This is a genomic window from Paenibacillus sinensis (genome assembly GCF_019904155.1).
GTDB lineage: Bacteria > Bacillota > Bacilli > Paenibacillales > Paenibacillaceae > Paenibacillus_AQ > Paenibacillus_AQ sinensis.
Genome location: NZ_JAHCMB010000070.1, coordinates 1 through 52,392, shown reverse-complemented (window position 1 = coordinate 52,392; position 52,392 = coordinate 1). Strand labels below are relative to the sequence as shown.

At 53.1% G+C, this 52,392-nt stretch carries 53 protein-coding genes, 1 pseudogene and 1 riboswitch; of the genes and pseudogenes, 42 read left to right on the top strand and 12 right to left on the bottom strand.

The annotated features are described in order from the left end of the window. Window positions 1-223 precede the first annotated feature (223 nt). Complete coding sequence (locus tag KIH86_RS09360; protein ID WP_223084161.1) at window positions 224-745, top strand: TetR/AcrR family transcriptional regulator; 522 nt, start codon at window positions 224-226, stop codon at window positions 743-745. Between the two features lie 84 nt (window positions 746-829). Here the strand turns inward: KIH86_RS09360 and KIH86_RS09355 are convergent, their stop codons facing one another. Next, a complete protein-coding gene (locus KIH86_RS09355) occupies window positions 830-1,084 on the bottom strand; it encodes a hypothetical protein (RefSeq protein WP_223110410.1) in 255 nt (84 codons plus the stop codon). Between the two features lie 119 nt (window positions 1,085-1,203). Here KIH86_RS09355 and KIH86_RS09350 point away from each other — a divergent pair, with 119 nt between their 5' ends. The 4 genes from KIH86_RS09350 to KIH86_RS09335 all read left to right on the top strand — a co-directional run bounded on the left by KIH86_RS09350 (window position 1,204) and on the right by KIH86_RS09335 (window position 4,345). Then, window positions 1,204-1,557 (top strand): Rossmann-fold NAD(P)-binding domain-containing protein, encoded by a 354-nt coding sequence (locus KIH86_RS09350; RefSeq protein WP_407672258.1) that lies wholly within the window; start codon window positions 1,204-1,206, stop codon window positions 1,555-1,557. A 38-nt stretch (window positions 1,558-1,595) separates the two neighbouring features. Continuing rightward, window positions 1,596-2,144 carry an SRPBCC family protein gene (locus tag KIH86_RS09345; RefSeq protein WP_223084160.1) on the top strand — a complete coding sequence of 183 codons (549 nt, stop codon included), beginning with the start codon at window positions 1,596-1,598 and terminating at the stop codon, window positions 2,142-2,144. A 74-nt stretch (window positions 2,145-2,218) separates the two neighbouring features. Then, window positions 2,219-2,797 carry an NAD(P)H-dependent oxidoreductase gene (locus tag KIH86_RS09340; RefSeq protein WP_223084159.1) on the top strand — a complete coding sequence of 193 codons (579 nt, stop codon included), beginning with the start codon at window positions 2,219-2,221 and terminating at the stop codon, window positions 2,795-2,797. A gap of 78 nt (window positions 2,798-2,875) precedes the next feature. Beyond that, window positions 2,876-4,345 (top strand): MFS transporter, encoded by a 1,470-nt coding sequence (locus KIH86_RS09335; protein WP_223084158.1) that lies wholly within the window; start codon window positions 2,876-2,878, stop codon window positions 4,343-4,345. A gap of 132 nt (window positions 4,346-4,477) precedes the next feature. Here KIH86_RS09335 and KIH86_RS09330 read toward each other — a convergent pair whose 3' ends face one another. The 4 genes from KIH86_RS09330 to KIH86_RS09315 all read right to left on the bottom strand — a co-directional run bounded on the left by KIH86_RS09330 (window position 4,478) and on the right by KIH86_RS09315 (window position 9,863). Continuing rightward, a complete protein-coding gene (locus KIH86_RS09330) occupies window positions 4,478-6,238 on the bottom strand; it encodes an ABC transporter ATP-binding protein (RefSeq protein WP_223084157.1) in 1,761 nt (586 codons plus the stop codon). Beyond that, complete coding sequence (locus tag KIH86_RS09325) at window positions 6,238-7,989, bottom strand: ABC transporter ATP-binding protein (protein WP_223084156.1); 1,752 nt, start codon at window positions 7,987-7,989, stop codon at window positions 6,238-6,240. The genes KIH86_RS09330 and KIH86_RS09325 overlap by 1 nt, the downstream gene beginning before the upstream one ends. Before the next feature lie 141 nt (window positions 7,990-8,130). Beyond that, a complete protein-coding gene (locus KIH86_RS09320; RefSeq protein WP_223084194.1) occupies window positions 8,131-9,192 on the bottom strand; it encodes a HAMP domain-containing sensor histidine kinase in 1,062 nt (353 codons plus the stop codon). Further along, the gene (locus KIH86_RS09315) at window positions 9,192-9,863 is read right to left on the bottom strand and encodes a response regulator transcription factor (protein WP_223084155.1); all 672 of its coding nucleotides are present in this window, start codon (window positions 9,861-9,863) and stop codon (window positions 9,192-9,194) included. The genes KIH86_RS09320 and KIH86_RS09315 overlap by 1 nt, the downstream gene beginning before the upstream one ends. A gap of 187 nt (window positions 9,864-10,050) precedes the next feature. Here KIH86_RS09315 and KIH86_RS09310 point away from each other — a divergent pair, with 187 nt between their 5' ends. The 6 genes from KIH86_RS09310 (at window position 10,051) to KIH86_RS09285 (ending at window position 16,092) form a co-directional block, all read left to right on the top strand. Beyond that, complete coding sequence (locus tag KIH86_RS09310; protein WP_223084154.1) at window positions 10,051-11,259, top strand: MFS transporter; 1,209 nt, start codon at window positions 10,051-10,053, stop codon at window positions 11,257-11,259. Between the two features lie 313 nt (window positions 11,260-11,572). Continuing rightward, entirely contained in the window at window positions 11,573-12,730 is a 1,158-nt protein-coding gene (locus KIH86_RS09305) for an amidohydrolase (protein WP_223084153.1), read from the top strand. Window positions 12,731-12,768: 38 nt separating this feature from the next. Then, window positions 12,769-13,263, top strand: a complete 495-nt coding sequence (locus KIH86_RS09300; RefSeq protein ID WP_223084152.1) for a DinB family protein — start codon at window positions 12,769-12,771, stop codon at window positions 13,261-13,263. Window positions 13,264-13,461: 198 nt separating this feature from the next. After that, a complete protein-coding gene (locus tag KIH86_RS09295) occupies window positions 13,462-14,322 on the top strand; it encodes a protein phosphatase 2C domain-containing protein (RefSeq protein WP_223084151.1) in 861 nt (286 codons plus the stop codon). 212 nt (window positions 14,323-14,534) lie between these two features. Next, window positions 14,535-15,467: a tryptophan--tRNA ligase gene (locus tag KIH86_RS09290; RefSeq protein ID WP_223084150.1), complete on the top strand. Its 933-nt coding sequence runs from the start codon at window positions 14,535-14,537 to the stop codon at window positions 15,465-15,467. Between the two features lie 301 nt (window positions 15,468-15,768). After that, window positions 15,769-16,092, top strand: a complete 324-nt coding sequence (locus KIH86_RS09285) for an iron-sulfur cluster biosynthesis family protein (protein WP_223084149.1) — start codon at window positions 15,769-15,771, stop codon at window positions 16,090-16,092. Window positions 16,093-16,173: 81 nt separating this feature from the next. Here KIH86_RS09285 and KIH86_RS09280 read toward each other — a convergent pair whose 3' ends face one another. After that, window positions 16,174-17,013, bottom strand: a complete 840-nt coding sequence (locus KIH86_RS09280; RefSeq protein WP_223084148.1) for an AraC family transcriptional regulator — start codon at window positions 17,011-17,013, stop codon at window positions 16,174-16,176. A gap of 191 nt (window positions 17,014-17,204) precedes the next feature. On the opposite strand from KIH86_RS09280, the gene KIH86_RS09275 reads away from it, so the two are divergent. The 8 genes from KIH86_RS09275 to mnhG all read left to right on the top strand — a co-directional run bounded on the left by KIH86_RS09275 (window position 17,205) and on the right by mnhG (window position 25,051). Then, complete coding sequence (locus tag KIH86_RS09275) at window positions 17,205-17,864, top strand: ThuA domain-containing protein (protein ID WP_223084147.1); 660 nt, start codon at window positions 17,205-17,207, stop codon at window positions 17,862-17,864. A 20-nt stretch (window positions 17,865-17,884) separates the two neighbouring features. Beyond that, on the top strand, window positions 17,885-18,988 hold the full coding sequence (locus KIH86_RS09270) for a Gfo/Idh/MocA family protein (RefSeq protein ID WP_223084146.1): 1,104 nt from the start codon (window positions 17,885-17,887) through the stop codon (window positions 18,986-18,988). 203 nt (window positions 18,989-19,191) lie between these two features. Further along, a complete protein-coding gene (locus KIH86_RS09265) occupies window positions 19,192-22,068 on the top strand; it encodes a Na+/H+ antiporter subunit A (RefSeq protein ID WP_223084145.1) in 2,877 nt (958 codons plus the stop codon). Next, window positions 22,068-22,433: a Na(+)/H(+) antiporter subunit C gene (locus KIH86_RS09260; protein ID WP_223084144.1), complete on the top strand. Its 366-nt coding sequence runs from the start codon at window positions 22,068-22,070 to the stop codon at window positions 22,431-22,433. Before KIH86_RS09265 ends, KIH86_RS09260 begins: the two co-directional genes overlap by 1 nt. After that, a complete protein-coding gene (locus KIH86_RS09255) occupies window positions 22,430-23,905 on the top strand; it encodes a Na+/H+ antiporter subunit D (protein ID WP_223084143.1) in 1,476 nt (491 codons plus the stop codon). The genes KIH86_RS09260 and KIH86_RS09255 overlap by 4 nt, the downstream gene beginning before the upstream one ends. A gap of 6 nt (window positions 23,906-23,911) precedes the next feature. Continuing rightward, on the top strand, window positions 23,912-24,391 hold the full coding sequence (locus KIH86_RS09250) for a Na+/H+ antiporter subunit E (protein ID WP_223084142.1): 480 nt from the start codon (window positions 23,912-23,914) through the stop codon (window positions 24,389-24,391). Next, window positions 24,388-24,681: a Na(+)/H(+) antiporter subunit F1 gene (locus tag KIH86_RS09245; protein ID WP_223084141.1), complete on the top strand. Its 294-nt coding sequence runs from the start codon at window positions 24,388-24,390 to the stop codon at window positions 24,679-24,681. The genes KIH86_RS09250 and KIH86_RS09245 overlap by 4 nt, the downstream gene beginning before the upstream one ends. Beyond that, entirely contained in the window at window positions 24,665-25,051 is a 387-nt protein-coding gene (gene mnhG, locus KIH86_RS09240; RefSeq protein ID WP_223084193.1) for a monovalent cation/H(+) antiporter subunit G, read from the top strand. The genes KIH86_RS09245 and mnhG overlap by 17 nt, the downstream gene beginning before the upstream one ends. A 143-nt stretch (window positions 25,052-25,194) precedes the next feature. Here the strand turns inward: mnhG and KIH86_RS09235 are convergent, their stop codons facing one another. Continuing rightward, entirely contained in the window at window positions 25,195-25,356 is a 162-nt protein-coding gene (locus KIH86_RS09235) for a hypothetical protein (RefSeq protein ID WP_223110408.1), read from the bottom strand. Between the two features lie 156 nt (window positions 25,357-25,512). Further along, window positions 25,513-25,657, bottom strand: a riboswitch (cyclic di-AMP (ydaO/yuaA leader). A gap of 442 nt (window positions 25,658-26,099) precedes the next feature. Between KIH86_RS09235 and KIH86_RS09230 the strand changes: the two genes are divergently transcribed. From KIH86_RS09230 to KIH86_RS09140, 19 genes and pseudogenes are all read left to right on the top strand, one after another. Beyond that, on the top strand, window positions 26,100-26,780 hold the full coding sequence (locus tag KIH86_RS09230) for an HAD family hydrolase (RefSeq protein ID WP_223084139.1): 681 nt from the start codon (window positions 26,100-26,102) through the stop codon (window positions 26,778-26,780). A 61-nt stretch (window positions 26,781-26,841) separates the two neighbouring features. Further along, window positions 26,842-28,068 carry a mannitol-1-phosphate 5-dehydrogenase gene (locus tag KIH86_RS09225; RefSeq protein WP_223084138.1) on the top strand — a complete coding sequence of 409 codons (1,227 nt, stop codon included), beginning with the start codon at window positions 26,842-26,844 and terminating at the stop codon, window positions 28,066-28,068. A gap of 246 nt (window positions 28,069-28,314) precedes the next feature. Continuing rightward, window positions 28,315-28,548: a ferredoxin gene (locus KIH86_RS09220; RefSeq protein WP_223084137.1), complete on the top strand. Its 234-nt coding sequence runs from the start codon at window positions 28,315-28,317 to the stop codon at window positions 28,546-28,548. Between the two features lie 346 nt (window positions 28,549-28,894). Next, window positions 28,895-30,220 carry a nitrogenase cofactor biosynthesis protein NifB gene (gene nifB, locus KIH86_RS09215; RefSeq protein ID WP_223084136.1) on the top strand — a complete coding sequence of 442 codons (1,326 nt, stop codon included), beginning with the start codon at window positions 28,895-28,897 and terminating at the stop codon, window positions 30,218-30,220. Window positions 30,221-30,277: 57 nt separating this feature from the next. Further along, window positions 30,278-31,630, top strand: coding sequence for a nitrogenase component 1 (locus KIH86_RS09210; protein WP_223084135.1), 1,353 nt, complete (start codon window positions 30,278-30,280; stop codon window positions 31,628-31,630). 4 nt (window positions 31,631-31,634) lie between these two features. Beyond that, on the top strand, window positions 31,635-32,954 hold the full coding sequence (nifN, locus tag KIH86_RS09205; RefSeq protein WP_223084134.1) for a nitrogenase iron-molybdenum cofactor biosynthesis protein NifN: 1,320 nt from the start codon (window positions 31,635-31,637) through the stop codon (window positions 32,952-32,954). Next, complete coding sequence (locus tag KIH86_RS09200) at window positions 32,951-33,331, top strand: NifB/NifX family molybdenum-iron cluster-binding protein (RefSeq protein ID WP_223084133.1); 381 nt, start codon at window positions 32,951-32,953, stop codon at window positions 33,329-33,331. Before nifN ends, KIH86_RS09200 begins: the two co-directional genes overlap by 4 nt. 524 nt (window positions 33,332-33,855) lie before the next feature. Next, on the top strand, window positions 33,856-34,683 hold the full coding sequence (gene nifH, locus KIH86_RS09195) for a nitrogenase iron protein (RefSeq protein WP_223084132.1): 828 nt from the start codon (window positions 33,856-33,858) through the stop codon (window positions 34,681-34,683). Between the two features lie 29 nt (window positions 34,684-34,712). Next, window positions 34,713-36,278 (top strand): nitrogenase iron-iron protein, alpha chain, encoded by a 1,566-nt coding sequence (anfD, locus tag KIH86_RS09190; protein ID WP_223084131.1) that lies wholly within the window; start codon window positions 34,713-34,715, stop codon window positions 36,276-36,278. Between the two features lie 16 nt (window positions 36,279-36,294). Next, on the top strand, window positions 36,295-36,648 hold the full coding sequence (anfG, locus tag KIH86_RS09185) for a Fe-only nitrogenase subunit delta (RefSeq protein ID WP_235775330.1): 354 nt from the start codon (window positions 36,295-36,297) through the stop codon (window positions 36,646-36,648). A gap of 18 nt (window positions 36,649-36,666) precedes the next feature. Beyond that, a complete protein-coding gene (gene anfK, locus KIH86_RS09180) occupies window positions 36,667-38,052 on the top strand; it encodes a Fe-only nitrogenase subunit beta (RefSeq protein WP_223084130.1) in 1,386 nt (461 codons plus the stop codon). Window positions 38,053-38,281: 229 nt separating this feature from the next. Next, the gene (locus KIH86_RS09175) at window positions 38,282-38,743 is read left to right on the top strand and encodes a hypothetical protein (RefSeq protein WP_223084129.1); all 462 of its coding nucleotides are present in this window, start codon (window positions 38,282-38,284) and stop codon (window positions 38,741-38,743) included. 26 nt (window positions 38,744-38,769) lie between these two features. Further along, window positions 38,770-39,501 carry a type 1 glutamine amidotransferase gene (locus KIH86_RS09170; protein ID WP_223084128.1) on the top strand — a complete coding sequence of 244 codons (732 nt, stop codon included), beginning with the start codon at window positions 38,770-38,772 and terminating at the stop codon, window positions 39,499-39,501. Beyond that, the gene (locus KIH86_RS09165) at window positions 39,501-40,181 is read left to right on the top strand and encodes a pyridoxamine 5'-phosphate oxidase family protein (RefSeq protein WP_223084127.1); all 681 of its coding nucleotides are present in this window, start codon (window positions 39,501-39,503) and stop codon (window positions 40,179-40,181) included. The genes KIH86_RS09170 and KIH86_RS09165 overlap by 1 nt, the downstream gene beginning before the upstream one ends. Further along, a complete protein-coding gene (locus KIH86_RS09160) occupies window positions 40,178-41,254 on the top strand; it encodes a homocitrate synthase/isopropylmalate synthase family protein (protein ID WP_223084126.1) in 1,077 nt (358 codons plus the stop codon). The genes KIH86_RS09165 and KIH86_RS09160 overlap by 4 nt, the downstream gene beginning before the upstream one ends. After that, window positions 41,238-42,092 (top strand): beta/alpha barrel domain-containing protein, encoded by an 855-nt coding sequence (locus KIH86_RS09155; protein ID WP_235775331.1) that lies wholly within the window; start codon window positions 41,238-41,240, stop codon window positions 42,090-42,092. Before KIH86_RS09160 ends, KIH86_RS09155 begins: the two co-directional genes overlap by 17 nt. A 333-nt stretch (window positions 42,093-42,425) precedes the next feature. Beyond that, window positions 42,426-43,247, top strand: coding sequence for a stalk domain-containing protein (locus KIH86_RS09150; RefSeq protein WP_223084124.1), 822 nt, complete (start codon window positions 42,426-42,428; stop codon window positions 43,245-43,247). A gap of 52 nt (window positions 43,248-43,299) precedes the next feature. Beyond that, window positions 43,300-43,692 carry a hypothetical protein gene (locus tag KIH86_RS09145; RefSeq protein WP_223084123.1) on the top strand — a complete coding sequence of 131 codons (393 nt, stop codon included), beginning with the start codon at window positions 43,300-43,302 and terminating at the stop codon, window positions 43,690-43,692. A 57-nt stretch (window positions 43,693-43,749) separates the two neighbouring features. Then, window positions 43,750-44,102 (top strand): annotated as a pseudogene (locus KIH86_RS09140) (UTRA domain-containing protein); the annotation flags it as partial. Between the two features lie 16 nt (window positions 44,103-44,118). Here the strand turns inward: KIH86_RS09140 and KIH86_RS09135 are convergent. The 4 genes from KIH86_RS09135 to KIH86_RS09120 all read right to left on the bottom strand — a co-directional run bounded on the left by KIH86_RS09135 (window position 44,119) and on the right by KIH86_RS09120 (window position 48,807). Next, window positions 44,119-45,948, bottom strand: coding sequence for an ABC transporter ATP-binding protein (locus KIH86_RS09135; protein WP_235775329.1), 1,830 nt, complete (start codon window positions 45,946-45,948; stop codon window positions 44,119-44,121). A gap of 66 nt (window positions 45,949-46,014) precedes the next feature. Then, on the bottom strand, window positions 46,015-46,473 hold the full coding sequence (locus KIH86_RS09130; protein WP_223084121.1) for a MarR family winged helix-turn-helix transcriptional regulator: 459 nt from the start codon (window positions 46,471-46,473) through the stop codon (window positions 46,015-46,017). Window positions 46,474-46,948: 475 nt separating this feature from the next. After that, window positions 46,949-47,212: a hypothetical protein gene (locus tag KIH86_RS09125; protein ID WP_223084120.1), complete on the bottom strand. Its 264-nt coding sequence runs from the start codon at window positions 47,210-47,212 to the stop codon at window positions 46,949-46,951. After that, the gene (locus KIH86_RS09120) at window positions 47,182-48,807 is read right to left on the bottom strand and encodes a glycosyltransferase family 39 protein (protein WP_235775328.1); all 1,626 of its coding nucleotides are present in this window, start codon (window positions 48,805-48,807) and stop codon (window positions 47,182-47,184) included. The genes KIH86_RS09125 and KIH86_RS09120 overlap by 31 nt, the downstream gene beginning before the upstream one ends. Before the next feature lie 161 nt (window positions 48,808-48,968). Here KIH86_RS09120 and KIH86_RS09115 point away from each other — a divergent pair, with 161 nt between their 5' ends. Next, window positions 48,969-50,162 (top strand): cell wall-binding repeat-containing protein, encoded by a 1,194-nt coding sequence (locus KIH86_RS09115; protein WP_223084119.1) that lies wholly within the window; start codon window positions 48,969-48,971, stop codon window positions 50,160-50,162. A 53-nt stretch (window positions 50,163-50,215) separates the two neighbouring features. Beyond that, window positions 50,216-50,470 (top strand): hypothetical protein, encoded by a 255-nt coding sequence (locus KIH86_RS09110; protein WP_223084118.1) that lies wholly within the window; start codon window positions 50,216-50,218, stop codon window positions 50,468-50,470. 121 nt (window positions 50,471-50,591) lie between these two features. On the opposite strand, the gene KIH86_RS09105 is transcribed toward KIH86_RS09110, so the two are convergent. Further along, entirely contained in the window at window positions 50,592-51,104 is a 513-nt protein-coding gene (locus KIH86_RS09105) for a GNAT family N-acetyltransferase (RefSeq protein ID WP_223084117.1), read from the bottom strand. Between the two features lie 146 nt (window positions 51,105-51,250). On the opposite strand from KIH86_RS09105, the gene KIH86_RS09100 reads away from it, so the two are divergent. Both KIH86_RS09100 and KIH86_RS09095 read left to right on the top strand, forming a co-directional pair. Beyond that, on the top strand, window positions 51,251-51,799 hold the full coding sequence (locus KIH86_RS09100) for a LysR family transcriptional regulator (protein WP_223084116.1): 549 nt from the start codon (window positions 51,251-51,253) through the stop codon (window positions 51,797-51,799). Window positions 51,800-51,945: 146 nt separating this feature from the next. Beyond that, on the top strand, window positions 51,946-52,170 hold the full coding sequence (locus tag KIH86_RS09095) for a hypothetical protein (RefSeq protein WP_223084115.1): 225 nt from the start codon (window positions 51,946-51,948) through the stop codon (window positions 52,168-52,170). The last annotated feature ends 222 nt before the right edge of the window (window positions 52,171-52,392 follow it).

Genomic DNA, 52,392 nt, shown 5'->3' with positions numbered 1-52,392 from the left:
AGCGCATATTATTTTATGCGCTTTTTTTTGTTGTTTAATTACAAGGGCAACAACAGAGAGGTGACTTACAATAGAAAAATTGATTCAATTTCTCTAGGTTATCATGTTTTGGATTCTTTGCACCACAACCGTGATGGCAATTGAGAATGCTGACGCTTTGCTTCGATGTTGTTTTTCATTTATTATGATGGATGAATCACTAACTAATATGGAGGATAATCTTATGTCAAAAATCGAGACGACTGTAGTTAATCGCAAATTAGATATCATATCAGCAGCGATCGAGGTATTCGCGGAGGTCGGATACTTCCGTGCTACGACTGCACAGGTTGCAGAACGGGCGAAAATATCTCAGCCGTATATTTTTCGTTTTTTTCCGTCGAAGGAAGCTTTGTTACTGACGGCACTAGAGGTATCGTGGACTCGAGTAATTGATTCCTTCCGTAAGGTCGTGGAGTGTGCTTCGCCGGAACAGATGGAGATCGGTCTGATACAGGCCTACGTGGATATTGTGGATATGTTTGAGAATGAAGTGCTGCTTCAGATACAGGCTCAGACGATCCGGGAAGATTCGATTCAGGAAGCGATGCGCAATGGATACGGAGAAGTCCGCCGAATAGTTTTGGACGCTTTCCGAACAGCTGGTATTCCTGATGCCGAGGAACGGACGATGCTTTTCCTAGCCCGAGGTGTACTCTGTAACATTTCGGTAGCGCTGGCAATGCCCGAATTAATGGACATATGAGGAGAGGGGATTAGTTTTTTGAAATTTATGACAACGCTTACTTTGATCTTGCATTGAGTAGCGACGAGTATTTGATTGTCAAAATCAGTAACTTTTGATGACCTGATTTCTTGGACGTATTGATATGGGTACAAAGTGGGGCAGGGCATGCATCAGAATCAAAGCGGCATTACCTTCAAGATCAGCGAGGTCTATGATGCAGCCGTTGGGATTGGGATCCATCGAGGTCCAGTCAACTTTTTGAATGTGAAGAACATCAATGTCCGGGATAAGGGCGTAACCCCAGACAAGCTCAGAGGGTACAACAACTCGGATGCTATGCAACATCGCAGATGCCATTGGTTTCCCGAATTAAAAGAAACGTTAGTGAATGCGAAAGGATGTCTCTCGTAATGAAAAATTCTCATTTTGTGATTGACTGATCAATAACAAGATGATAGGATGAATTCAGTAAGTGATTGATTAATAACAAAAAACTGCGAAATGAGGCTGATGAAAATGGAAAAAGCGATTGTTATTGGAGCGGCTGGAGGGACGGGATATCGGGGCGAGAGATCGTACGGATAGCGCAACAGGCTAGCGGCCAAGTTAATCCGGTCATACCCCTGGAAAAATCAGGATTATCGTTGAAAGGTATGGGAGTGCCGGTGATGAAAGGAGTCGTCGAGATGCCGTATTTAACCGAAGAGCCGCTGACGCTAAGCGGAGAAAAATACAAACGGTTCATCGGACCGATCACCATGACGACGTTCCAGAAAGGTATTACTTCGACTATCTTGTCATTGCAGGAGAGCAAGGCAGCTCTTGCATAATAGTAATTGATTAATCAATCATAAGGAGATGAAATAGGATGTCTAGATCGCTTAAGATAAAAACACTCACGATAAGCACTTTACTGGTAATCATTCTGATTGTTGGGGTCATTTTGTTGAGATTCTATACGAATTCCCAACGGACGACTATCGATGTCGACCGAAACGCTCAGGTTATCGTCGACCTTTCTATCGAAATCAACGCTCCGAAGGAGACTGTATGGCGGATACAAACCGGCATCGATCAATGGCCCACTTGGCAGAAAAACGTCTCCAAGGCGCGGTTATCTGGTCCGATCGCGGTGGGAAGCACCTTCCAGTGGGAGACTCACGGTCTAACCGTCGTCTCCACGATCCGTGAGGTCGATCCTATGCGGCGCATCGTTTGGGGGGGGCCAGCACAAGGTATCGAGGGCGTTCATGTATGGAACATCACTCCCACCGCCAAAGGTGTCGTCGTTCACACCACGGAGTCCTGGGACGGTCCGCCGGTCGCAGCCGATCCCGATGGCATGCGGGCGGCACTCACATCCTCCCTCAATGCATGGCTTGCCGATCTCAAAAAGACTGCCGAAGCTCAGAATTAATGAATCCGGAAGAAAGACTTAATTATAGCGGGAGAAATTATCAATCAATAATTTTTATTAGGAGGAATAATAGTATGAACCATTTGATCATCTATGCACATCCAAGAAAGAACAGCTTCAATCATGCGATTCTGGACACCGTGACCAAGAGCTATCTGCAAGAGGGGGATGCGGTTGTTGTCCGGGACTTATATCGCATCGGGTTTCAACCCGTGCTTGGATCGAGCGAAATGATAGGCGGAGTGGGAGAGGATGTCGTTTGTGAGCAATCTCACTTATCTTGGGCGGATCATGTCGTATTCATCTATCCGATCTGGTGGGCGGGAATGCCTGGTATTCTGAAAGGGTATATTGACCGCGTATTTGCGTACGGATTCGCCTTTAAGTACGATAATGGGGTTCAAGAAGGGTTGCTGAAGGGCAAGAAGGCGACTGTCATCCATACGCAGGATAAATCGAAAGAAGAATATGAAGCAAGCGGTATTGGAAATGCGATGCGTCTTACAATGGACGAATCAATACTAGCTTATTGCGGCTTCGAGGTGACTTCTCATCTCATATACGATTCGATGAATGCTTCGACCGTTGAGGAAAAGAAAGTCTGGCTTGCTCAGCTATCGGATCTTTTGCTCCATCCTCCGCTAACAAAATAAAAGTCAGTTTTGAAAGTTAGCCGCTATTTTCAAATAATAGTAATTGATCGATCAATCAATTTTAAGGAGAGATCTATTATGAGTTCAAAAGTTACACAGATGTCGGTAGCTTCAAGCGTTGCACCTTACCGCTGGTGGGCGCTCATCGCTCTTGCGCTTGCTCAATTTCTCGTTGTATTGGATGCGTCCATCGTCAACATTGCCCTTCCGTCCATGGGCGTGGAACTTCACTTGGATACGAATACGCTTAGTTGGGTGATCACGGCTTACGTATTGCCGTTCGGAGGGCTTCTGCTTCTGGGCGGTAGATTGTCCGATCGATACGGTCATCGAAGGGTATTTATCGCCGGGGTCGTCGGTTTCGCACTCGCTTCAGCGGCGGCGGGGCTCGCTAATTCCGGTGCATGGCTATTGACCGCAAGAGCGGTACAGGGTGCCTCAGCTGCCCTGCTCGCTCCAGCGGCTCTCGCTCTCGTCGCTAAGTTGTTCATGGACCCGCAGGATCGGGCGAAGGCTCTCGGCATCTGGGGAGCAGTCGCTGGCATAGGCAGCGCCGCGGGCGTATTGCTGGGGGGAGTATTGACTTCTTCATTGGGATGGTCATCTGTGTTCTACGTCAATGTTCCCGTAGGCCTTTTGGTTATTGCAGCAACTCCGTTTCTAATTACTAAAGATATGCCGGGTGAACGTGCAAGTCTAGATATGCCGGGAGCAATCACGGTTACCGCTGGTATCGTAACACTCGTAGCCGCGCTTTCCGAAACTGAACGTGTCGGTTGGACATCTCCGTTGACGTTGACGCTTGCCAGTGTATCTATCTTGCTGATCGCTGCGTTTGTCTTCATCGAGCAGCGTGCCAAAAACCCTCTCATGCCGCTAGTCGTATTTCGCAATAAATCAGTATTAGGCGGCAATCTAGCCATGTTCCTTATCGGAGGAGCTACGACGGGACTGTTCTTCGCACTGTCGGTCTACATGCAGCAGGTGCTTCACTATGATGCCATGAAGGCAGGGCTTACCCAGCTTCCACTTGCTGGAGCGCTTGTCGTGATAGCGGGTTCGATTCCAGCGCTTGTCAAGAAGGCAGGAACACGTCGGACGCTTGCCGTTTCGTTGCTTCTGTTCGCAGCAGGCTTGATCTGGTTGTCTTTGGCTCCGAGCGATGCATCATTTGTTGGTGATCTGCTTGGACCAAGTATCGTGATCGGTGTCGGCCTGGGAGGAGCATTCGTCGCAGGAACGGAGCTGTCGGTCCATGGCGTGGTAGACAACGAAGCGGGAATGGCGAGCGGCTTGGTCAATACGAGCCAGCAAATCGGAGGAGCCATAGGGCTTGCTGTGCTGGCGACCCTATCATCGACCCGGATAAGAGACTTGTTGGGTAAAGGAGTCTCGGAGCCGCAAGCGTTGACAGGAGGCTTCAGCTGGGCATTCTTCGGAGCTGCCGCCTTCGCGGTCATAGGGGCAATTATTGTCCTCAAGATTGTCCGACCTTCTTTATCACAAAAAGGTATTGATGAATCAATAACATCTCATCCATGTCAGTAACTACTCTGGGATAACTCAATCTTGTTGCCACGCAAAAACACCTCCAAGATTATCTCCTTATCTTACGACAAGGTTCCATTCTCTTGAAGGTGTTTTGATTTGTCTCAGGTTATGGGGGCGGGTCAGTACCCTTTATGAAGCCTGCTCGAACTGGCTGTTATACAGCTCGGCGTAGAAGCCGTTCTTGGCTAACAGCTCGTTGTGGCTTCCGCTTTCCAGAATGTCGCCGTCCTTCAGCACCAGAATGACATCGGCATTCTTGATGGTGGAGAGCCGGTGGGCGATGACGAAGGAGGTTCTGCCTTCCATCAGCCGGTCCATCGCCTGCTGGATCAGCAGCTCTGTCCGGGTATCAACCGAGCTTGTCGCCTCGTCAAGAATAAGCATCGGTGCATTTTTGAGCATAGCACGGGCGATGGTCAGCTGCTGTTTCTGGCCGGCGGACAGATTGACCTTGTCATTCAATACGGTATCGTAGCCGGCGCTCAAGGTCTGGATGAAATGGTGGAGGCCCACCGATTTGCAGGCATCCTGAATGTCCTGATCCGTGATGCCGGTTTGGTTGTACACGAGGTTCTCCCGAATCGTTCCTTCAAAGAGCCAGGTATCCTGCAGCACCATGCAGAACTGGTCATGGATGTTCTCCCGGGTCAGGCTGCTGATCGGAGTGTCGTCGATATAAATCTCTCCGCCGGTCAGTTCATTGAAGCGGATGAGCAGATTGACCAGCGTCGTTTTGCCGGCGCCGGTAGGACCGACGATGGCGATCTTTTGCCCCGGATGAACTTCGGTAGAGAAGTCCTTGATGACGGGATGATCCGTGCCTTCGTAAGCAAATTGCACATGCTCGAACTTCACTTTGCCCGTTGCAGCTTCCAGTTGTACCGTCTTCCGGCTCTCATCGGCCATTTCCTCGGCCTCCAAGAATTCAAAGACACGCTTGCCGGCCGCCGAAGCCGATTGCAGGCTTTGCGCAGCCTGGGCAATCTGGGAGAGGGGCTGGGTGAAGAAACGGACGTACATCATAAAGGCGACGATCACCCCGAAGGAAATATCTCCGTTCGTTGCCAATATAGCCCCAACCACACAGACGGCCACGAAGCCCAAATTTCCGATAAACATCATGATCGGCATCATCATGCCGGAGAGGAACTGGGCCTTGAACACACTGTTTTTCAGATTATGGTTCAAATCTTCAAATGCGCCGCGCATCTGCGCTTCGGCATTGTAGGCTTTTACAACCGTATGTCCGGTATAGACTTCCTCCACATGGCCGTTGATCTTGCCCAAATACTCTTGCTGGCTCTGAAAATACTTCTGGGACTTCTTCATAATGACGGCCATCAGGCCAAAGCCGATGATCGTAGCAACAACCGCTGTAGCGGCCATGATCCAATTCGTCTTGAGCATCATGACAATGGACCCGACGAACAGCGAGAGGGCAGTGACCAGCGTACCGACGCTTTGATTCAAGGCTTGCCCGATCGTATCCACATCATTGGTCACCCGGGACAGAATATCGCCGGTCGTTGATTTATTGTAATAAGAAATCGGCAGTCTGTTCATTTTGTGAGACAGATCGCTTCTTAAGCGTTTGGAGACCTTTTGCGTCACCGACGACATGATGAGTCCTTGCGATAGAGAGAGAACGGCGCTGATCCCGTAGATAATGACCAGAAAAAATCCAATGGAAGCGACGGCATCCAAGTCTATGCCTGTGGCGATGCCCTGGGTAATCAGGTCCGTCATTTCCGAGAGCTGATCCGGACCGAGCAAGGTTAACACAGTCCCTGCGGCCGCACTGAGTACGGCAATCAATACTACCGGAATATGATTTCGGCAATAGCGGAGAAGCTTGCTCCAGGTGCCGGGTTGTTTGTTGTGTGCAGTCATTATGCCAACTCCTCCTTGGACAGCTGCGAATAGGCAATCTCCTGATAGACGCCGCAGGTGTTCATCAATTCCTCATGTGTGCCCATACCGGCGATGATTCCGTCTTCCAGCACGATGATTTTATCCGCATCCTTAATGGTGCCGATCCGCTGGGCGACAATCAGCATCGTAGTTCCGCGGGCGCCCTTCTTCAGCTCGCTGCGCAGTTTGCGGTCCGTCTTGTAATCAAGCGCGGAGAAGGAATCGTCGAAGATCAGAATTTCCGGACGCCGGGCGATGGCCCGGGCGATGGACAGCCGCTGCTTCTGGCCGCCGGACAGATTGGAGCCGCCCTGAGCGATATGCGCGTCATAGCTTCCTTCCATGTTCTCGACGAAATCCGAAGCCTGGGAGGTGTACACCGCGTCCACCACTTCGACGGAAACATCGCTGCCGTTATCGCCAAATGCGATGTTGGAAGTCACCGTCCCGCCGAACAGCACCGCCTTTTGCGAGACATAGCCCATCTTGTTGCGAAGCGCGCCCTGTTCGTATTGATTGACATTGATACCGTCGACGAGCACTTCTCCTTCGCTAGCATCGTAGAAGCGGGGGATCAGGTTGACTACGGTGCTTTTGCCGCAGCCGGTCGAACCGATGAAGGCGACAGTTTCGCCTTTTTTCGCTGTAAAGCTGATGTCTTTGAGGACATAATCCTCCGCATCGGGATATTTAAAGCTGACATTTCTGAATTCAACCTCGCCGGCAAGCTTGGAAGGAGAGGCAGTCAGCGATCCGTTAGACAGGCTTGGCTTCGTATCCAGCACTTCGTTGATCCGTTTGGCCGAGACATGGGCGCGGGGCATTAGAATGAAGATCATGATCAGCATCATAAAAGCCATAACGACCTGGATCGCATAGGAGGAGAAGACGATCATGTCCGAGAACAGCCCCATTTTGGCACTCATATCGGCGGCTTGAATCAATGACGCGCCTACCCAATAAATAGCGAGGCTCAGACCGCTCATAATCATGGTGATGCTTGGCATGAGCACGGCCAGCACGCTGTTCGCGAACAGGTTCGTCCGGGTAAGCTCATGGTTGGCCTCGCCGAACTTGTCTTCCTGATAGCCTTCCGCATTATAGGCACGGATAACGCGCAGTCCGGTCAGGTTCTCCCGGGACACCCGGTTCAGGTTATCCGTCAGCTGCTGCAGCTTCTGGAACTTCGGCAGAACGAGCACGACGCAAATACCGACGATCAGGATGAGCACACCGACGGCAATGCCAGTCGTCAGCGACCACTGCCAGCTTCTTCCGGTAATCTTGAGCAGCGCCCACACCGCAAGGATCGGAGCCTTCACCAGCAGCTGCAATCCGATGACAATCAGCATCTGCACCTGTGTAATGTCATTGGTCGAGCGGGTAATCAAGCTGGCTGTTGAGAAGCTGTTGATTTCCTCCATCGAGAAGGATTGCACTTTATCGAAGAGCTTGGAGCGCAATCGGGAAGAGAAGTTGGCCGCGATCCGGGCAGCGATGCCGGCTACAACGATCGAGGTCGCCAGACTCCCGAGTGCACAGAGCAGCATCCAGCCGCCGGTGGATATAATTTCGCTCATTTCGCTTCCCGGTGTCTGAACAAGCCGGGTAATCTCGCTCATATAATCGGGCAATTCCAGATCCAGCCACACCTGGGCAACGATGAAGAGTATGCTGACGCCGAAGAGAGCCCATTCCTTCGGGTTCAAGTATTTAAGTATTTTGACCATAAGTCCGACTCCTTTGTGTGATGATGATTGTATGGTACCGGAAGAACATAAACTGAACGTTAACTTTTCTGAAAAAAGAAAAGAGCTTTGAAAAACCTCGCGGTTCTTTCAAAGCTCTGTTTAATTCAGATGTCTCCGGGGTTATTTTGAGGCTTCGGACGGCAGTGTGACGATAAATGCGGTTCCGCGGTCGGGTTCACTCTCGCAGACAATCGTCCCGCCATGCAGATTCACGATTTGCTGCACAATGGTTAGGCCAAGACCGTTGCCCGCCGCCGAATGGGATGTGTCTGCCTGATAGAATTTATCGAAGATTCTGGGGACGGTCTCCGGATCGATCCCGCTTCCAGTATTGCGGAAGACCATTTCCAGCAATCCTGCGGGTCGCTTCATCTCAATGGTAATCGTTCCATGCTCAGGTGTGAACTTGATCGCATTATCCAGCAGATTAAGCCAGACCTGATTGAGCAGCTCCTTGTTGCCGGACAGGGAATAATCATGGAGATGGAGATCGAGGTCCAGATGTTTCTTCTCTATTTTGGCAGCTAACAGCAGTACGCACTGGCGAATTTGCTCTCCGACGTTAACCATTTGCTTATCCGTCAGAATCGTCTGTGTCTCAATCTTCGACAGCTCCAGCACATTGGAGGCCAGCGAGGCGAGTCTGGCGGATTCCTCAATGACGATATCAAGGTATTCGTCCCGTTCTTCCCTGGATAGGTCATCGTATTTCAGGATTTCGGCAAAACCTTTGATGGAGACAATGGGCGTCTTGAATTCATGGGAGAAATTGTTTACGAAGTCGGTGCGCAAAATCTCGATGCCGCCAAGCTCCTCAGCCATCCGGTTAAAGTTCTCGGAGAGAATCCGGTATTCGGGAGGATTCTTCAAATGCAGACGCGCGGAGAAGTCGCCGGCCGCCAGCTGCTTGGTTGCTTCAATAAATTCGCGGATGGACTTAACCATCCTTCGGCTGGCAAAGCCGGATATCGTAGTCCCGATCATAATGCAGGATATCAAAATAATGATAGGCAGTACGATTCCGCCTCTGGCGATCTCATCATTAATCAATCCGAAAAAATGCGCCAGAAAAAACAGTACGCCGGTAATGACGACGGTAATGAGGAAAATAAAGAAAACCATCAGTGAAAATAAGACCGACAGGGTGATTTTTGCTCTGATCCATACGCCCAGTCTGCGCATCAATGCCGCACCGCCTTATATCCGAGACCGCGGACGGACACCAGCTCGAACTCGGGATATCCTTCGAACCGCTTCCGCAGGCGGTTGATATGCACGTTGACCGTAGTGTCCGTGCTTTCACTTTCCATCCCCCAGATTTCATCCATCAGCTGGATGCGGGTGAAGATGCGGTCCGGATAGGACAGCAGCTTGTACAGCAGGTAGAATTCTTTTTGCGGAAGGGTCATCTTCTCCTCGCCGCGCGTAACCGTCAAAGCATCGTAATCCAGCACCAACTTGCCTACAACCAGCTTCCGAGCACTGGCAATCTGGGAACGGCGGAGCAGGGCCTGAATCCGGAGCAGCATCTCCTCGGTATCAATCGGCTTGGTCATATAATCGTCGGTCCCAAGGCGGAAGCCTTTCTTCTTATCCTCTGGAAGATGCTTGGCGGTAGCCATCAGAATCGGAATCAGGCTGCCGGAATCCCGAAGCTCCTTGGCGAACTCGTACCCGTCCATGTTCGGCATCATAATATCAAGGATGATGAGGTCGATATGCTGCTGTTCGAGCACATCCATTGCCCGGACGCCGTCTTCAGCGGTGGACACCTGGTATCCCTCGCGTTTCAGCACGGCTTCAAGCAGTCTTCTGGCATGCCGGTCATCTTCCACAACTAAAATATGGATCATTGGGTTCACTCCAGTGATTTGATCATTTCATACACAGGATCAGCGCATCTAGCCTTATCATAACCACCACGAAGAGGGTTAGGCAAGAAATGTACATATTGACTTATTCAGAAATCCAGGATAAAATCACGGAGTGATTTAGTAAATTAGTAATTTAGTAAATCACTAAAATCAGTGAGGTGAAGACATGTTCTCCAATCGATATGTTCGAACGATTATCTTTTCTCGGGTCCTTCTGCAGCTGGGCATTTGGATTCGTAATTATGCCGTCCTTCTGTATGTTACCGATTTGACAAGCAATAGCCCGGTCTATGTATCCCTGATTTCGGTTGCGGAATTTGCTCCGATCTTTCTGTTTGGGCTTATCGGCGGGACCTTTGCGGACCGATGGCGGCCGAAGCGTACAATGGTGTGGAGCGATCTGTTGTCTGCCTTATCCGTCGCGGCAGTGCTGCTTGTTGTAATGAATGGCGGATGGATGGCGCTTCTTATCGGATCATTTATATCTGCGAGCCTCTCTCAATTCTCTCAACCTTCAGCCATGAAACTGTACCAGCGGCATGTACCGATGGAACAATTGCAAGCCGTGATGGCGATGTCCCAAACTCTTGTTGCTGTATTTATGGTTCTGGGTCCTATGATCGGAACATTCATTTTCATACAATTCGGTATTCATGTATCCCTGATCTTGACTGCAATTTTGTTCCTTGGGTCTTCAATCGTATTATCATCGCTCCCGCGCGACGCCGAAGAGGCAGCATCCGGTGGAACAGGGAGCTTCATGAAGGAGCTGATGTCCGGACTGCGGTATGTCGGTTCCAATCAAGCTCTGAGAACGCTCAGCATGACGTTCGCTGCTGTCGGTCTCGCATCTGGCGTGACCCAGCCCCTTCAGATTTTCATCGTCATCGAGAAATTGGGGCTCAGCAAGCAATTCCTGCAATGGCTGGTGATGGCCAACGGGGCAGCAATGCTGGCAGGCGGCATGATAATCATTGGGATAGCCAAAAAGGTGAAGCCGCAGCTGCTGCTTATGATAGGGCTGCTGGTCACCGCAGTCTGTACAATTGGAATAGGCGCATCGTCCAATTTAGGGATAACAATCATTCTGTTAGTGATCAGCGGTTTGTTCTACCCTTGTATTCAAGGCGGAATTCAGACGCTAATTGTGCGGAATACGGAAGGGGCGTTTATTGGCCGGGTATCCGGGGCGATCACGCCTGCCTTTATGGGGATGATGGTCATTGGCATGCTCATATCCGGCTATATGAAGGAAACCTTTTCCTTGCTTGCCGTGTACGTGGTGAGCGGTGGCTTGATTATTGCCGGTGCACTTCTGCTAATCCCGCTTACTTTTGAGAGAACAAAGAAGGCCGAGAGCGGCCGGACAGCATAACGGGTAGGAGAATTATTTGAAGCAATGAATCGGTTGTAATACGGATTAACGAACATGAACTGTTGTTGAGAATAATGGAGTAGCCCCGCCTGGATCCTTTGATCTTTGCGGGTTTTTTTGGTCTGAAACTTGGCTGATATTAAAACGGGGGCATGTTGGCTCTTGCCGGAATAGCGGTATGTGTTCTACTATATGCTATAAATCATATAAAACCAATTGGTAAAAAGGTATTTATATAAATAGAAAGAAATAATCTAATTCTGAACATTCGGACAATTGTGGAGGCGAAAAAGATAAACCAGGAGATGAGGGTATGAGCAAGAAGACGGAGCAAAGGGATGCAGCGGCGCTGGCGGAGCAATTGACAGCGATCCGCCGGGAGCTGCACCGTTACCCGGAGTTGTCGGGCGAGGAATTCGAGACGACCAGGAGAATCAGGAGCTGGCTGGAGGAAGCTGGCATCGCCATCACCTCGTTACCGCTGCGAACAGGAGTCGTCGCGGAGATCGGGGGCAAGCGCGGCGGACCGATCATCGCGCTGCGGGCGGATATCGACGCGCTTCCCATACAGGAGGAGACGAATCTGCCGTTCGCTTCGTCCGTTCCGGGTAAAATGCATGCATGCGGCCATGATTTTCACGCCGCTGCGATTCTCGGCGCCGCCTTTCTGCTGAAGGAGCGAGAGGACGAACTGCCGGGCACCGTTCGGCTGCTGTTTCAGCCGGCGGAGGAGAAGGGGGCCGGCGCCCGCGAGATCATCGAGAGCGGCGCGTTTGAAGGAGTTTGCGCGGTGCTGGGGCTGCATAACAAGCCGGATCTGCCGGTCGGCACCGTCGGCATCAAAGGTGGGCCGCTCATGGCGGCGGCGGACGGCTTCAAGGTTGAAGTGAAGGGCAAAGGCTCGCATGCCGCCGTTCCCGAGGCTGGTCTTGATCCGATTGTAGCGGCGGCGCATATCATCACGGCGGCTCAGTCGATTGTCAGCCGCAATGTCAGCGCGCTCGGTAGTGCCGTTGTCAGTGTGACCAAGCTGAGCGGCGGGACGGCGTTGAACGTTATCCCGGAATATGCGGTGCTGGAAGGCACGATCCGCACCTTCGATGAAGGAGTTCGCGCCCATGTGCTGGAGCGGTTCGAGCAGGTGGCCGTCGGCGTGGCCGCCGCGCTTGGAACGAGCGCAAGCGTGCAATGCAGTGTGGGGCCGCCACCGGTCGTCAACGATGGAGTCCTGGCGGAGCTGGCTTGGGAAGAAGCTGAACGTCTGGGACTGGCGCCCGTGGTTCCGGTACCGTCCCTGGCGAGTGAGGATTTTGCTGTGTACCAGAAGGAGGCGCCGGGGCTGTTCGTTTTCTTTGGGACCTCGGGACCAGAGGAGTGGCATCATCCGGCCTTTGATCTGGATGAGCGCGCGCTGCCGCTGGCCGCGGACTTTTTCGCTAGCCTTGCGTTCAGAACCCTGTCGCATTTCTAAATGAACTACAAATCAAACAGGATCGGGAGGAATAATAAATGAGCAATATCGACATTCAAGCCTATCTGGATACGCATAGCAAGCTGGTTCAGGCCGTCGACGGATTGAGCGAGGAAGAACTGAAGTGGAAGGAAAATCCGGCCAAATGGAGTATCACCGAGGTGCTTGCCCATCTGAGCGACCACAATATCGTCGTATCCTTCCGGATTCGCGATATTCTGGCAGACACCAAGGCTCAGCTTCCGGCGTTCGAGCAGGATAAATGGGTTGCCGGGCAGCGGGCTAATGAGAGCAGCGCAGCTCATATTTTGGACGCTTTCCAGGCGCTTCTCCGCTATAACAGCCTTTTGTTCGGCAGACTGAGCGATACGGAGCTGGACAAGAGCGGCATTAACATCAAGGGTGAGACGGTGCGGATTCGCGATATCATCGCCGGATTTACCAAGCATGTGCACACGCATCTTGCCCAGATCGGACGAATCAAGCAGGCATACGGCAATCGGCTGGCTTCAACCGACATCGAGTCGCTGTAAAAGGGGACAGGCAAAGCGCATTTGGTTCGCTGAACGAAGGAAGGATGCCTCCTTTTTCCTGATTACTTAAGGTGTGGATGGACGTGTTTAGGTTGTTTGCAGATTGTCCGACGAATATTAGAAAGCTCAGGGTTCTCTTTTCTGGTACATCCCTTTTATAATCAAGAACAGGGAGCAGCTAGAGAGGAGCCGATCATAATGGAAGTACAAACGATATCTGTACAGGGAACAGGAGTCTGGAACGAGGACGCGCTCATTGTTCACAAGGCAGCGCATCTGTACGGGGTGGCGGACGGGGCAACCTCCCTGGTGCCCTTCCGTGGACCCGAAGGCGAGACCGGCGGAAGAATGGCTTCCCAACTGCTGAAGCGTTATTTCGAGGAGATTGACCCTGCGGATGAACGGAGTTTGGAGTACCTGATTCGGGAAGGTAACCGGCTTCTTGGTGAAGTGATGACAGCCAGCGGGATTCAAATGGACGAGAAGGATCAGCTATGGACATCGGGCGCCGCCATCGTGCGGATCAGGGAGCATTATATTGAATATGTCCAAGCCGGGGACTGCATGATCATGGCTGCATATGCGGATGGAAGTATCCGTGCTATAACACGGGACCATGTGGCTCATATCGATCAGGAAGCGAAGAGAATCTGGAGACAGGCCATTCGTCGGGGGATCAAATCCAAAGATGAATTGTGGGAATTGGTGAAGCCGCAGATTGTGCAAAATAAAGCCAAAATGAATACGGATCACGGGTACTCGGTGCTTAATGGCAGGCCGGAAGCGGAGCATTATATCGAGTATGGCAAAATCAACCGTATTCAGCTGACAGGTCTGCTCCTGCATACGGACGGGCTCTATTATCCGGAAGAGGAGAGCGGGGATGTGGTGCGCAATACCGGGGAATTGCTGATAAGGCAGATAGCCGATACCGGGCTTGAACGATATGCCGAATGGCTGATCGAAGCCGAGAACGGCGATCCGGAATGTATCCGGTATCCGCGCTTTAAAAAATCCGATGATAAGTCCGGAATACTCATGTGCAGGATGAATGAATAATCTGAACGAGGATTGTCTTCCACACGGACAAGCAGTCCCGCTCTTGTAGATTACTGAGACCGATTTCTACCCGGACTTTCAAGATGGGGAGAAATCGGCCTCTTTTTTACCAAAACACCTTGACATCCATATACATTCAATTCAATATGGATAGAAATAATAATCCATATTTTTCTAAAGCAATAATCTTATGCAGGGAGCTGTAATAACGAATGAAGCCTATTCTATTAACAGGGATTAGAGCAACCGGACTTCCCCATATCGGGAACTACTACGGCTCGATCAAGCCATTATTAACAATGCAGGATGAATTCCGGATTTATCAATTGATTGCCGATTTGCATGCGATTCCGCATGTAAGGGATGGAGCGCTGCTGAACCATCATGTTCGCTCCATTACCGCTTGCTATTTATCCTGCGGACTGGATGTACAACAATCCGTACTATGGAGACAGTCTCAGATCCAGGAGATGGCCTGGGTGTCGCTAATCCTAATGTCCTTGATTTCGGTGGATGAGCTTGATGCTGAAATGAAGCTGACGGCTAATAAAGATATCGACATGCTCAGCGGCATATATCCGGTATTAATGGCTGCCGATACGCTCATGATGGGGGCTGACCTGGTCTTTGCCGGCAGAGATCATGAGACGGGGCTTGATTTTGTCAGCCAACTGGCTCAAAGATTCAACTCCATGTATGGAGAAGTTCTGACAGTACCAAGGCCGTATTTCCCTGATCTGAACCATATGGTACGAGGACTGGATGGCCGGAAAATGTCAAAATCATTCAATAACACGATTTCCTTATTGGATTCGGAGGACGATCTGTACCAAAAAATTCAGAGCATTAGTGGCGCCGATGAGGCGGAGAGCCTTGACATACTCACGGATTTACGATCCCTTACGGCAGATGATCATCCTCGTGCCGTTACTACGGATCTCAAAGAGGCAAAGCAGCTGTTATTCGACGAATTAAACCGTGAACTGAAGCCGATCCGTCAGAAATATGCAGAATGGATCGGTCAACCGGATGTTCTGGACCGTATTTTGCAGGATGGGGCTGACGCCGCAAGGGAGCAGGCGAACAAGAAATTGGGCCTTCTTATGAACAGTGTGGGGCTGTTCAGCAGAACTCGCAGCAAATAGTCAGACCATCATGGAACTCATGAGAAACTTATGAGAGGCTGCTATCATCGGAGTTGGGCGGAAGCGAGAACATTTATTACGTCTCATGGATACAACGATAAGACAGAACGCCTGCCGCATACCGATGCCGCAGGCGTTTTTGTGTAGGGAAAAAAGAGGGAGAGCTTGACAATTCGCTTAAAATTGTGTATAAATAAATTGTACACAATATAATTTATCGAAATATAAAACCGTCGCTGATCAAGACGCCCTGACCTCGAACTGTACATGTGAATCGGACGAATAGAGAGGAGAGCTTAACATGAGAGTGGAATACGATGTTTTTACCGGAGAGAAATTGCGTCAAAGTCTGAAATCTTCACCGGCGTATATCAAGCTGGTTAACGAAGCGGAGGGCTGCTCTGCGGGAGGCATGTTTACTCTTCATCTGCTGAGCGAACCTTCACCTACCGATGTACGGGTTCAATCCCCTGATTTCGATTTCCTGGTGGATCGGCAAGAGCAGATTCTGTTCGACGATGTGATGAGACTTCAAGCCGACGAGACTTTCCCTAGCTACCGGCTCAGCAGCGATTCGATGCTCTTCAGCAACCATGTTGTGGTTAAGGATAAGAGACTGGCTTAATCCCTTATACAATGATAAGGAGCGGGCAGTGCCGATTCAGGCACTGCCCTCTGTGCGTTCCGGCATGTCGGACGCAAGGTATCATCTCAGACTCGATGGCGTTCGATTCATGACCTGACGGAATACCCGGTTGAAGGTACGCACATTGGTAAAGCCGCATTCCAGAGCGATTTCAAGCATGGTCATATCGGTAGACAAAATCAGCTCTTCGGCCTTGCGAGCCCGCAAATGGTTCAAGTAAGTAAGGAAGCTCATCCCGGCGATGCTCTTGAAATAGCGGGAGAAGTGAAAAACACTCAGGTTCGCCTGCTTCGCCGCGTCCTCAAGGGTAACGGGATGTTGAAAGCCGGATTCCAGCCAGTCGAAGACCTCCTGCATGATCTTCATGCCGACGATCCGGCGTTTGTCTCGCTGCTGATCCGCCGGAATGCAATCGGCATGCCTCAGCACAAGACCGGACAACTCGTACAGAAGGCCGGTGACGAGCATCTCGTATCGGGGCTTCTTCAAATCCGCCTCCTGCCTGATCTCCTCCATCAAATCTCCCAGCATTTCGGTTAACCCCTCACCAGGCTCCCCGTTCCGGTCATCGGACCGGAGAATAAAAGGGGAGGCCAGGCGCACCTCGCGCGGCCATCCGCCTGGGCTCCCGATCAGCTGCGGGGGGAAGATCAGCAGCAGAATTTCGGAATGGTGCTCCCTGCTGTCGTAGAAGTGGATATCTCCGCTGCCGCAGACGGCAATGTCTCCCTTCCGAAGAATACGCGTCTCGGAATTGACGCCCATGCGGATCACGCCTTCCCGAACGCACATCAGCTCGATATCGTTATGCCAATGTGCCAGGAAGCTGATATTCCGGATCGGCTCGACCTGAATCGGAAGTGACGCCCCATACATCCGGTTCTCATGAAATGCCTTCATACTTCCTCCCTCAACTCTCCTCTTGTCTACAATGCCACTGTCGCCTGCAAATCTATCATTTACTCAAAATGTAGCAAAAATTGACCAGGATATCAACGGAAATGGCGAGATTCGGAAAGCGCTTTGACTTACAATTTTCTTGAGTCAGATAACGGGGCATCCTGCCTCAATAGCTAAAGGAGAGAGTAGGTATGGCTAAAAAGGCGCTAATTGTTCAAGGGGGCTGGGATGGACATGAGCCTGTACAGGTATCAGAGGTCTTTGCCGGCATATTGCGTGAAGAAGGCTTTGAGGTCGAGGTGTCGGACACGTTGGACAGCTTCAGGGACGAGGAGAAGCTGCTCGGTCTGAACCTGATTGTTCCCATCTGGACGATGGGGGAAATCAGCGGTGAACAACTGCAGCCGGTACTTAAGGCAGTAGAGTCAGGGGTAGGGCTTGCCGGCTGTCACGGCGGGATGTGCGACGCCTTCCGCAACAGTGTGGAATGGCAATTTATGACCGGATCGCAATGGGTGGCGCATCCATTTAACGACGGAGTGGAATACGAGGTGAACATCGTTTCTTCCGCATCGAGTTCCATCGTGGAAGGCATGTCCGATTTCATTGTAAAGTCGGAGCAGTATTATTTACATGTCGATCCGGCCGTTACCGTGCTGGCGACAACAACCTTTCCACGGAGCGAAGGACCGCATTCCGCCAACGGCATCATCACCATGCCGGTCGTGTACACAAAGCGCTGGGGAGAAGGCCGGGTCTTCTATAACTCGCTCGGACATGTCGTCTCGGTCTTTGATATTCCCGAAGCTGCCGAGCTGATGCGAAGAGGCTTTCTGTGGGCTGCCAAATAACGAGAGCGGGGGAGACAGGTGTGAGAAAAGCGAAGATTGGCATTATCGGCGTCGGAAATATCAGCGGTATTTATCTGGAGAATTTGACGAAGAATTTCCTGAACACGGAAGTGTATGCTTGCGCCGACCGGGATGAGGACAAGGCGCGGGGAGCCGCCGAGACCTATGGCATTCCCCATGTCCTGACGACGGAGGAGCTTCTTGCCGACCCGAATATTGAGATTGTGCTGAATCTGACCACCCCGGCCGGGCATTTCGAGATTTGCCGCGAAGCTCTGCTGTCCGGCAAGCATGTGTATGTGGAGAAGCCGCTGTCTCTGTCCCTGGAGCATGGCACGGAGCTGGTCGCTCTGGCCAGGGAGAAGAACCTGATGATCGGCTGCGCGCCGGATGCCTTTCTCGGTGCCGGGCTGCAGCTGTGCCGGAAGCTGATCGACGACGGATTTATCGGCGATCCGGTAGCGGCGACGGCGTTCATGGTATGCCACGGGCACGAGAGCTGGCATCCGAATCCGGAATTCTATTATCAGAAGGGCGGCGGCCCGATGTTCGATATGGGCCCTTACTATTTAACCGCACTCGTATCTCTCCTGGGTCCGGCTGAAACCGTTTGCGGAATGACCAAGACCTCGTTCCCGCAGCGGACGATTACGAGCGCTCCGAAGTACGGCAGCATCATCGACGTTGAGGTTCCCACGCATGTCGCCGGAACGGTGCAGTTCGCCGGCGGAGCCGTTGCCTCGATCATTACGAGCTTCGACGTCTGGAGCAGCCAGCTGCCCCGGATCGAGATATATGGCTCAAGAGGAACGCTGCTTGTTCCGGACCCGAATACATTCGGCGGCCCAGTGCTGCTGCGGCCGGCGGGGGCTTCCGAATTTATGGAGATTCCGCTCATTCATTCCTATGATGAGAACAGCCGCGGCATCGGCGTCGCCGACATGGCCCGCTGCATTGAAACCGGAGGCACGCCGAGAGCGAATGGAGAACTGGCCAACCATGTGCTGGAAATCATGCACGCTTTTCACGTAAGCTCGGATTCAGGCCAGTATATCTCTCTCACTACAGGCTGCGAGCGTCCGGCGCCGCTTGCGCCGGGACTGCTTCGCGGAGAAGTGAAGTAGGCTATCTAGGAAGTGAAAAAGTGTTGAAGATGCTTTGACCTTTACAATCCGCAACCCAATCGGTATAATGACCTAGAATTGTATATGGGATTTATGAGGAGGAGCCTGCCACCAGCGGGCTCTTTTTGTCTTGTTTAATGGAAATAATAGGAAAGTATTCTGTGATGGACTAATAAACCACTATTAGAAAGGAGTTCGGGTCCGTGCTGCATTTGGCTGTACTGCTGCCTTTTTTAGCCGCCGCTTTGATTCCGCTGACCCGGCGTCTGCCGCGTCTGCACACAGGCTGGGCGGCACTGCCCGTTCCGGCGGCGCTGTTTCTGTACTTTGCGGTCAGGCTTCCCGGTAACCGGGAAGGAGAGCCGTTGTCGGCGATCGTCCACTGGATGCCGTCGCTCGGAATCGACCTGAGCTTCGTGCTCGATGGTCTCAGTCTGGTGTTCGCACTGCTGATCAGCGGTATCGGAATACTCGTCATTATTTACTCCATTCATTATCTGGACAGAGGGCTGGAGAACATCCGGCATTTCTATGTCTATCTGCTGTTGTTCATGGGGGCGATGCTGGGCGTTGTCCTGTCCGACAATTTGATGGTGCTCTACGGATTCTGGGAGCTGACCAGCATTGCCTCATTTCTGCTGATCGCTTTCTGGAACCGTAGAGAGAGATCCCGCTACGGGGCGCTGAAATCCATGCTGATCACCGTCTTCGGCGGACTCGCCATGTTCGGTGGCTTCAATCTGCTGTATGTCATGAGCGGGACTTACAGCATCCGGGAGATTACCTTACAGGTGCAGACGATCAGTCCGGAACCAATGTTCATCCCGGCGATGCTGCTCATTCTGCTGGGAGCCTTCACGAAGTCGGCGCAGTTCCCGTTCCACATCTGGCTGCCGGATGCGATGGAGGCGCCGACCCCGGTCAGCGCGTATTTGCACTCGGCGACGATGGTCAAGGCGGGCCTCTATCTGGTGGCACGGCTTACCCCCGTCTTCGGCGGGCATGCGCAGTGGTTCTGGCTCGTGTCCCTGACGGGCCTCGTGACGCTTCTCTACGGCTCGTTCCAAGCGATCCGGCAGACCGACCTGAAAGCCCTTCTGGCATACTCGACAATCAGCCAGCTTGGACTCATCATGTGTCTGCTCGGCCTGGGCTCCGCCGCCTTCTTCTTCCGGGGTGGAGAAGAGGCGATTGCTTACACCGCCGCTGCTTCGGCTGCCGTCTTCCATCTGATCAACCATGCGGTCTTCAAAGGATCGCTCTTCATGGTGGTCGGCATTGTCGACCATGAGACCGGCACCCGCGATATACGCAAGCTGGGCGGCCTGATGTCCCTGATGCCCGTTACGTTCACTATATCGGTTATCGGCTCGTTCTCGATGGCAGGCTTGCCGCCGTTCGCCGGATTCCTGAGCAAGGAGATGTTCCTTGCTGCTGTCCTGCATATCCGGGAGCTGGACATTCTGAACGTCCAGTTCGGGTTGCTGGAATTTCCTGTAATCGCATGGATCGCCAGCGTTCTGACCTTCGTGTACAGCCTGATCCTCTTGTTCGGGACATTCGGCGGGAAATTGCAGAGAGAGAAGCTGGGCAAAATTCCGCATGAAGCTTCGCCCGGTCTCTATCTGCCTCCCGTCATCCTGGTCTCGCTTGCGCTCGTCTTCGGACTATCGCCCAATCTGCTGTCGCATTCGCTGATTGAGCCTGCCATGCTGTCTATTTACCAGGGGCTTGGCAATAACCTGGTTCCGTCCGGGGAAGCCTTCGATGTCTCCATCCATTTCTGGCATGGCTGGACGCCGGAAGTGTTCCTGACTCTTGGAATCATCGCTGCCGGAATTCTGGTGTTCCGGGTTTACCGCCGTCTGCCGCTGCTGAATAAGGAGTCCGGCGGGCGGAATTATCTGAGCCGACTATACGATATCGCTCTTAAGGGACTGGAGTCCGGCTCGGCGCGTCTGACCGATCTCTATATGACCGGTTCCCGGCGGCATTACCTTCTATATATATTTGGATTTTTCATACTGGCGCTCGGGGGGGCGCTTCTGCTGAAGCCGGGCCTGTCGCTTGGGCTGAAGACGTATGCGCCGGTGTCTTTTTACGAGTATGTCATCATCGCCGTTATGCTGGGGGCCGCAATCGCTGTGCCTTTTGCCAAATCCCGGATTGCCGCCATTCTGCTCTCCGGAGCTGTCGGTTATATGGTCACGCTGCTGTTCGTGCTATTCCGGGCTCCCGATCTTGCCTTGACGCAGATGATGGTCGAGACGGTGTCCGTCATCCTGTTCCTGCTGTGTTTCCGGCATTTGCCGAAGCTGAAGCCCGAGAGGGTCAAGCCGAGAGCGAAGCGGATCAACTGGATCATTTCGGGTGGGGTCGGACTGATTGTGACGTTCATCGCGCTCGCTGCCATGGGAAGCAGCCCGTTCGAGCCGATTTCAGAGTTTTTTCTGAAGGAAAGCTATTCCCAGGCCGGAGGCAAAAATGTCGTCAACGTCATCCTCGTCGACTTCCGCGGCTTCGATACCCTGTTCGAGATCATGGTGCTGGGCATCGCATCGCTTGCCGTCTACGGTCTGATTCGCCTGCGGCTTGAGCCCGGAGACGCCAAATCTACAATCCAACGGCCTGCGTTCTCACCGCAAGCGGGCTTTCCGGCAAGCAGCAATGATGTCATTCTGCGCACGATGAGCAGCGTCATTGTCTATCTGATTCTGGCATTTGCCTTGTATCTGTTCTTCGCGGGACATAACCATCCCGGGGGAGGCTTTATTGCGGGACTGATGACTTCGGCCGCACTGATCCTGCTGGGATTTGTCAGCGGTCTGGATACACTCCGCAAGGCGCTGCCCGTGAATTACCGCGTTCTGACGGCGGCCGGACTTGTGATTGCTATTCTAACCTCCGCCGGCTCGTTTGCCTTTGGAGCGCCGTTCCTGAGCCATGCCTTCGGCCATTTCGAACTGCCGGTGCTGGGTGATACCGAACTGGCAACCGCCGTTCTGTTCGACCTTGGCGTGTATTTGGCGGTCGTCGGGGTGACGATGAATATGATCACAACGATAGGGAGGGATCGATAATGGAACTGGTCATGGCCGTGGCTGTCGGCATTCTGTTCATGCTCGGCGTCTATCTCATCCTGTCCAAAAGCCTGCTGCGCGTCATCCTGGGCACCTCCCTGTTAACGCATGGCGTGCATCTGCTCCTGCTGACGATGGCAGGACTGAAGCGGGGCGCTCCCCCGCTTCTCGGCGGAGAAGCGGATGCCTACACCGATCCGGTGCCGCAGGCGCTGATCCTGACCTCAATCGTCATCAGCTTTGGTGTCACTGCTTTTTTCCTGGTTCTGGCCTACCGGGCCCATCAGACAGTCCCGGAGGATGACGGAGGCGGAGCAATAGAAGGAGACGGAAATGGAGAGAGAGAAGGAGGGGAGAGCCCATGAGCAACCTGCTTATCATGCCGGTCCTGATTCCGCTCTGCGCCGCCGTTCTGCTGATCTTCCTGAAGGAGAAGCTGAGGATGCAGAGACTGGTTGCCGCGCTGGCTTCTATCCTGAGCATTGCCGCTGCACTAATTCTGATCGGCCGGATTCACCGGCATGGCATTCAAACGCTGCACATGGGAGGCTGGGCCCCGCCTTATGGCATCGTGTTCGCCGGCGATATGCTGGCCGGGCTGCTCGTACTGACGACGGCGATTACGGGAGCCGCCGTCCTGCTGTATTCGTTCTATACCATCGGTCCCGAGCGGGAGCGGAACTATTATTATGTGTTCTTTCATTTTCTGCTGGTCGGAGTGAACGGTTCCTTTCTGACCGGCGATATCTTCAATCTGTTCGTCTTCTTCGAGGTGCTGCTGATTTCGTCCTATGCCTTGATTTCCCTTGGCGGAACCAGAGCACAGCTTCGGGAGACGGTGAAATACCTCTTGATCAACATTGTGTCTTCGACGCTGTTCGTAGCTGCGGTCGCCTATCTGTACGCCGCAGTCGGCACTCTCAATATGGCGCAGCTCTCGCAGCGCATTGCCGAGGCAGGGCAGGGAGGCGTGCTGAATGTGATTGCCCTGCTGTTTCTGATCGTATTTTCGCTGAAGGCGGGGCTGTTCCTGTTCTTCTGGCTACCGGAATCGTACAGCGCACCGCCGCTGGCCGTAAGGGCATTGTTCGGGGCGCTGCTGACCAAGGTGGGGCTGTATGCCATTCTCCGGACATTCACGCTGATCTTCGCTTACGATCCCGGATTCACGACTCCGTGGATTGCCGGGATGGGCGCGGCAGCCATGATTCTCGGGGGCATTGGGGCGGCGGCTTACACCGATATTCCCCGCATCCTGAACTACAATGTCATTATCAGCGTGGGCTTTGTCGCTCTGGGGCTTGCGGCGGCGACTTCCGATTCGCTTGACGGGGCGTTGTTCTATCTGATGCATGATATGCTGTCCAAGGGGCTGATGTACATGCTGGGCGGGATTATTATTATGCTGGGCGGGAGCGAGAAGCTGGAGGATATGGGGGGGATGCTCCGCCGTTATCCCCTGATCGGCTGGATGTTCTTTGTACTCGCACTTGCGATTGCGGGCATTCCTCCGCTCAGCGGCTTCGCAGGCAAGGTTCTGATTATTAGAGGAGCGCTGGACCGAGGGATGCTGATACTATCACTAATCGGTCTGGCTTCAAGCTTTCTTGTTCTGTATTCGCTGATCAAAATCTTTATGCTGGCCTTCTGGAGAAACGAGCCTGCAAGAGAATATCCGAAGGTTCGGGCGAAGGGAGCAACTGCCGCTGCGGCGGGCCTGCTAGTAATTGTTGTCGCGATGGGCCTCGGTTCGGAGCGTGTGTATGAATATGTAGCGGAAGCCGGAACGGTAATGGCCCATCCCCAGGCTTATATAGAAGCCGTACTGAAGGAGTAGATGAACATGGCCTATCAGATCGGTCTAAATCTAATGATTGCTGTATTGTGGATGCTCCTGAATGATAACTGGACGGGAGCGGGCTTGGCTGTCGGGTATGTGATTGGGGCGGCCCTGATCTTTCTTTTTCGAAAATTCGGGCATCAGCCCTTCTATCTCAGACGGGTGTGGGCGGTCGTGAAGCTGCTTGGTATTTTTACGAGAGAGCTGGTCAAATCGGGTATTGCGGTGATCCGGAACATTCTGCGTCCGAAGCTGGACATATCGCCGGGAATCTTCGCTTATGAGACCAGGCTTCATACGGATTGGGAAATTACGATTTTGTCCTGCCTGATCTGCCTGACGCCGGGTACGCTGACGCTCGAAGTGTCGGGAGACAAGCGAATGCTGTACATCCACGCCATGGACATTCAGGATGCCGGTTCGCTGTGCGAGGAAATCCGAAGCACGTTCGAACAAGCGATTGCGGAGGTGACGGCGGTATGAAGGATATTTTGCTGAACATATCGATGGGGGTGCTTGCACTCTCCATCCTGGCTTGTCTGTACCGGCTGCTGAAGGGACCGACGCCTTCCGACCGGATCGCCGCGCTGGATACGATCGGTATCCTGCTGCTGACCATGATTGCTATTCTGGGCATCCTGCTTGGCATGAAGGATTTTATCGGGATCGCGCTTGTCATCGGCATTTTGACATTTATCGGAACGGCAGCTTTGGCGAGATATATCGAAAGGGGTGTTGTGATTGAATCTGGAGACGATGAAGAACTTGGCTGAGCTGCTGGCAGCGGTTATGGTGCTTATCGGAGCCGTTATCTGCGGAATCAGCGCATTCGGACTGGTGCGTCTGCCGGATGTCTATCTGCGGTCCCATGCGGCGACCATGAGTGCGACGCTTGGTGTGGCAGGCGTGCTGACGGGCGTCTTTATCCTTGACTGGATCTCATCCGGAACAGCAAGCTTCAAGCTGCTGCTTGTCATTGTGTTTGTCTTTATTACCTCTCCCGTTGCCGGGCATCTCAATGGCCGAGCAGCCTACCGGTCCGGGGTTCCGCTGTGGAAGAACAGTATGCACGATGAATTGAAGCCTGTGCTTGCTCAGACGGAACAAGAGAAAACGGCCAGCGGGGTGAAGGACTCAAGGTAAACGGATTTGAAACAGAAACTGTAATCGAAATCTCCTGGGATTGACGCAGGGGCGGTTGGGGATTGTAAAAAATCCCGAAGGGGAAGCAAGACGATTCTCCTTCGGGACTATGTGGCAGGTTAGTGGTTAGTTCGGCTACATCGTTACAGAATTTCTCCCTCGTCCGGGTTGACCAGCTTTCGAAGCAGGTCATCCTGATCATCCCATCCAGTCAGGGCGAGATCCTCGTCGAAGATCCGGTAAGCAGGGATGTCTTTCCTGGACCGCTCTTCATTGTTGAGTCCGTTCAGGACTGCTTGATTCATGTCATTCTGGCAATATGCTTGTGCTTGCAGCATCTCCATCACTCCTTCGCTCATCGTTTGGGATTGTGAGGAAGCCATATCAATGCCATCAGTACGTCAGAGTGGGGGAACAAAAAAAGACCCTTAACAAGGGTCTCTGGTTTATTAACCGCATGAAAATAGACCCATCCACTGCTGACGGGGTTAGCTGACGGACTCGGGTAAGATGGTACCCTACACTCCAAAAGGAGTGATTCGCCCCAATTGATTGGTTCCCCCGCTTCTCAGATTGAAGTATCTGAAAATTAAGCGTAGTTCAAGTATAATCCAATCTCTTTCTAAAAGTCAAAGCTTATCTTGCATAAATTCGGGCTTTGCTCCATCCAGCGCTCTTTTGCGGCCCGTTAATTAAATTTTAAACTAATTGTAAGGGGTTTCAAACAGGCATGAGCCCAGGAAATAAAAAAAATTTAAAATGTGCAGAAGCCCGGGATGGGGAGAGAGCGTTGACCTTGGATGATCGTTTTTGGGCGGATTTTTACAAAATGCAGGGCTGGCAAGGTTTTGCGGACAATTTGTATATTCAGACTGCAGTTATTGATGACGCTTTCCCAAGAGAGAAAAGGGAATATCAGGGGAGTCTATTGGAATCGCTATCATCAAGCTCTGCGCCAGCCGCCGCTCTTGACTCTTTCAAAATGAGTTTGTTAAGGTTTTTTACAGAACATGGCGTTCAGCAAACCAAATACGAGGAGATGACCGAATTGATCAAAGCACTCATATTTGACTTCGACGGAACGATTATCGATACCGAGACAGCATGGTATACGGCTTTTAACGAAGCTTACCGCGAGCATGGCGTAGAGCTGACGCTTGAGCAGTACTCGACCTGTATCGGAACGAGCCTGAACAGCTTCAATCCCTATGAATATTTGATGACAGAACTCAACCTTCCGATCGACAAGGAGGCATTCCGGGTTTCCGTTCGGGCTAGACATCGCGAGCTGATGGAGCTTCAGAGCATGCGGCCTGGTATACAGCGTTATCTGGACGCATGCAGGAAGACCGGACTCAAGATTGGTCTTGCGTCGAGTTCCTCTGCCGAATGGGTGGAGACTTATTTAAATCAGCTTGGCATCCGCGGGTATTTCGACTGCATCCGGACTTCGGATCATGTCAAGCAGGTGAAGCCCGACCCGGAGCTCTATCTCCAGGCTCTGTCCTGCCTCGGCGTATCGCCTGATGAGGCGGTCGCGATTGAAGATTCCCCTAACGGAGCGCGTGCGGCTGCGGCTGCGGGAATGAAATGTGTCGTTACTCCGAACGAGATCACGAGCTTCCTTACGTTTGACACCCCGCATCACAAAATTGAAAGTCTGGACCTGCTCGATTTTGAACATGTGATCACCCGCCGGTGCTTCCAGGAACCGGGACTGCAGGTATAATCAGACCGCGTTGGGCCACAACCTCCGCGGAACCAGCCTATAATCAAAGGGGGACACCATATTGAGAGCCGTACATTTTGGAGCCGGCAATATCGGCAGAGGCCTGATCGGGCCGATCCTGTCGGACTCCGGGTATGAAGTATGCTTTGTCGCCAGGAATGAGAGACAGGTTGCCCAGCTCAGGGAGCGGGGACAATACCCCGTTACGCTCGCCAATGATAACCGGGACAGCTTCACGGTGGATAATGTGACCGCCATCCGGCTCGCCGATACGGAAAAGGTGGCGGAAGCCATCGCCGGTGCGGAGCTTGTCACAACGGCGGTGGGCATCACTGCTCTTAAGGACATCGCGGAGACTATCGCCCGCGGCATCGAGCTGCGGCTGAGCAGGCAGGGGATGAAGGTCAAGCCTCTGCATGTAATGGCCTGCGAGAATGGCATCGGCAGCGGCCAGCAGCTCAAAAGATCGGTCTACCGCCATATGAACAAGCCGCTCAGAGAACTGGCGGAGCGCTGTGTCGCTTTTCCGAATGTTATGGTGGACCGGATCGTTCCTGTCCAGAAGAACAAAGACCCGCTGGAAGTTCTGGTTGAGCCTTACAGCGAGTGGGTCATTCCCCGCAGCGGCCTGATCGGCGGCAGCCTTGAGCTGAAAGGAGCCCGCTACGTCGAATCCCTTGACCCCTATCTTGAACGAAAGCTGTTTACCATGAATACGGGACACTGCTGCGCCGCCTATTTTGGCTATTTGGAGGGCTGGCCGACGGTGCAGAAAGCCATGTCGGACCCCGGAGTCCGGCAGCGTGTTCATGGAGTCCTGAGGGAGACGGGAGCGGTGCTCATTCGAAAGCACGGGTTCGATCCCGCCGTCCATGAGCGCTATATCAACAAGACGATGTCCAGATTCGCCAACCCCAATTTTTCCGATAAAATCACACGTGTTGCCCGTTCCCCGCTTCGTAAGCTATCGCCCAATGACCGTCTGGTAAAGCCCGCTCTGCTGGCTTATGAGTACGGGCTGGATACTCCCAATCTGATCGTGGCTATCGCATCGGCCCTGGTCTTCGACCATCCCGGCGACCCGGAGGCTTTGTCCCTTCAGGAATCGCTGCGCACGACGGGCATTCATGCCGTCATCGAAGACAAACTCGGTATATCACCCAATCATCCGCTTCACGGCATGATCGCCGCCGCCTTCGAAAGCCTTGCTATGAACGATTCCCATCTGGCGGGAAACGCTTGCACATCGTTGTCGCCAAATGTTCTTGACTCGACATCAACTGAATAGACATCAATTGAAAACAGCGAGATAAAGGGAAAACCTGGAAAAGTAAATCACGTTCAAAGTCTGTTCAGTATATGGCAGTTAAGGTAACGTCGCATGTTTGTTTGTTGGATTCAATTCCTGAAAATTTGAAAATATTTTGTGAAAAATACGCTCTGTATTGATGCGGCTATAGCTTATGTCACATTCATCGCCGACTCCCCTTTTTATAATAGGACTAACTTTGGACGAAAAAGAGGAGTGGAAATCATGAGCAAATATGTAAAAGTGAAGAAAGATTCTTGTATCGCGTGTGGAAGCTGCGGTTCGGCGGCTCCGGAAATATTCGATTTTGACGATGATGGTCTGGCGGAAGTAATCTTTGAAGGCGACGGCAACAAAGGCGTAACCCTCATTGCCAGCGATCTGCTGGAGGAGCTTAACGAAGCTATCGATAGCTGCCCGACCAGCTGCATCAAGACGGCTGCCGCTCCTTTTGCCTGATTTTTATTTGTTGCTGCACGGCATTATCATAAATTAACCAGCAATACCCGATCCTTCAGGGTCGTTCGGTTCCAGAGAGAAACGGCGGCTTTGAAGGATTTTTTTTACAGTAAAACTGAAAGCCTTTTATTCGCTCGGCCACCTTTGATTGTGTTAAGTATAAGTCAGATTTCATGACATCATTTTCGACGGATTATCCAAAATGCTGCTGTGATGTCTTTTTCCTCATTGACCCTCCCATGAAAACAGCATTATTCTGATGAAAATCAGCAATTTATTATCTAATGAGTTATAATTAGTTATGTTTAATGTTAACTAATGTGACTTATCGGGAGGAGGAACCGTCATGTCGGATTCGGCTGTATTGAAACATCCCTGTTACAGCGAGCAGGCGCACCATCATTTTGCGCGCATGCATGCAGCAGTGGCGCCCAAATGCAATATCCGCTGCAACTACTGCAACCCGAAGTTTGACTGTGTCAATGAAAGCCGGCCGGGTGTTGTCAGCCAGGTGCTATCTCCGGAGGAGGCTGCGGAGCAAGTTGCCCGGACGATGTCCAGATTGCCCCAGTTGTCCGTTATCGGGATTGCGGGCCCTGGTGATCCACTGGCCAACGCCGATGCGGTATTCCGCACCTTCCGCCTGGTGTCGGAGCTTGACCCCAATCTTCATCTCTGCCTCAGCACGAACGGATTGATGCTGCCCGATTATGTCGGGCAAATCGCCGAGCTGGGCATTCGTCACGTCACCGTCACCATGAATGCGGTAGATCCCGCAATTGGAGCGCGTGTCTATGAGAAAGTCTTCTATGACGGAGTACTGTACAGCGGGGAGGAAGCTGCCCGTCTGCTTATCAATCGGCAGTTGCAGGGCATTGAGATGCTTGCCAAGGCCGGTGTCCTCTGCAAGGTGAACTCCGTGCATATCCCCGAGGTGAATGGGGAGCATCTGGCCGAGGTTACCCGGACGGTGAAAGAGCTCGGCGCCTTCAGCCATAACATTATGCCGCTGATCCTCTCGCCCGGCAGTTTTTATGCCCGGCAGGACTACCGGGTGCCAACCGGCGAAGAATCGGCCGCAGTGCAGCGTATATCGTCGGAGATTATGCCGGTTATGCGCCACTGCCGCCAGTGCCGGGCGGACGCGGTCGGCATGCTGGGCGACGACCTGAGCCAGGAACCGGACCGGATGCAGGACGCCGTTCTGTTCGACAAGGCCGGCAGAGCTGCGCATCAGGAGATGCTGGTCGCCCGGATGAACAAGAGTGTGGAGCCGGCCGAAGGCAGCTGGGATGGAGCCGTTAGGGTAGCCGTCGCAACCAGGGGGTCTGGTGAGATTAATCAGCATTTCGGACATGCCCGCGAGTTCCTCGTCTATGAGGCCCGGGAGTCTGGCGATTATCGTCTCGTAGGCGTGCGCAAGGTGCAGGCCTACTGCAACGGGTTGGCGAATTGCGGCGAAGAAGACGAGAACAGCGGAGTACGAATATTTGCGGAGACAGTGAATATGCTCAAGGACTGCGTCATGCTGCTCTGTTCCGGAATCGGAAAGGCTCCGGCCAGCAAGCTGAAGCATTTCGGTATCATGCCGATCGTCTGCAAGGGGGATATCGACAGTCAATTACGGAAGAATGTCCGGTTCTATCATTATTTTGCGGAAGGATGTCATTAAGAGAACGCGTAGACGGATTGAAGACAATTGAATGGCCTGGTGAAAGGGGGATGCTTAATGCCTAGAGGGAAGAACACGTTGTTCGTAGAGCCGGATTGCGAACATAACGGTCAGGCGAAGAAGGGCTGCGTCCGTCCGGGACCGGGTGAAGTCTCGCGGGGCTGTCCCGTTGCCGGTTCACTTGCCGCGCTGCTTCCAATCAAGGACGCAGCTCATCTAGTGCATGGAACTTCCAGCTGTCTGGAGAGCGGATGGCTGGAGCCCGCCGGCCGCGGCCATCACGGCGGTTTATCGGGATACGGCTTCTCCACGCATTTGAATGACAGGGATATGGCGCTTGGCGGGGAAGGGAAACTGCTGAAGGCAATCGGCTATATCGCCGAGAATTACAAGCCTCCCGCCATCTTTGTATATGCAACCTGTATTACAGTGCTCTCGATGGAAGATCTCGATGCCGTCTGCCGCGAAGCGGAAGCCGCCTTGAGCATCCCCGTCATCCCGGTTCACAGTCCGGGCTTCAGCGGAAGCAGCGGCAATATGGGCCGGAGGCTGGCGGGCGAAGCGCTGATGGACAGAGTCATCGGACAGGGGGATGAAGAGCCGGGTCATCCGGCTACTTATGATATCAATCTGATCGGCGAATACGAAGGCGGAGAGGAAGGGGCGGATATGGAGGCGCTGCTTGCCAAAGCCGGTATTCGGGTGCTGTCGCAGATTACCGGCGAGAATGTCTATGCAAGGGTAAGCCGCGCTCATCTGGCAAAGGTCAATATGGTCGTATGCAGCCGGGCTATGATTACGCTCGCCAGACGGATGAAAGACCAATACGACATTCCTTATTTCGAGGGCTCCTTCTACGGCGAGCGTGAAATCCGCTTCACGTTCCGCCAGCTTGCCTTCCATTTCGGCGATGCGGAGCTGGAGAAGAAGCTCTACCGGTACATTCGCAAGGAGGAGGAGCGGCTTCGTTCCGAGCTGGCCGATATCCGCAGGGCGCTGAAGGGTAAATCGGTGGTGCTGTACACCGACGGGACAGAGAGCTGGAGATACCTGACGCTTCTGCAGGAATTGGGGTTGAAAATTGCGGCTGTCGGCACCAACCGCAACACCCAGGAGGATATGTCCCGAATCCGGGAGAGACTTGAAGGCGGCACTGTCATCCTGAATGAGTGCGGGGATGGGAAGATTCTTCAGACCTTCAGAGAGCGCCGCGGAGATCTGATGCTGGTGAGCGGAAGAAATGAGTATGTGCCGCTCAAGGAGAGAATTCCGTTCCTGAGCCTTGCGCGGGGCCGGCACCATTCGTACGCCGGTTATGCCGGCGTGCGCCGGCTTGCCTGCGATATCCTGGACACTCTGGAGCAGCCGGTATGGAAGCTCAGCAGCAAGAGTGCGCCTTGGGAGAGATGAAGCGATGACCCTATCCAGAGAATCTGATGTTAAGCCATTGTCTGTTAATCCTTTCCGTGTCAGTCAAGCCATCGGAGGCGTACTGGCACTGCAGGGATTTTTTCGTTCCTTGCCGATTGTGTACGGCGCCCACGGCTGTATGGATGCTGTCGGCCAGCTCATTTCACAGCATTTCCGCGAGCCGGTTGCGCTCCAGAATGTGGCAATCCATGATTCCAATCTGATCTTCGGCGGAACCCAAAGCTCCCAGGAGGCGCTTGAGCTTGCGCTGAAGCAGTTCAAACCCGATCTGATCGCGCTTATCGGCACTTCGCTTACCGAGATGGTGGGTGAGGACCTGGAGAGCGATGTCAGACAATTTTTAAGCGGCGGCGGCAGTGACGCGGAGGCGCTAGTGCTGTCGCTCCAGCTTCCGGATTATGAAGGATCGCTGGAGACTGGCTATGCCCGCATGACAGAGGCTGTAGTGGAGGCCGTTATCCGAAAAAGCGGCGGCGCCGCCCGCAAGAAACGCAGGAACCGCGTGAACCTGCTGCCTGGCCCGCATCTTACACCCGGCGATGTAATGGAACTGAAAGAGATCATTTCCTCGTTCGGACTAGAAGTTCTGTGTCTGCCCGATCTATCGTCATCCCTCTGCGGTCATCTGCTCGTCGGAAGCACCGGCTTGTCAAGGGGAGGCATGCCGCTTGATTATCTGGACAAAATGCTCACTTCAAGCTGCACGATTGTGGTGGGCGGCTGTATGGAGCGGGCGGGGCGCAAGATCGAGGCGGCCGCGAATATCCCCTGTCATGTGTTTCAGGGTCTGACCGGGCTTTCGGCCTGTGACGAATTCTTTGACTTTCTGCGCCGGCTCAGCCGGACCGAGGTTCAGGTCAAGCACCGGTGGCAGCGGCAAATCCTGCTCGACAGCATGCTGGATGCCCAGAGCGTGTTTCGGGGCAAGGAGATCATCGCGGCGCTGGAGCCGGATCATCTGCTGAGTCTGTCGGAATGGTTCGGGGAAGTCGGCATCAGGTCGTTCAAGGCTGTCTCCCCTTGCACATCTCCCGTACTTGCGGATGTCCGCGGAGAATGCTGCATCGGCGATCTGGAGGATATGGAAGGTCTGGCGTCATCCGGCGCGGATTTATGGATCGGCAGCTCTTACGGCGAGCAGGCAGCGGTGCGCAAGGGGATAGCTTTTCTGCCTATGGGATTCCCTGTACTTGGCAGGCTGGGAACTCCGCTTGTGGTGAGCATTGGATACGGTGGAACGACGGATCTGCTGGCCAGGGCCGGAAATGCGCTGCTTCAGGCAGAGAGGAGGAGTGGCGAATGAGGGTTGCCTTCGCTTCGGTTGATGGCAGGCATATCGACGGACATTTCGGGCTCTGCACGGCTTTTTCGATTTTTGAATTGAAAGGGGGCCGTTACCGGTGGCTGGAATCGCGTTCAGTCGCCGAGCGGACGGATGAAGCGGAGCATGACTGCCGGATGGAGAGCAGGGTCCGGATTATCGCCGACTGTACACTGCTGTTCGTCTGCAGCATCGGTGGAGATGCGGAGAAACGGCTTCGTCAGGAAGGAATCATGACGCTCAAGACGGAGAATGACGCCGAAATTATCCCTCAGCTTGACCGGCTGCTCGATCTGCTGAAAAGCGATGTTCCATTATGGCTGCTTCAGGCCATTCGAAGGGCGGACAAAAGCAAATGAGCAAGCAGCCTGTTGTTTGGGCATGAATGAGCCCCGGATATCATCCGGCTCCCTCTGCGGGGAGTCCGTGGATGCTGTCCGGGGTTTTTGCTGCAAATTCAACAATGAATCTATTGTACGCTTATCCTGGCCTTCTATTTCTCGGCAAGCGCGTAGCATCAAGGGGCGCGATGCCATTAGGTGTTTATCTCTGTAAGGTGAAATGAAAGGTGCGGCTTATTATGCGTTTATTCATGAAAGCGTTATGAAAGTGTCGAAAATCAAAATGGCACAAGTTTATGTTAACTAACTTTACATCTATTTTGAATATCCTGTTTTGAGAGTGGCGATTTCGCTTGTTTTTATTGTCGAATATGGCCTCCAGGGGCTAACATAAGCGTAAGACATCAACCAAATAACAAGACGAGTTACAAAACCTGACAGATGAACGGAGGGCTGGGAGAGCTTTCGGTGACAGACGGAGACTAGGGAGAGAAACCGCAGTACCTGAATTCGAATTTAAAATTTGAGAGGAGTTATTTCAAATGACTAGAAAAATCGCGATTTACGGAAAAGGCGGTATCGGCAAATCCACGACTCAGCAAAATACGGCGGCGGCTATGGCTTATTATCACAACAAAAAAGTATTCATCCACGGTTGTGATCCGAAAGCTGACTCCACTCGCATGATTCTCGGCGGGATGAACCAGAAGACGCTGATGGATATGCTTCGCGACGACGGCGCCGAGAACATTACGACCGAGAAGGTTGTCAAGTCGGGCTACCTGGATATCCAATGCGTTGAATCCGGCGGACCGGAACCAGGCGTAGGCTGCGCTGGACGCGGCGTTATCACCGCGATCGACCTGATGGAAGCTAACGGGGCTTACACGGACGACCTCGACTTTGTCTTCTTCGATGTTCTGGGTGACGTTGTATGCGGCGGGTTCGCAATGCCGATCCGCGACGGCAAGGCTCAGGAAGTATACATCGTAGCTTCGGGCGAAATGATGGCTATCTACGCAGCCAACAACATCTGTAAAGGTCTTGTGAAATACGCCAAGCAAAGCGGTGTTCGCCTCGGCGGCATTATCTGTAACAGCCGTAACGTGGATAAGGAAAGAGAATTCCTGGAAGAATTCACGGCCGCCATCGGCACTCAGATGATCCACTTTATGCCTCGTAACAACATCGTACAGAAGGCTGAATTCAACAAGAAGACAGTCGTAGAGTTCGATGCAGAGCATGAACAAGCTCATGAATACGGCGAGCTGGCCCGCAAAATCATCGAGAACGAAATGTTCGTCATTCCTAAGCCGCTTTCGATGGATGAGCTGGAAGCAATGGTTTCCAAATACGGTATCGTCGACTAAGGCTAAACCAATAACAAGGAGGAGAGATTATGCCGCATCATCTTTTTGACTGCAGCACCTGCATTCCCGAAAGAGAGAAGCACGCCGTGCTCAAGGGTCCGGGCGAAGGCCTGACCGATGCCCTTCCGCTGGGGTATCTCAACACGATTCCCGGCACGATCTCGGAACGCGGCTGCGCCTATTGCGGAGCCAAGCACGTGATCGGCACGCCGATGAAGGACGTCATTCACATGAGCCACGGGCCGGTCGGGTGCACGTATGACACTTGGCAGACGAAGCGCTATATCAGTGACAATGACAATTTCCAGCTGAAGAACACCTTTGCAACGGATGTAAAGGAGAAACATATCGTATTCGGTGCGGAAGGATTGCTTAAGAAGAACATTATTGAAGCGTTCAAGGCATTCCCGGATATCAAGCGTATGACCATCTACCAGACCTGCGCCACAGCGCTGATCGGGGACGATATTGGCGCAGTTGCGCAGGAAGTCATGGATGAAATGCCTGAAGTGGACATCTTCGTCTGTAACTCCCCCGGCTTCGCGGGACCGAGCCAATCGGGCGGTCACCACAAGATCAATATTGCATGGGTTAATAACAAGGTTGGTACGGTGGAACCGGAAATTACCAGCGATTATGTGATCAACTATGTCGGCGAGTACAATATCCAGGGCGACCAGGAAGTTATGCAGGACTATTTTAAACGTATGGGCATTCAGGTCCTGTCCACCTTTACAGGCAATGGCTCTTACGATGATCTCCGGTCGATGCACAGAGCCCACCTCAACGTTCTGGAATGTGCGCGTTCGGCTGAATATATCTGTAATGAACTGCGCGTCAAATATGGCATTCCGCGTCTTGACATCGACGGATTCGGATTCGAGCCTCTGTCCGCTTCCCTGCGAAAGATCGGTATCTTCTTCGGTATTGAAGACCGTGCGCAGGCCATTATCGACGAGGAGACGGCAAGATGGAAGCCGGAGCTCGACTGGTACAAGGAACGGCTGAAAGGCAAGAAAGTATGCCTGTGGCCGGGCGGCTCCAAGCTGTGGCACTGGGCGAACGTCATCCATGAGGAAATGGGTGTGGAAGTTGTCTCGGTGTACACGAAATTCGGCCATCAGGGCGACATGGAGAAAGGTATTGCCCGCTGCGAAGAGGGTGCGCTCGCGATCGATGATCCGAACGAATTGGAAGGTCTGGAAGCTATGGAAAAGCTGAAACCTGATGTCATCTTCACTGGCAAGCGTCCGGGCGAAGTTGCCAAGAAGGTTCGCGTTCCTTACCTCAATGCACATGCGTATCATAACGGTCCTTACAAGGGATATGAAGGCTGGGTGCGGTTTGCCCGCGATATCTACAATGCCATTTATTCTCCGATCCATCAACTGTCGGGCCTTGATATCAGCAAGGATGAAATTCCGACCGGCAACGGCTTCGCCACTCAAAAAATGGTCTCCGACGCAGGTCTCAGCGATGAAATCCGCAACTCCGAGACGTTGAGAGAGTATACAGGCGGATTCGATTCGGTATCCAAGCTGCGGAACAAGACATATCCGTACCTGGAGCAGCAGAAGTCTGCTGCCGGCGTGTAAGGGGAGGGAGAAGAACGTGGAAGAGCAAGTGCTGAATGAGCGCATCGCGCTGATGGAGGATTATATTCTGAAGAAATGTCTCTGGCAGTTCCATTCCCGCGCCTGGGACAGAGAACGGCAGAACGAGAATATTCTGGGAATGACCTCCAAGATTCTGTGCGGCGAGACCGTCGTCAGGGAAACGGCTGAGGACCGGTGTTATTATGCCGATGCAGTCTGTCTGGCTGAGGCGTATCAACAACGCTTCGAATGGCTGAATGACATGAATGTGGCCGAAATCAAGGAGCTTATAGCTGCACTGAAGGAACGCATCGACTATGTGTGCATTACCGGTTCCCTGAACGAGGAACTGACAGTCAAACAATATTAATCGAGAGGGGCAACGCGGATGTCTTGCGATTTAAAACCAAAAGAGCGCGCCGGCGTCATCAATCCGATCTTCACCTGCCAGCCCGCGGGCGCGCAATTTGCCAGTATCGGCATCAAAGACTGTATTGGGATCGTGCACGGAGGACAAGGCTGCGTCATGTTCGTCCGGCTGTGGTTCTCCCAGCATTTCAAGGACAATTTCCTGATGGCTTCGTCCTCAGTGCATGAAGACGGCGCCGTATTCGGCGCATTGGACCGGGTGGAGACAGCGGTTGACGTTCTGCTGATGCGTTACCCGGATGTGAAGGTAGTACCGATCATTACCACCTGCTCGACCGAGGTTATCGGCGATGACGTGGACGGCGTCATTACGAAGCTGAACAACGGTCTCTTGAAGGAAAAGTATGCCGGACGCGAGGTGCATCTCGTCGCCATCCATACGCCGAGCTTCGTCGGCAGCCATGTAACTGGATATGACGTAGGTGTTGAAGCGTTCGTGCAGTATTTTGCCAAGAAGGGCGAGCCGAACGGCAAGCTGAATCTGATCACCGGCTGGGTCAATCCAGGCGACGTGACGGTTCTGAAAGGTCTGCTGTCCGCGATGGACATCGACGCAACCGTGCTGTTCGAAATCGAGGAATTCGATTCTCCGCTGATGCCTGACAAGAGCGGCGAGTCGCATGGTACGACAACGATCGCGGATCTGCAGGGAACGGCCAATGCCATCGGCACGATCGCGCTAAACCGCTATGAAGGCGGCCGGGCGGCCAAGTATCTGGAGAACGAATTCGATCTGCCGACGATCATTGGCCCGACACCGATCGGCATCCGTAATACGGATACGTTCCTGCAGAACCTGAAGGCAATGACCGGAAAGCCGATTCCGCAGTCGCTTGTCAAGGAACGCGGTATCGCGATTGACGCGATCACCGACGTGACGCATATGTTCCTCGCGGATAAGAAAGTGGCGATCTACGGACATCCGGATCTTGTAATCGGACTGGCCGAATATTGTCTGGATCTTGAAATGAAGCCCGTTCTGCTGCTGCTCGGCGATGACCATTCGGGCTACAAGACTGATCCACGGATCAAGGCTCTTCAGGAAAATGTCGAGTTCCCCATGGAAATTATCATGAACGCGGACTTGATGGACCTGGAAAGCCGTCTGAAGGATGGTCTGGAGCTGGATCTCATTCTCGGCCATTCCAAGGGCCGGTTCATCTCGATTGATTACAACGTCCCGATGGTTCGGGTCGGATTCCCGACCTATGACCGTGCCGGACTGTATCGTCACCCGGTAGTCGGCTACAAAGGCGCAATCTGGCTCGCCGAGGAAATGGCCAACACATTCTTCACCGATATGGAATACAAGAAGAACAAGGAATGGCTGCTGAACGTGTGGTAAACCGATAAGCAGGCAGGTGCATCCGAAAATCGGCAAGCCGCCGGGCCGCTGGCCTTGATGGTAAGCCGAACAGAAGAATGAAGATTCAGAAAGGCGACAGATGCAATTTGCGCCTATGGGTAGGAATGTTTCTTATAACAGCCGGTTTCCCGCTTGCGGGTCACCGGCAACTCCCGTTAGGCGTGCTGCGCTGCCGTAGTCATGATCAAACTGAAGGAGGCTGACAGGAATGGGGATCTACATGAACCCGCTCGATCTGGAGACGTTTGAGGATAATTACCGGGCTGCGTTATCCTATCATAGCAGAGCGGAGCAGTTCAAGAGCCAGGATCAGCGTTACAGTCTCGTATTCAATGTGGCTTGTGTGGCGCTGGAGCGCTATCTGGTCGCCATGTGCTACTTGTATGACGCGCCTCCGCTCAACCACAATTATATCTGTCTCATGAATGCGGCGGAAACGGTGGTTTCGTTCCCTGCGGAGCTGTCCAAGGAGATTCGTTCGCTTGATTTTATTTTCGGCATTTGCTCGCTGGATGACTATTTTCACGGAACACCGGAGCCGCAGGATGCGGACCGGGTGCTTGGGATGTGCGAAGCGGTCCGGGATTTGTTCGATCCGGTCACGGTCGCCGAAGCCCTGGCTGAATTCGCCAAGTTGCGTGCAGCTGACAGCCAGCGGGAAGTAGGCTGAAGAGAAACCACCGGAGGAGGAAGAACGTGCGTCTTCATTATTTGCAGCATATTGAGCTGGAACATCCCGGCAGCATTCTGGAGTGGGCCCGTTCGCGGGAGTTCGAGATTACCCGGACCCGGTTTTTTGCAGGGGATTCCTTGCCCGGACCGGAGGATTTCGATTGGCTGGTAATCATGGGCGGACCCATGAACATTTACGAGGAAGAAGAATATCCCTGGCTCATTTCGGAGAAGAAGCTGATCCGCAGCGCTATCGAGAGCGGCAAAACCGTGCTGGGCCTCTGCCTCGGCGCCCAGTTGATCTCCGATGTCATCGGTGGCAAGGTGACGAAGGGGCCGCAGCCGGAGATTGGCTGGCACACGGTTCGCTGGAATGAACGGGCACAGCTGCATCCGGTTTTTTCGTTCTTCCCGCAGGAGTCCACGGTGTTTCAATGGCATTATGATACCTTCAGCATTCTGCCCCAGGAGGCGGTGGTGCTGGCGGACAGTCCGGTCTGTTCCCATCAGGCCTTTCTGTACGGAGAGCGCGTGATCGGGCTTCAATTCCATCTGGAGAACACGCAGGAGCTCGTGGAAGGGTACATCCGGGAATCCGGGCATGAAATGAAGGCTGCCGCCTATGTGCAGACACCGGAGCAGGTGCTTCTTGGGTCTCCCGAGCATCTGAAGCGGAACAATGCGTGGATGGCGGAGCTGCTGGCAAGATTGGAAGCGAGTGACCCCAAGGCACAGGGAAGAAAGGTGATCATCTGATGGAGGAAGTCAGCTACACAGCCCGAAACCTGAAGGATCAGGATCAGATCGGGGAATTTCTGTCGGGGTCCCGGGTAGGCGTCGTTGGCATCGCAGGCGACAAATACCCGTATGCGGTGCCGGTCAATTATGTATGGCATGACGGGGCGGTCTATTTTCACGGGATGGGTTCGGGCAAGAAGCTGAGCCTCCTGAAGGACAACCCGGATGTCAGCTTCACCGTGTTCCGCGAGAACGGCACGATCTCCGATCCCGTTCCCTGCAAGGCGGATACGTCCTACAAGAGCGTTATGATCTTCGGGCGGGCGGAGAAGGTGGAGGATGTAGGCGAGGCAACCGGCGTGCTGCAGGCGATTCTGGACAAGTTCACGCCGGGCTTCTACAAGCGGGCAATTTCCGAGACGATGGTCGAGAAATACCGCTCCGCGATGGACGGCAATGCCGTTGCCGTCGTCAAGATTACGCCGGTGCATATTACGGCGAAGGCGAATGACGCCGTTCCGGATTTCCCGGCCGGTCACGGTCATCCCGGACACCCGGGAGCGGGCCATCCCGGTCATCCGGGCGGACCGGGTCATCCTGGCCATCCGGGCGCTGCAGGGCACCCCGGTCACATGGGGGGGGCGGGCCCACATGGGGGAATAGGCCATCCCGGGCCGCCGGATGCGAATGGCCAATGATCGAGCTTATCGACTATACACTCGATGAGGCGTTCCGCAGGTCTGTACCGCTGGATGGGGTATACGACATCATGTCGATGCTGCACAGGTACGGCGTTCATACGTTCGACGTGTATCTTCGGCATATTCACGCTTACCGGAGCGCCGCTCTAAGCGATGAGCTTCAAGGCTCCATCCGCTGCCGCGTTCGTCCCGCAAGCGATGATCTGGCGCTGGCCCGGGCGATGGGATTTACCAAGGTTGCCGTGCTGTGGAGCCACTCCCTCAACCGGACCTCGCTGTTCAAGCTGGAGGCCGCTCTTGAGGCAGCGCAGGATTTCGCGTCAGAGACGTACCTTGTCGTTGAAGATGCCACGCCGGGCCGGAGCGGATGCTTTGATCTATACTGGCCGCTCATCCAGCGGTACGGCGTGGCTCGGCTTGTCTATTACGACAGCCGCAGCCGCCTCGATCCGCTGATCGCCAGAAGCCGCATGAATGAGCTGATCAAATCGGCCATCTGCCCAGTTGAATTTTGCGGAGGCAACCTGCTTGGTCTTGCTACCGCCAACTCCCTGGCCGCCATGAAGGCGGGGATTTCGCATCTCGGCGTTTCCGTCGCCGGTGTCGGGCCGAAAGGCCGGGCGGCGATGGAAGAGGTGCTCATGGTGCTCAAAACACTGTGGCGGCAGCCGCTGCCGGTTCCGACGGAGTCGCTGGCGGCCGATTGCGCAGCCGTATTGTCAGCGATGAACATCCCGCTTGCGGACGATAAGGCGGTGATCGGGCCGCAGGTATTTGCCCATGAATCCGGCATTCACGTGGACGGGATTTCCAAGCACCCGGGATTGTATGAAGTTCTATCTCCCCAAGAGGTGGGACTGGAACGCAAGCTGGTTATCGGCAAGCATTCGGGGACGGCTTCTCTGCGGCTGAAGTTCAGGGAGTGGAATCAGCCGCTTCCTTCGGATGAGGCGGCGCTGCTGCTGACGAAGGTTAGGGAACGGGCGGCGGTCCGCAAGCGGCCGGTCAATGATCTTGAGCTGATGGAGCTATATCGGGAGGTGCGCGGTGAAGATGGAGAGATCCGTTAATCCGGAGATCGTGGACACTACGCTGCGAGACGGCGAACAGAAAGCCGGAGTCGTCTTCTCGCCGGAGGAACGGCTCCGGATCGCTTTCGGACTCAGCAGGGCGGGCATCCGATGGATCGAAGCCGGGATTCCGGCGATGGGGCAAGAGGAATGCGAGACGCTGAGAGCGATGATGAGGCTCCGGCTGGAAGCCGATTTGATCGCCTGGAACCGGGCGGAGAGAAGCGATATCCAGGCTTCGGCCGACTGCGGCTTCACTTATATCCATATGTCGCTTCCGGTTTCTGACCTGCATATCAGCCACAAACTTCGCAAGAGTAAGGAGTGGGTCCTGGAGCGGCTCAGGGACATGCTGGATTTCACCCGCAGTCTGGGCTGCATCCCCTTCGTTGGGGCCGAGGATGCTTCGCGCGCCGACCCTGAATTTCTGCTGCGCTATGCGGATGCGGCTGCTGCCGGTGGGGCGGAGAGGCTGAGGTTCGCCGACACAGTCGGCTGCCTCGATCCGTTCGAGACCTTCCGGGCGGTTCGGTATTTAACGGACCGGTCGATTCTTCCCGTGGAGTTTCACGGCCACAATGACTTCGGCCTCGCCGCCGCCAATACGCTGTCAGCGTTTCAGGCAGGAGCGGCACTTGCCAGCGTTACCGTCTCGGGCATTGGGGAACGGGCGGGGAATGCCGCTCTGGAGGAGGTGGCGTCTGCTGTCCGGACCCTTTTGCAGCTTGACACAGGGGTTAGACTTAGCGAGCTGCCCGCACTTTCGGAGATGGTAGCCGGAGCGAGCGGGAGACAGGCATCTCACGGCCGCTCCGTGCTGGGTGCCATCAATATGTAATAGGCATACACAAGCTCAAACGTTAACCATCATACGGGAGTATTCGAGTCTCCGGCTTGAACCTTTGGCGCGCCAAAGGTTTTTTGCCGTTGGAGTCTGTTGTTAGAGCCTGCCTTTGGAGCCTCGGGAAATGATTGCTGAGACTGAAATCCTGTTCCATTGCGTTCTTCCCTGCACCTTTGCACTCCTTTTCACTCCAGCACATTCCCTCGCACTCTTGCGTATTCCTTTGCACTCTCCGTACTCCTGCGTATTCCGGCGAGCGAACGCAACTTTTCCAGACTTTTCTGCGTCAGAGTATTGAAGAGGAGAAAAGAGGGAGGCCTGTCTTGTATGAAAAGAAGAACGAAGAGCGCTCTGTTGGCAGCGTGTATCAGTATTTTACTCGGCAGCGGCGTGCCATCCGGGAAGGCTTCAGCGGCTCCGAAGAAGTATCCGGTGCTCTTGAAAATCAATGATTACTATGTGCTGTATACGGCGCCAAAGGCTCCTTATGTGGACGGCCAGGGCCGGATCATGATCCCGCTCCGTTCCGTCAGTCAATTGCTGGGCGCAAAGGTTGATTATAATGCCAAAGCCAAGACAGCTGAAATAAGCATGAACGATAGAACGGTTCAATTCCAGATGGGCTCCAGAACGGTGATGACGAACGGCTCCGGTGTTCAAATGGACACGGCTCCTGCCCTCGTTCAGAATTCCCTGTACATACCGGTCAGCGTGCTTGCGGGCCAATTGGGCGTTGATGGCAATTATGATGCGGAGAATCATCTGTATAAGCTTGCGGGCGACGATTTGATGCAGACGGATATGATAAAATTAACGCTGGAGGATCTTGAACATGGAGCATGGACGGCGCCGCCCCGGCCGATTGTGAGCAATGACGCCTTCATGCCGGTGTCCTACACCTTTGATTCGGCGGACAAGAGCTTCGAAGTCCGGGCGAAGAACATCACCGGCGCCGATGTTCCCGCTGGCGGGGAGGATGTGGCCCTCTATCTGCTGACAAAAGACTCGGTTCAATTCCCGAAGCCCAGCCGGAATAGACCTGCGGTCAGCAAAGATGGCTTTGTTATAGAAACAGCCGTGAGCGGCTCTCTCAACGAGGTGGAGCTGGTGCTTGTCAAAGGGAGATTGCTGCAAACCGCCACTCCCTGATCTTTCTGTTCACAAAAAGCTGTTCACTAAAGCCTCGGAAGGGGAAGGCATCATGCTGAGAATGATCTTTTTGCTTGTTGCTTTCCTCCTGGACAGCTCCGGGATCGGAAGGCATGAGACTAATGCCGTGACCGGTCTTGAGATCAGCCGCCCGGACGTGAACGATTATGCTGTCTATAAGCACATAGAAGATCGAGCTGTGGTGGGCGGGTTCATGAATATTATGGAGCAGGCTACTTGGGAGCATGCCGTGGTATCCATGTCACGCCCGCCCGACTACATCATCAGAACGCTGAATCCGGCAACTGCGGAAACCGCTGTCTATGATTTATGGCGTACGCCGGACCTGAGCCGATTCGAGGTTGTGATCGAATCGAAGTCCAGGTACGGCAAGACGAGAGCGGAGGATACGGCTGAATTGCTATCCATTTTGGAGGCGCCTTGAGGGCGTCCGGCTTCCCGTTCCATCGCCGCCTATCTGGATATTGAAACAGGCGCGCCGGTGTGGGAGATGATCCGCTCGCCCGCGAGATCGAAGGAGAGCGGGTCATTCTGGACAAGGACTATTTTCTGCCTGCGCTCGTTGATGCCTTGACTCCCGAAATCGCGTCGCATTCCATATACGACCATCTTGAGCATACGCTTCATTTGGAGATCAGCTATGCCAAGAAGGGATCTCGGCCGAGCCGGCGACAGAGGAAGACCGGGAGTTGCTGGATCTTGGCGCCATGAGCGCATGTTGTGGTCGTCTGCAACTTTGTGTATCTCAAGGATACGACGCTGTTTCATTATACCGAGTCCAGGCATCGGCTGGACAAGTTCCAGTTCGTCGATTTCGCCCGCAGAGCGCATTAGTTAAAAAACTCGCCGCTTACGGGAAGGAAGGAGAGCCTTCCTCCTCTTTGGCTTGCTCAGGGTCCAGCGCCTGTCTGCCGAACTGCTTGTCGTACAGGTCTTTGTATACCCCGTTCTGCAACAGCAGTTCCTCATGGCGTCCTTCCTCGGCAATCTGCCCGTCATTGACGACAAGAATACGGTCTGCCGACATAATCGTGGACAGCCGGTGGGCGATCACGATGCTCGTCTTGTCCTGAAGCAGCACATTCATGGCCTGCTGGACAAAGAATTCCGAAGCGGTATCCAGCGATGAGGTCGCCTCATCCATAATGATGATCGGCGGATTCTTCAGCAGCACCCGGGCGATGGAGAGCCGCTGCTTCTCGCCGCCCGACAGCTTGATGCCCCGGTTCCCGACAATGGTCTCATAACCCTCCGGCAGACCCATAATGAAGTCATGGATATAGGCCGCCCGGCAGGCCCGGATCAGGTCTTCCTCGGCAACGTCCTCCGAGGCGTACATGAGATTTTCCCGGATTGTTCCGTTGAACAGATACGTATCCTGAGTGACCAGGCCGATGCCGGATCGCAGCGAATGCAGGGTAAGGCTGCGGATATCTCTGCCGCCGATCATAATTTGCCCCGAATCCGCATCGTAGAGACGGGGGATCAGATTCGTGATCGTCGTCTTGCCTGCGCCGCTGGGACCGACAAGAGCGGTCATCGTTCCGGGCTCCGCCTTGAAAGAGATGCCCTGAAGTGCCGGCTTGCCGGACTGGTAGGAGAAGCCGACATTCCGGAATTCGATGCCGCTTCCGGCAAGCGCACTGGAGACCGCATCCGGCGCGTCGATGATCTGCGGCTCCATATCGAAGTAATCGAAAATACGCTGAAACAGAGCGACGGAACGCTTGATGTCCACGTACAGATTCGTCAGCTGACCCACTGGCGCATACAACCGTCCCAGCAAAGCAACAAAAGCGATGATAGCCCCGACCGAAATTTCGCCATGGATGAATAAATAGCCACCATATAGATAGATCAGCATCGGACCGATGGAGGCGAAGGTACTCACCAGCATCATGAACCAGCGTCCGGCCATCGACTCGCGAATCTGCAGCGCCGTTGTCTCTGCATTGGTTGCGGTGAAGCGGGAACGTTCGCGGTCCTCGCGGGTGAAGAGCTTCATCAGCATGTAGCCACTTAAGGAAAGCGTTTCTTCGATGATATGGTTCTGGTCCGAGATTTTCTCCTGGGTTTCCTTCGCGATCTTCCAGCGCACACTGCCCATTTTGCGGGTAGGAGCCACGAACAAGGGAACGACAAAAAGGCTGACGAGAGCAAGCTTCCAGTTCATCCAAAACAGCGTTCCAGCCGTTGTTATCAGCATCAGCAGATTGCTTGTAAAATTCACAATCGTCCCGCTGAACACTCCCTGAATCCCCGAAATATCACTTGTCATCCGGGTGATGACCTCACCCTGCTTAACCCCTGTGTAGAATTGCAGCGGCATGCTTTGAAGATGGCGGTACATCTGATTTTTCATGTCATAGACGATGCTCTGCGAAATGTAGGAGTTCAGGTAGCTCTGCAGCACGCCCAGGAGGCCCGAGATGACCGTGGCGCCCAGAGAGGCTCCGACCAGATAGACCAGCAGCCGCAGATTCTTCTCCGGCAGGGCATGATCGACAATCCGCTGAATCAGCAGCGGCGGGAGCAGGCCGAGCACCGAGGTTGCCGACAGTACAGCCAGCACCACAAGCGCCTGTTTCCAATAGGGGAGAAAATAGCCCGCGATTCTTCCCAGCATCGCCCTGGATAAATCGGGTTTGCCGAGGGCATCGTCGAACTTCATTTTTCCCATGGTGGGTCCTCCGATTCTTGACATCATGAATCACCAGCTTTACAGGATTAGTCTTTGTTATTTCATTTACAGCTTCTGAAGCAATTTCTTATGCATGGCAAGCAGCAGCTCCACTTCTTCCGGAGAAAAAGCATCCAGCGCCGCGTCCAGCGCCCGATGCGCCAAATCTTCCTGCTCGTACCGTGCGGATAAGGCAGCTCCTTCCGGCGTTGCGGTAAGCAGTGTCTCCCGGCGGTCCTGGGGGGAAGGCTCCCGCAGCACCAGTCCCTGCTCAACCAAGGTGTCGATGTGCAGGCTCACCCGGCTCTTGGGCACCCGCAGCCGCTCGGTCACTTCTTTCTGCGTCAGGCCTGGACATTTCACGATATGCCGGAGAATATCGAGCTGATGGACGGTCAGGCCGACTTCGGCCGCGCTCTGGTGGGCGAGTCGCTTGAGCTGGCGGGCTACGGAGAAAATGGAGTCGTACACGCTTGCCGTTTGGCTGGCATTGTTCATGGCATTCACCTCGGGAATAGTTGTCAATCGGAACAGTCATCCTTGTAAATAGTAATTGTTGATAACAGTTTACAATATAAACTAAACTCGAGCAAGCGGAATTTACTCAATAATCCATAACGGGAATAGCTGAGGGTGCCACAGTAAAAAACAGAACAGAAGCCCATCCCTCAGCGTGACACTCCAAGGGCTGGGCTTCAATCATTGGCGGTGGCCATTTCTTGCATAGGCTAATCGCTTTTTTTCGCTATGGGTTGCCAACGCTTGGACCTTCGCTGCCGCACATCCCGGGCGCGCCGCCATTATTTCCAGCGCCACTACCCCTTGCGCCACTGTTTCCAGCGCCGTTAGTTCTTGCGTCATTGTTTCCAGCGCTGCTGTTCCCCACGCCACTGTTTCCTACATCACTGTTTCCGGCGCCACTGCTTCTTGCGTCGCTATTTCCTGCTACATTACTTCCTGACCTCGCTCCGCTGTTTCCGTGCCACTGTTTCCGACGCCGTTAGTTCCTGCCCCCGGGGCTTCCAGTACTATTATTTCCAGCGCCGTTGTCTCTTGTCCCATTGCCTCTTGCGCCGTTACCCCATGTGCCATTATCCATACCGGGGCCGCGCCCTCCGCGATCCATGCCTCCACCGCCATTCATCCGGTTCTGGCTGGAATCGGACCTCGTAATCTGCTGCGCCGTGATCGCGGTACAAGAAGTCAGCAGCAGCGTGCTGATTGCGAGCAGAATCAGGAGGAGCTTGCGGATTTTTGATCGCATAATGCTGCCACCTCTCTTCCTTGGACCGGCCGGAACAGAGGAATATACTTGGTCAGCCAGGCGTTATAGAAGTCTTTGAAGCCCATGCACGATAGAACGATGAACAGCGGATATACCGGGTAGATGTACCGGGCTTTAATCTCCCACAGCATATAAAAACCGATAAAACCAAGTATCACCAGCACCAGAAAAACTTCGCCATACCTCCGGTATTTGACCCCGCCGATCAGCCGGACAAGCGTGAACACATACATCAGCAGGTTCGTGACATAGACGATCCACAGCAATCCGGAGCGGTAGGCAGAATCGCTGGTGAAGCTCTCAGTCGCAGCGGTCGAGTAGCTGTAGCTACCCATCAGAAATCCCCGGTTCATTCCCCCGCCGCCGGCGGAGCCTTGATTGCCGATGCCATATCTGTCGAGCTGGTAGGTTCCTTCCGTCCAGGTCCAGATGATTTTTTTGTAATACATTTTCACGATATCGGACATAGAGGCTTCAGCCAGCTTGTTTTGAATGGATTCTTTGAACAAGACCGTGCTTTCCTCTTTATTGTAGTTGGCGTCATTCTGATAAATGCGGTAGCTCTCCCTGTTGTCCCAGAAGCCCCAAGTCTCCAGATTGAACCCCATGTTCAGCCACATATAGACGGGAGCGGAATTCTCATCTACAGGTTTGTCCACGATGCCGGATGCCTGCAATGCTGCATTTTGCGTCCAGTTCGGAATGTTGAAGGCCAGACCCAGAATGCAAATGGCGAGAATGCCTTTTTTTACCCCGATGGACTTCAGGGACAAGAGAAGATAGATGCACGCGGCAATCAGCACGAGCGCGCCAATGCTTCGAAAATAGTTGCCGATCGCCAGCAAAATCGCTGACAGCACCACATATTTGATGGACCGTCGCTTGACGAATCTGATGCACGTATAGATGGCGGCGGTAAGAAACGCTGTTGCGATTACATCATTATAAATGAGATTGTTCATGAACAATGACGGGATAAACGCGGCTGCGGCGATCAGGACTCCATATCCTTTGTCTTCTGATTTGCCGTTCAACTCTCTGTACATCAAATAAATCATCAGCGTCGTTGCCAGCGTGAACAGGATGTTGAACGTCTTGATCACTAGATAGTTGTCGGGAAAAATGGCGAGCAATGTCTTCAAATACAGCACGATCGAGAAATTAAAAGGAAACATATACAGATACCCGCCGGACTGAAAGGATGAATAATCCTTGTCGTACAGCATATTCAGCGCCAGCTGCAGCACGGTGTCGGAGTCGTCGGTAGGCACTCTTGGGAACAGGAAGATAATCGCGATTTGCACGGCAAAGGAAATCAGCAGTGTCACCGGAATCATGACCTTCATGCTGAATTTATTCAGCCGTAAAGAAAGCCGGTAGAGAGCAATGCCGGATAGGAGAAGCAGGATGACAAGCAGAATAAGGATTCCGGGCTTTTGGGATTCCAAAATCGGCGTATCATCGTACACTCCATAGTTATACTTTGCTCTTATGAACATTGACGATACAATGAAGAGCCCCATGAACAGGGCAAGCAGCAGATACAAGGCTTTGGCTGTCAGTCGTTGCAGCATAGAACACTCCTTATCTCTCCGTTTTGCTTTATGGTAATTAAGGAAGTTGAATGCTGGCTGAAAAAATAATGCGGCGACGGCTCTCTCCATCGTTTCCACATATTTAAGGGATATATTAAAAGCATGGAAGCCAACCTGACGGAACAGGAGGATGTCAACTCATGAAAAATCAATGGAAGCTGGGAGCTGCCGTTCTGCTGCTGGCCGCCGCGCTGGCCGGATGCGCATCGGGCGGCAAGTCGAATGAAGCCGCAGAGAGCGGAAATGCGAACAACTCAGACATTTCAACGCCTTGGATTGGTACTAAAAATACCACACGGATTAATACAAGTGATCCGGTGGAGGCGGCGGTCCTCGTATCGCAGACGCTCTGGACGGCGCAGTCCGAGGGCAGCCGCCCTTCATCCGTCGTTGTGACGGATGTGAACAATTGGCAGATCGCTGCGGCTGCAACCGATCTGATCCATCATCCGAGCAATGGCCCGGTGCTCTACATTGGCAAGGACAGCGTACCGCAGGCGACGCTGGATGAACTGAAACGGCTGAATCCGAAGGGCGCCGATTCGAACGATGGCATTCAACTGGTCATTGTAGGGCCGGTGTCGGACAACGCCAGGAAACAGCTTGACGGACTCAAGCTGAAGACCGATCAAATCGAAGGCGATGACCCGGCTGCTGTGGCCGCCGCGATTGATGCGTATTACGCCAAAGTCGTGGGAGAGCTGCCGATGGGAGTCATCGTTGGCTCGTCGGACAGCCCGGAATATACGCTGCCAGCGGTGAACTGGATCGCGCATATGCCCGAGCCGCTGCTGTATGTAAGCAAAGACAAGGTTCCGGACGCCACGGCCAAGGCGCTGGAGCAGCGCTCCGGCAAGGCTTCGATTTATATTCTCGGACCTGAATCCGCCGTATCTGCTGACGTGGAGAAATGGCTTCAAGCCTACGGGACCGTAACCCGGATCGCGGGCAGCGATCCTTATGACAACGCGATTGCTTTTGCCAAGTTCAAGGATTCGTCGAACGGCTTCGGCTGGGGCATCACGACGCCGGGTCATAACGTATCCTTCGTTACTACCGATTCTCCGGCGCTGGCAATCGCCGCTGCTCCGTTCAGCCATCTCGGCAAGCATGCGCCGCTTCTGTTCACCCAGAAATCCGGCATGCCGGATTCTGTCATGAGCTACCTAATGGAGCTGATGCCGAAATACAAGGATTCACCGGCGGAAGGGCCGTACAATCACGCCTGGATTACCGGCAGTGAGGAGTCCATCACCGCCAAGGCCCAGTCCGAAATCGACGATATGCTGGAGATTTCGCCGGTGGACGGCGGGAACCCGCATTCCGGGCATTAGCCGGGGAACTGTTGTTTTCACTCTTGCGGCGTACTTGAAAGGAGGCGATAACCATGAAAAAGAAGCTCTGGATCAGCCTTGGCGCCATCGTTCTGACGCTGGGCATCGGCACTGCCGTATATGCGGCTGACACGAACAGCAGCTTTCAGCAGATGCTTCCGTTTATGAAGCAGATGCATCCCAAGCTGAGCGATCAGCAGCTGGAGAAGATGCATAATGCCTGTCAGCAGCAAGGCGGCAATGCCGGAACGATGATGAAATCCGGCGGGATGATGAAATCGGGAAGCGGAATGATGGGCTCGATTTAAACAGCTGCAAGAACTCAGATGGATATGAGGGATGTAGCGCGCCGGCCTTTGAGGTCGGTGCGCTTTTTCATAAAGGACTAGAAGAGGTTAAATCGCAGATAAATGCAACAGCGTGGGCACTTTATCCTTCTATAGGCACTTTCGGACCATTCAACTCCAATTGATAAAAAGCAAGATCCAGCCACTTGCCAAATTTGTATCCTGCTTTCTTAATGACTCCGGCGTATTCAAATCCCAATCTTGCATGGAGGCTTATGCTGATCTCGTTTGCAGCATCGATCCCGGCAACCAGCGTCGCATACTCCCTCTCATTAGCATTTTGAATAATGGCTTGCATTAGTTTTGTTGCAATACCCTCACTCCTGTACTCCTTACTGACATACACCGAATGTTCAATCGTGTATTTATAAGCTGGCCATGCCCTGAACGGACCGAAGGTAGCAAATGCTACAGCCTTATCATCTTTTTCATAAACAAACAAGGGATACCCGTCCAGCTTCTTCTTGTCGTACCATTGTTGCCTATCTTCCAGAGTATGAAGCTTGTAGTCATAGACAGCCGTTGTATGCAATATCGCCTCGTTATAAATATCCAAAATATTCGGCAAATCCTTCTCAGTAGCCTCTCTTATCATGCTATACTGACATCCCTTTCTAGTGGATTTATATTTTTTATAGTTTAACAACGCCCGTCATGATCCGTAAAATTGATCTTTTCAATCGTTTGCTATAGGATGAAGTTATAGCAAGTTTTTTCCAGACGATTAAGGATGGTGCGGATATGACGTTTCAACAAATTCGGTATATCGTAGAAATCGCCAAACACAACTCGATCAGCAAAGCCGCGTCCGCCCTTTATGTAACGCAGCCCAGTATCAGTAAAGCCGTTCAGGAACTCGAGGCCGAGCTGGGAATTATCATTTTGGACCGGAAGAACAAAGGGGTCGCTTTTACTAAAGAAGGGGCCGATTTATTATTCTACGCCAAGATGCTCCTGGAGCAGATGGAGTCCGTTGTGTATCATTTTAACAAGCGCCATACAACGGAAATTACAAAGCTGTCCATCTCTTCCCAGCACTACGGTTTCGCCATAGAGGCTGCTGCAAATCTGATGAATGAGTTTGCGGAACGGAAATATGAGCTGACCATTCGGGAAGGAAGAACCAATGATGTGATTGAAGAAGTCTACGCAAGCCGAAGCATTCTTGGGATATTATCTATAACCGAACTGAACAAGAACTTTTTCAAGCGTTATTTCACCTCGAAATCGTTAACTTTTACCCCCATAGATTCACTGAAGCAGCATGTTTTCCTTCGCAAAATCCTTTAGCCCATCTCGGGCATATCTCCATAGAGCAGCTGAAAGATTATCCTTATCTGACGTATCAAAAGGATGATGTACTGCTTCATTTTGCAGAAGAAGCCATCAATGTGGAAAAAATCGAGAAAGTAGTCTACCTAAAGGATCGAGGCACGATGAATAATCTGCTCTCCAACACGGATGGCTATAATCTAGGAACGGGTTGCCTCGTCCAAAATTACATAGACCCAAACATCATCTCTATTCCCCTGGATGGAGGTGATCAGATTCAATTGGGCTATGTGAAACGAAATGATGTGTTTTTGACGGAGGAAATCTCGGTCTATATCGACTTTTTATCAGAGGCTCTGGAGAAGTCGAAGCCCAATTTGGGCGTATGATAAGGCATCAGGGGGCACCGGAAACTGCAAACTCATTTATTCCACAAACATGATAGAGTGTTGCCTTCGGCAACTTCGGAAATATAAACAAGGGGATTGTAATTATGAGCGTAACAAGTGAGTGTTCTACAGGAGATTTGATATATGTTATTGAAGGTTTTGTTGCACATACTGTGTTCGATTGTGATGGAAACCTCGATTTGGAGAATTCAATTGAATTGG

Bases quoted from the DNA above. Each gene is read 5' to 3' on its own strand.
- KIH86_RS09360 (WP_223084161.1), top strand. From the start codon at position 224: ATGTCAAAAATCGAGACGACTGTAGTTAATCGCAAATTAGATATCATA.
- KIH86_RS09355 (WP_223110410.1), bottom strand. From the start codon at position 1,084: ATGGCATCTGCGATGTTGCATAGCATCCGAGTTGTTGTACCCTCTGAG.
- KIH86_RS09345 (WP_223084160.1), top strand. From the start codon at position 1,596: ATGTCTAGATCGCTTAAGATAAAAACACTCACGATAAGCACTTTACTG.
- KIH86_RS09340 (WP_223084159.1), top strand. From the start codon at position 2,219: ATGAACCATTTGATCATCTATGCACATCCAAGAAAGAACAGCTTCAAT.
- KIH86_RS09335 (WP_223084158.1), top strand. From the start codon at position 2,876: ATGAGTTCAAAAGTTACACAGATGTCGGTAGCTTCAAGCGTTGCACCT.
- KIH86_RS09330 (WP_223084157.1), bottom strand. From the start codon at position 6,238: ATGACTGCACACAACAAACAACCCGGCACCTGGAGCAAGCTTCTCCGC.
- KIH86_RS09325 (WP_223084156.1), bottom strand. From the start codon at position 7,989: ATGGTCAAAATACTTAAATACTTGAACCCGAAGGAATGGGCTCTCTTC.
- KIH86_RS09320 (WP_223084194.1), bottom strand. From the start codon at position 9,192: ATGCGCAGACTGGGCGTATGGATCAGAGCAAAAATCACCCTGTCGGTC.
- KIH86_RS09315 (WP_223084155.1), bottom strand. From the start codon at position 9,863: ATGATCCATATTTTAGTTGTGGAAGATGACCGGCATGCCAGAAGACTG.
- KIH86_RS09310 (WP_223084154.1), top strand. From the start codon at position 10,051: ATGTTCTCCAATCGATATGTTCGAACGATTATCTTTTCTCGGGTCCTT.
- KIH86_RS09305 (WP_223084153.1), top strand. From the start codon at position 11,573: ATGAGCAAGAAGACGGAGCAAAGGGATGCAGCGGCGCTGGCGGAGCAA.
- KIH86_RS09300 (WP_223084152.1), top strand. From the start codon at position 12,769: ATGAGCAATATCGACATTCAAGCCTATCTGGATACGCATAGCAAGCTG.
- KIH86_RS09295 (WP_223084151.1), top strand. From the start codon at position 13,462: ATGGAAGTACAAACGATATCTGTACAGGGAACAGGAGTCTGGAACGAG.
- KIH86_RS09290 (WP_223084150.1), top strand. From the start codon at position 14,535: ATGAAGCCTATTCTATTAACAGGGATTAGAGCAACCGGACTTCCCCAT.
- KIH86_RS09285 (WP_223084149.1), top strand. From the start codon at position 15,769: ATGAGAGTGGAATACGATGTTTTTACCGGAGAGAAATTGCGTCAAAGT.
- KIH86_RS09280 (WP_223084148.1), bottom strand. From the start codon at position 17,013: ATGAAGGCATTTCATGAGAACCGGATGTATGGGGCGTCACTTCCGATT.
- KIH86_RS09275 (WP_223084147.1), top strand. From the start codon at position 17,205: ATGGCTAAAAAGGCGCTAATTGTTCAAGGGGGCTGGGATGGACATGAG.
- KIH86_RS09260 (WP_223084144.1), top strand. From the start codon at position 22,068: ATGGAACTGGTCATGGCCGTGGCTGTCGGCATTCTGTTCATGCTCGGC.
- KIH86_RS09255 (WP_223084143.1), top strand. From the start codon at position 22,430: ATGAGCAACCTGCTTATCATGCCGGTCCTGATTCCGCTCTGCGCCGCC.
- KIH86_RS09250 (WP_223084142.1), top strand. From the start codon at position 23,912: ATGGCCTATCAGATCGGTCTAAATCTAATGATTGCTGTATTGTGGATG.
- KIH86_RS09245 (WP_223084141.1), top strand. From the start codon at position 24,388: ATGAAGGATATTTTGCTGAACATATCGATGGGGGTGCTTGCACTCTCC.
- mnhG (WP_223084193.1), top strand. From the start codon at position 24,665: ATGAAGAACTTGGCTGAGCTGCTGGCAGCGGTTATGGTGCTTATCGGA.
- KIH86_RS09235 (WP_223110408.1), bottom strand. From the start codon at position 25,356: ATGAATCAAGCAGTCCTGAACGGACTCAACAATGAAGAGCGGTCCAGG.
- KIH86_RS09220 (WP_223084137.1), top strand. From the start codon at position 28,315: ATGAGCAAATATGTAAAAGTGAAGAAAGATTCTTGTATCGCGTGTGGA.
- nifB (WP_223084136.1), top strand. From the start codon at position 28,895: ATGTCGGATTCGGCTGTATTGAAACATCCCTGTTACAGCGAGCAGGCG.
- KIH86_RS09210 (WP_223084135.1), top strand. From the start codon at position 30,278: ATGCCTAGAGGGAAGAACACGTTGTTCGTAGAGCCGGATTGCGAACAT.
- nifN (WP_223084134.1), top strand. From the start codon at position 31,635: ATGACCCTATCCAGAGAATCTGATGTTAAGCCATTGTCTGTTAATCCT.
- KIH86_RS09200 (WP_223084133.1), top strand. From the start codon at position 32,951: ATGAGGGTTGCCTTCGCTTCGGTTGATGGCAGGCATATCGACGGACAT.
- nifH (WP_223084132.1), top strand. From the start codon at position 33,856: ATGACTAGAAAAATCGCGATTTACGGAAAAGGCGGTATCGGCAAATCC.
- anfD (WP_223084131.1), top strand. From the start codon at position 34,713: ATGCCGCATCATCTTTTTGACTGCAGCACCTGCATTCCCGAAAGAGAG.
- anfK (WP_223084130.1), top strand. From the start codon at position 36,667: ATGTCTTGCGATTTAAAACCAAAAGAGCGCGCCGGCGTCATCAATCCG.
- KIH86_RS09175 (WP_223084129.1), top strand. From the start codon at position 38,282: ATGGGGATCTACATGAACCCGCTCGATCTGGAGACGTTTGAGGATAAT.
- KIH86_RS09165 (WP_223084127.1), top strand. From the start codon at position 39,501: ATGGAGGAAGTCAGCTACACAGCCCGAAACCTGAAGGATCAGGATCAG.
- KIH86_RS09160 (WP_223084126.1), top strand. From the start codon at position 40,178: ATGATCGAGCTTATCGACTATACACTCGATGAGGCGTTCCGCAGGTCT.
- KIH86_RS09155 (WP_235775331.1), top strand. From the start codon at position 41,238: ATGGAGAGATCCGTTAATCCGGAGATCGTGGACACTACGCTGCGAGAC.
- KIH86_RS09150 (WP_223084124.1), top strand. From the start codon at position 42,426: ATGAAAAGAAGAACGAAGAGCGCTCTGTTGGCAGCGTGTATCAGTATT.
- KIH86_RS09145 (WP_223084123.1), top strand. From the start codon at position 43,300: ATGCTGAGAATGATCTTTTTGCTTGTTGCTTTCCTCCTGGACAGCTCC.
- KIH86_RS09135 (WP_235775329.1), bottom strand. From the start codon at position 45,948: ATGGGAAAAATGAAGTTCGACGATGCCCTCGGCAAACCCGATTTATCC.
- KIH86_RS09125 (WP_223084120.1), bottom strand. From the start codon at position 47,212: ATGCGATCAAAAATCCGCAAGCTCCTCCTGATTCTGCTCGCAATCAGC.
- KIH86_RS09120 (WP_235775328.1), bottom strand. From the start codon at position 48,807: ATGCTGCAACGACTGACAGCCAAAGCCTTGTATCTGCTGCTTGCCCTG.
- KIH86_RS09115 (WP_223084119.1), top strand. From the start codon at position 48,969: ATGAAAAATCAATGGAAGCTGGGAGCTGCCGTTCTGCTGCTGGCCGCC.
- KIH86_RS09110 (WP_223084118.1), top strand. From the start codon at position 50,216: ATGAAAAAGAAGCTCTGGATCAGCCTTGGCGCCATCGTTCTGACGCTG.
- KIH86_RS09105 (WP_223084117.1), bottom strand. From the start codon at position 51,104: ATGATAAGAGAGGCTACTGAGAAGGATTTGCCGAATATTTTGGATATT.
- KIH86_RS09100 (WP_223084116.1), top strand. From the start codon at position 51,251: ATGACGTTTCAACAAATTCGGTATATCGTAGAAATCGCCAAACACAAC.
- KIH86_RS09095 (WP_223084115.1), top strand. From the start codon at position 51,946: ATGAATAATCTGCTCTCCAACACGGATGGCTATAATCTAGGAACGGGT.